Raw genomic sequence first — 57,671 nt, 5'->3', positions numbered from 1 at the left:
TAAATAGTCTTCAATCTCGTCTTTTTTTAGGCCCTGCATTATGTGCTTTATGCTGATCCTTTGTTTAAGAGGAGAATTGACAGATAACCCTAACTTGTTTCTAATCTGGGGCTGGCCTGCTAAAATGAGAACAAAAGGGTTTTCTGAATCCATTTTAAAGCTGAATAGAAGTCTGATATCTTCTAAAATTCCATTAGAGACTAGCTGAATTTCATCTAGCATAATCACAGGAGTGATTTTTTGGTCATAGTACAGTGAACTGATAGCCTGCTGGATTTGATGAAACATGGTAACCTTTCTGTTGGCAGGAATTTCACCTAGAGCCATCAAAAGCCCTCGGTAAAAATCCATTACCGTGACAGTAGATAAGGTGAAATAGCAGGGCTTGTAGAGGCCTGGGTTTAATCCAGCAGTAACATTTCTCAAAGCAGTAGACTTACCTGTTCCAGGCTCTCCCATTAGCAGAAATATTCCTCGGGATGACTGGATGTATTTAAATCTTGATTTGAATTCTTTAATATCATTGCTCTCATAAGTATCACTAATGTCTAACTCTTTACCAAAAGGGTTGTACTTTAATCCAAAAAATTGAGGAAACATTTAGCTCTCCTCCTCCATTATTTGAGTAAAAGATATGGTCTGCTCTGTGGGTGTATCGTCTAAGGAAACCGTGGTAATGTCAAAATCCTTGTCAGCAGAATTAGAAGGAGGTCTACCCTTTCGTTTCATATGAGCATTATCGTGAAAATTAACCTGTATTGCTTCACCCACTTTTTTATCATCAGAATATATATATACTGGCATAAAAGGTGTCTCAAGCCATGTGGGCTCATATCTTATCTCCATATTCATACCTTAGGATCACTACATACATTAATTCTATCTACTTGGCTCATAAACAAATCTAGGGGACTTAAGCCATTAAGGGAGCTATGGGGCTTTTTGAGATAATCCTCATCTAGCCATTTAAAAAATTGCTTGTTTAAGGCATCAATATCTTTTACGCCAGGCTACAAGATAATATGCCTAGGAAAATAGCGCATCTAAGCAGTCCTTCAATGTCCCGCCGCTAGTGAAAGCTTTTTTTGTGTAAAGCAAAATATCCTTCAAGCTATGAATAAACCTTGGTAGACAGAAGCTAGGTAAGTAGGATAAAGTATGCCCACAGAGAGGGCAGATATACCTCCTGATGAAGATTTTGTCTTTGTAAATACTAGTAACAGAATGCCTTTGATAGAAACCATGCTTCTTGAACTGTACAACCCTATTACAGCTACTGTTATGGCACCTTCTAAAAATAAAGTAGGGTAACCACTTTCATGGCTACCCCCTTATCAAACCGCACGTGCCTTATTAAGGCATACGGCTTACCCTTATGTTACAATGATTATCAAGAGGATGCGTTCCAGGCATTTTGCATCTTTTGGAGTCGGTGAGGTGTATAATATTCCTCGCCTTTTTCTTTTGCTCTTTTAATCTTGTTTTGTTGCTTTCGTTTCTGCTTTATTGTCATTTCTTCATTCCAAAGAATAATCTGCAAGGCTCTTTTTACTCCTCGATTTGGACGATATCCTACTGACCAATTGTGAAATAATAGTTCCTCAAATTTAGGTTGAAGTACGTTTACCACACTCTGTTGAACGATACGGTCTTCAATGGTTGGGATGCCCAAAGGGCGTTTCTTTCCATCTTTCTTTGGTATGTATACTCTTTTAGCCGGTTCTCCGCTCAAATCATCAGCGCCATGTGCAACTGCCCGTCGCACAAATAGATACTCTTTTAGGAGTATCTATAAATTTATATGAGCTTAAATGGGCTTAACCCTTGTAGTAGTTATTTGACCATTTACCTTACTCAGGTTTTTGATTTTTAAATTTGGATTTTTGAGTTCACATTTTTCCAATATACTTTCTAGAATTTTAAATTCTTTTCTCTTTATAACAACTTCTACTTTATACCCTCTGTCTCCGTTATTACCTCGAGCCAAGAAGTTATTAACAGTATATCCCTCACTTCGCAATTTCTCAGCTATTTCAATCATCTTAGCTTTATTCTCTAAGAATATATCTACTTCTAAAATCCCCAAAGCTATCCGGTCTTCTATATTACCTCCAATGAATACCCCTAAGGTTTTACCTAATGCGAAAGCAACCGTGAACTGGATGCCTTCTGAACTAGTAACTTTAGATACAACGGTGGCAAATATCATAGCATCTACAAAAACTAGAAAGTATACGGGATTCATTATTTTCTTTGCTATTAGAATTGTTTTCATTGTTGCCAATATATTAGTAAACGCTGTTACTAAAAACAATCCAATAAGCATAATTAAAATGTTTTCTGTAATGACTACATCTCCTTTTTCTTTTGTTCTTCTTGTAAAGAATAATTTTTTATAGTATATCAATTTAGTATTAGTTTTTGACTAAATACAGTTTTGTTAATTTGCATAAAAAAACTAACATAATTTTGTATGTTAGTAGCTAGAGGTACCATCTATATTTTTTGTAGCGCCAGGAAAATAGATTGACATATTACTAAATAACTGAACCAATTAATAAACTAACTTAATTATAATATCATATATCCATGTTTTATGCAATAGAATTTCCTTCCTTAATTCTAAAAATTTTGGTTATTTAGTAAAAAGAGACTATAAAGTCTCTTTTTACTGTATGTCCTGTTGATTAAAGTAAACAATAGTTGCTATTAATCCTAGTAACCCTGGAACTATTATAACTACCCAAGATAGCCAATATGGATACTGCTTTATTTCTATTAGGGGGTCTATGATTCTAAGCGTTGCAGTCCATGGGTAAATTGCCAAGAATTCTGAGTTTATTATAACCAAACTTATTATTACTATACCAATAGTAAAGGCTATTGAGGCTACAAAGCTCCTAAAAATAATAGTTAGCAGTGCTAAAGGCATAACTAGTAAAAACATTAAAAATCCAGTTAATACGTAAGTTATTCCTACCTGCCAAATAGTCTCCAGGCCTATACCACCAAATCCTCCAAGCCAACTAAAGATAATACTTAACCCCAATGTATATAGTGTAAGCAACTGTATCCAACCCAAAATCAACAGACACTTGCTGAGGATTAGCATAGTCCTATTTACTGGTATAATCAATAAGTTTTTTAAGGTATCTTCTTGGTATTCACGGCTAAATGTATAGGTTGTTAGCAAACCATACAACAGGATTCCAATAATAAGAATGACAAATAAGTTTGTCTGGTTAGCATAAGTTGCAAAATCAATAGGTGCTGCCTCAGTAAGCTCTGAAATTTCAGTGCGTTGAATAGTGAGAAAAATTAAGAAGTTGATTAAAGGCGCCACACTAGCTCCTGCCAGAGTAATTAACAACATGTATGAGCGTTTTAGCTTTATTATCTCAGTGTATACGAGATTAACCAATTTGACCACCCCCTGTCAATTGAACAAAATAATCCTCCAGGTTGTCCTGCTTCATAGCTAATTCTGTTACTTTAACGCTATTAGTAACAAGCATGCGGTTAATCTCAGCTGGTGACTGACCTAAGTCGTAGATTCTAAGCTTTTCATCATCTAAAACCTGATAATTACTTATACTGAACTCTGTTTCCAGTAATCGAACTGCTTTTGAAATATTGGATACTTGTACCTGCAAATATCTTTTATTTGCATCCTTTAACTTTTCCATGTTAATTTCCTCTAGCAACACTCCCTGGTGAATTATACCCACTCTATTAGCCAGATGTTCAATCTCACTTAGAATATGACTGGAAATCAAAATTGTAATATCTCTTTCCTCAGCCAAGCTCTTAATTAAACGGCGCATTTCTTTAATTCCAATCGGGTCCAATCCATTTGTAGGTTCATCTAGTATTAATAATTCTGGATGATGTACTATGGCTCGAGCAATACCCAAACGCTGCTTCATTCCCAAGGAGTATTTCCCTACTAGTTTAGTTTGTTCGCTAGCTAAACCCACAATCTCCAAAGCCTCCTGAATTGCCTGTTTTTTCTTAATTCCCATTAATCGAGCGTTTATTTCCATATTCTCTACAGCATTTAAATTAGGGTAAAATCCAGAAAATTCCACTATAGCTCCAATGCGATTTAAGATATTTTTCTTGTTATTTTTTAGATTTGATTCAAAAATCTCTATTTGTCCCTCAGTAGGCGTTATCAACCCTAACATCATTCTAATAGTGGTCGTCTTTCCTGCACCATTTCGACCTAAAAAACCGTATATTTCCCCTTTTTCCACTGTCATATTTAACTGGTGTACTGCCCATTGAGAGCCGTAGTGCTTAGACAAATTAATTGTCTTTAGTATAGCATTCATATAAGATCTCCCCTTTTAATTAATTTTAGTTTTTAGATTTGATTACAGTTTAACACCAGCTTTTTACCTGCCTCTTAACTGTTTCTTAAATCTCAATAAGCTTTTTCAAACCTAATTCATAGATAGGTAGCTTTACAAAAAAGTTTGTCCGTTGATTAGGTACACTAGAAACTTCTTAATTAATTTGTGTAATTTTTTAATTAGATACACAGGCATAAAAAACAGTATGATAATGTATCATACTGTAACTACTTCTATACCATTTCTACAATTTTTTTATGATTGTTGCAAGACAAATCTAAAAGTCCATCTTTCAGTCTAATAATAGGCTTATGAATACAATGAGGTGGGATAAATACTATTTCCCCTATTTCTCCGGTATCCATTCTAACCTTAGATCCCACATAATAATTCGCTATATTTTGCAAGAAAAGCACAAATATTTTAGTATCAAAATGTCCTAGACCAATCTTTTCCATCTCTTTGAATGTCTCAAAAGGAGTTATTCTTTTTTTATAAACCCGTTCAGAAGTTAGAGCATCATACACATCTACTACAGAAATAATCTTTGCGTAAATAGTAATTTTATCATGGCTAATCCCCTTTGGGTAGCCACTACCATCCACTCGCTCATGGTGCATACTAATAGCATCTAAAACCTCACTTTTTATATTAGGAATATTTTTGGCGATTTCACAGCCTAAATCTGGATGTCTTTTCATCTCTCTAAACTCCTGCTCTGACAATTTTCCCTTTTTATTCAAGATGGAACCTGGTATTCTTGCCTTCCCTAAGTCATGCAGCGTACTAGCTATAATAAGATCTTTTAATTGCCACTCTTTTAACTCTAACCATTTGCCTAAAAGCATTGAGTACAATGCCACATTCAAGCTATGGGTATATGTATATTCATCGCTATTTTTAAGTTCTAAGATACATTGAATTATAGAATCACTAGAGACATCCCTGCGTTCATAGATTGAATCACTTAAACGATAAATCTTTTCTGTTCGTAAACTTCTTCCAGCTGCTAAATCGCTTACAACATCTCTGAATTCTTCAATATTTACTTTATATTCTTCTTTTTGTTCCTCTAATGATCCTCCTAAATCTACTTCAGTATCTGTGTATACTATAGTAAATACTTTTCCTGTTTTTCGTATCCTGCTCAACACGTATTCGTTTATAACTATATTTTTTGCAATTATCTTTACTCCATACCTATTGAAGATATCTTCTGCTAAGGTTTTTCCTAAAGCATCTTGATTTAATATTTGCCTTTTCTTACCCATAAGCATCACCTTCAATATTTATTGTACTTAAAAATTAGTTCTACTTCTAAAAGTCATCTTCCTTTAATTTCTAGTATTTTAGTAAAAAAAACAGGCTGTAGAAATATACATGCCTGTTGACTATAATCTTATATTTTAAATTTTGATATTTTATCTTGCATTTCTTCTGCGATTTTCGCCAAGTCTTCGCTAGCTGAGGCTAACTCATCCATGGAAGCAGTTTGTTCCTCCACTGAAGCCGATGCTTCCTCAGTACCAGCGGCATTTTCTTCAGCTATAGCTGAGAGGTTCTGCATGATTTCGATAATCTCTTCTTTCTTCTGTTCCATTTCCTGCCCAGACCGATTTAGTTCTAATATAACTTCCTTAGACTTCTCAATAGCATTGGCAATACCCTCAAATTTAGCATTTGTCTTCTCTACGCTTTCAGTTTGGGAGGCTACGATAACACCTACCTCTTTCATTGTCGAAACAGCTTTTTCCGTCTTTCCTGTCAGGTCACCAACAATAGCTTCAATTTCTTCCGTGAACTTATTTGACTCTTCAGCTAACTTACGTATTTCTTCCGACACCACTGCAAATCCCTTTCCAGCTTCTCCCGCTCTAGCCGCCTCTATGGCAGCGTTTAAAGCCAGTAAGTTTGTTTGATCTGCAATATTCTTAATCATTTGACTAGCACTTTCTATTTTCTCAGCACTTTCATTAGTATTAATTATCACGTCCGAAACTTCTTTAGCTGCTTTATTACTATTACCAGTTTTCTCTACTAAGTCGTGTATAATTACAAACCCTTCTTCTTTTAGTTTATCAACTTCACTTGTAGAAGTGTTTAATGCTCGTAGTAAGCTTTGCTCGTGCTCGACCAGACTACCCATTTCTTCAATGTGCTCTACTCCCTGCTCAGTATCTTTAGCTTGATCAGCTGCCCCCCGAGCCATCTCTTCTATTGTTCTAGCTACCTCATTGGCAGCATAGGAGGTCTGTTGGCTATTCGCAGTTAATTGCTGTGAGGATGCTGCAACCTGGTCTGAGCTACTTGTCACATCTTGAACTAGATCTATAAAGTTATTTCGCATAACAGATAGCGCCTTCGCTATAACACCAATTTCATCATTTCTTTTTATGTATTTTGTCTCTTCGGTTTTATTATCAGTTGACAGATCATATTTTGCTAGTCTATCTATTATGTGGGCAAGCTCTGAAATAGGGTTTGCGATACTTTTACCTATCGCAAAAGCTGCTCCAATTGCAAGGAGAATTGTCAAAAATCCTATTATAATAAAGCTATTTCGCATTCCAGCTAAATTGCTACTTATTAGAAGCTGTGATTCTTCTTCCGAAATCCCAAGAAACATTATTCCTATTACATTATCTTCATTATCAGTTATTGGCTCATAGGCAGTATAATAAGGTACACCCAATATCTCTGCCTCACCTATGTATAATTTTCCTTGGACTACATCTTCATATGCTACACTATCTTTTCCCAAATATGTTCCAATAGCTCTAGTTCCTTCTTCTGTCATAATGTTCGTAGAAATCCTTTTAAAATCATCTCCACTAGCTACAAATATAGTGGCCACATTTCCTAAATCATTACGAACATCATCAACCATTTCATTTCGACCTTCTATACTTTGTCCATTCTCATCAAGTAAAACACCATAACTATATGACAACTCCCCAAAGTAATATTTTAGATACATATCCGCTGACGCTAAATCCGCTCTCATTTTTTGATCTATAAGTTCTGACTGAAGGCTTATTAATCCACTAGAACTATTTCTATACCCTGTAACGCTAATGACTAAAGTAGTAATAAACAATAATAAACAAACACTTAAAATTAGTTTCGCCTTTAGACTTTTCAATTAAATCTACCTCCGCTCGAATTTAGCTTAGATTATTAGACAATATTCGACAATATTACTAAAGAAATTCGCTTCCATAGCAATAAATTCCTGCAGAAATTTTGGTAAATTCAAAAGTCTTATAATTTCAATATAATTCTATAAGTTTTCTAGAACTAACTTTCTAGTTTTGCGTTAAGAAACCACGAAACGTTGCGTTTAACTTATTCGTCTCTTGAAGTAACTTTTATAGGGCTTTCTTCTCTATCCTAGATACAAAATATCTGGTTAAAGTTCATCTAAATTGCACTTCATTTACATTTATCTAGTGCTTTTATCATGTCTTTTATAAAAGCTAACACTGCTTCTTCTTTTGTTGCCCAAGAGGTAACTATACGGATTGCAGAGTTATCATTATCAACCTTTTCCCATATATAGAAGGCATAATTCTGCTGCAGCTCATTTACTACTCGATTGGGAAGTATAGGAAATAACTGATTTGTCGGGGAATGTGTTAAAAACTCTAAACCTGCTTTGCTTATTTCACCTCTAAGCAAACCTGCCATCTGATTAGCATGCTTGGCCAATTCAAAGTATAGGTTATCTCTGAATAGCTCGAGAAACTGTATTCCCAAAAGTCTTCCTTTAGCCAACAGTGCCCCCTTCTGTTTCATATGGTATCGGAAATCCTCTTTAAGTGAATCGTGGCATATCACTAGGGCCTCACCAATAAGTGCCCCATTTTTCGTACCTCCTATGTAGAAAGCATCAACCAGTGTTCTCAAATCGGAAAATATCAAATCATTCTCTGCAGAACATAAAGCCGAACCCAACCTAGCCCCATCCATAAATAAAAAAAGGTTATTCTCTTTACAAAACCGACTCAACTGTTCTATTTCACCCTTATTATATATCGACCCTACTTCTGTTGAATTAGAGATATATACTAGTTTAGGTTTTACCATATGCTCATCCTGGTGAGTCTCAAGCACTGGTTGAATTAGGTCTGGGGTTAATTTCCCATCAACCCCTTCAATAGTTATAATTTTATGTCCTGTGGCTTCAATAGCACCAGTCTCATGGGTCACTATGTGACCACTAGTAACTGCTATTGCAGCTTCATAAGGTCTTAGAAAAGCTGAAATAGCAGTAAGATTGGTTTGAGTACCACCTGCTAATAGGTAAATCTCTATGTTACCTCCAATTTTTTGCTTTAATAACTTTACTGCTCTTTGTGTAAATATATCCTCACCATAGCCATCAACTTGCTCATTATTAGATGCAATTAATGCATTTAAAATTCTAGGGTGTGCTCCTTCGCTGTAGTCGTTCTTAAAACTATACATTATCTTTTCACCTCTTATTGTAGTCATTTTCTCACCATTAATAGTATACCAACTTCCCATGCATTGCCAAACAAAAAAAACGGACTTAACATAAATTAAGTCCGTAGAATATATAAAGTTTAATGTCTTTTTTCTGGCAGTGGCTGTATTACAATATTTATAGGGAGATTACTACCTGATGCAGGTTTAAAAACAATATCTACTATTTCTTCCTCTTCTCCAGTTCTATACAATACGGCAGCTTCGTTAGAATTTAACAAATGACTTCCCGCTGTAACCATTACCACTTCATTATTGACTAGAAATGCTCCGCTATAATAACCGCCTCGGCCATTTACTAGAATTATACTCTCTGGAGCAACTCTCTCTAACTTGAGCTGATATAGCACACCAAAATTACCCCTATTTAAAACATATTCACCAGTCATTTGATCAATACCAGCCACTGGTTTATCTTCATACCGATCTCCAAACACAATTCTTTTCGCATCATCACCCACCATTTCCCCAATTCGAATTGAACGGTTTCCATATAAAAAAGTGCCTCTAGTATGAATCCCGTCTCTTGGCAGATCTGGTAGAAGTGGTAAATGCTCAAATAAATCTTTGCCCCTATCAAGTACAACTGTTTCAATTTGCAGTGGCAATGAAGTAGTCAGGTCCGCATAAACTGACAGTGTTTGTCTTTCCAATATCCTTTTTTGGCTTACTTCAGGCAAAATAACTTTTCTTTCTCCTGGCTCTAAGATAACACTTTTTTGATTTGGTTTTGCAAAGGTATCAAAGTAACGAGCCAACGCTAATTTACCTGTGGTTGTAACCCATTCATGGGGGCCAGCCATGCCTATATGTGGTATCTTTATTTCTACTGGTTCATCATAAATGTTGGTAGCAACTATATAGATATTTACTGGATTTTTGCGATTATTTTGCTTATGTAACATCACTCGCCCATTTCCTTGTACAACACCCCGATAATAGATACCTTCCTGTCGAATAGATTCTGGACTGTTACTATGGTACAAAGTATGTTCTTCGTTCTCAATTTCATAATTAATAATAGGATATGAGATAATATTTTGCCCTGCAATTAGGTACTTTTGTCCCACAGGTATAAACAATGGGTAAAATTCCTCACTGGTATATAAAACTTCCTCTTTAATTACTATTTTTTTAGTATAGGTGCTCTTTAACCCATGCTGGTCAACCACTTCCAATACAATCTCTTGCTTACCTGCTGAAAAAAAAGCGGGCTCCTTGTTTGTCCATGCTCTTTTCACAATATCGTCCTCATCATCATAGCTCAGGTCAGTATAGATGATGGGCTCTCCTATAAGATACTGATCTTTATCTGTGGAGAATTTAGCTACTGGTGGTTGAGGTTCTGGTAAAACATTAACTTTCACCTTAAAGGGGTCACTCCAGATGCCATTTTGATCCTTTACCCTTCTTGTAACTGTATAGGTGCCCGGGGCAGCAAATACCTCCTGCTTACCTTCCCATACCTCATCCACAATTCCAAAGTTTTGCGGGTGTTTATATTCATCGATATATGTAACCCTAGTTTGCCCCGCATAAATTGTAGCAGGTTGCACAGAAAAATTTGCAACTGGCTTTGTACTCCAATATAAATGAACAAAATTCTGCTTCAGCTCAGGATGCACTCTCATATTAAAATGCGTAACAAAAGTGCGCAATGGTATCATCATTGTCTGGTTCTCAATAAAAGGTATTCCATGAGTAGAGGTTATTCCTTGATTATTTACTTGATATTGAGCGCGGTTAACTTGAAATCGCAACTCTATTTCTTCATTACTTATCTTAGCTACCTTTGTTTGATTATCATAGGAAACAGATAATCCCAACCTTTCTGCTAAGACTCTTAAAGGTATGTATGTAACTCCCTGCCGAATAGTAATAGGGTTGTTAGCAAGATATTGTTGCTTATTATGGTAGATTTCTTTGCTTCCTACAGTAAAAATTATATGATCTGTATAAGTTTTACTCTGCATACTTTGTGTACTTTCATTTGCATTTAATACTGTGTTGCTAGAAATAAATAAGACAAAAATTAGTAAAAAAACTATCAAATTATTGAATTTTAAGCTTTTCAAATTATGTCCTCCATCTCCAAATATAGTTATACTTCTTTTAATAATAAGATTAAAAATTCCAAAAAGCAAAGGTAAATTATTGTAGTTGCTTGTATTGGACGACATCTCAATTTAAAAAGTTCCATGGATACCTTTTTATATCAGTTAAATCTTTCAAAGAAATTTAAACACCACAAACCGTGGTGTTTAAGCTTAATCCATGTCTTTAAGTAGCTTTTGTAGGGCCTTTTTTTCAATCCTAGAAACATAAGATCTAGATATTCCCAGTGATTTAGCAATATCTCTCTGCGTTTGCTTCAATTGGTTAAATAGTCCATATCTCAGTTCAAGTACTTTCCGCTCCCGCTTGCTGAGTTTTTGAACCTTTTCCAATAGGCGCTTATATTCAAAATTATTTTCTACTACTTCCGCTACCTCATTGGGATCTGTACCTAATACATCAATTAGGGTTATCTCATTACCATCTTTATCAGTACCAATAGGATCATAAATGGAAACTTCCCCTCGAGCCTTCTTTATTGCCCTAAGGTGCATTAGTATCTCATTCTCAATGCACCTAGCCGCATATGTTGCCAACTTCGCACCCTTATCTGGGTTAAAAGTATTTATTCCCTTTATCAAGCCAATAGTTCCTATAGAAATTAAGTCATCCACCTCTTCTCCTGTACCTTCAAATTTTTTTGTAATATGAGCTACTAGCCTTAGATTATGCTCTACTAGTATGTTGCGAGCATTTTCATCCCCTTGGCTTAGCTCTTGCAAATAATATCGTTCTTCTTTTGCTGACAAGGGGTGTGGAAAAGCATTATTGCTAATATAAGAAACTAAAAGCGTAATTCCTTTAACTAGCAAGGCTAAAAACGCTGCAAGTCCGTACATAACCCACCTCCACAAAAGTTTATTTTACACTTTACATTTATATGGTGGTGGGTATATTTTTGTGCTTGGCTACATATAAATATTTTTTTGTAATATATCTTACATTTCTAGTAAGCTTATTCTGGTATTATAGTGTTTATAATATTTCATTAGATGAGGGCTAGTCTATGGAGGTCATACTATGGGTAGAGTAGAAAGAGAGAAACTTACAATAAAGCGAATGATTCAACTTTACTGCAAAAAAGAGCATGGGCAGAGTAAACTCTGCCCCGATTGTCAAAAGTTATTAATTTATGCAGAAAAAAGACTTAGTAGGTGTAAGTTTGGTTCCCAAAAACCAGTGTGCGCCAAATGCTCAATTCATTGCTATGCCAGTCCTATGCGCGAACAAACTATTGATATCATGAGGTATTCTGGACCAAAAATGATCTTTAAACACCCTATACTGGCATTACACCATATATTTGATTCATTCAAATAAAGTGCGAAAAGTTTATGCATCTAATATTTTTTCAGCCTCTTGGAAACTAATTATCTTTATTTCACAGGGCATGTTTTCCAATATTTTTAACACTTCACCTTTAGTATCTGCTGTTACCTGAACCATGGCCACTCCTTTTTTCCCTGAAATGGTAGTGACTATCCCTAAGTGGCTGTATCCTTCTATAATTTCATCTAATAAGACGATTTTACTGGGTTCTAGCAGAACTAGTATTTTTAGAGGATCATTTATTTCATCTTTATTCACTAGATACATTCCCCTCTGGCACCTGTCGTCGCACTAAGCTATTTTCTGCTAATTTCTTGGACACCTTAACCTTAATCATTTGATGTGGGTGAGGTGCCACTTGAATTTTCTCACCTGTTTTGGCATCCCACATATCTGTTACTGTAAACATGTATATTTCATCATCAGATGGAGATATTACTTCTAACTCATCCCCTACTTGAATCCTATTCCTCTCTTCCACTAAGGCCAGCCTGTGATCACTGTCATAATCTTTCACTAAGCCCACAAAATCATAGTTTCTCACATAGGCTGAGTCCCTATAATTGTGATCTTTTGAGCTAGGATTGTCGAAATAAAAACCAGTAAAATAATCCCTGTGGCTCACCTTTAGAAGTTCACTATACCATTCTTCGTTAAACTTGTATCCTTGAGGGTTTTCCATATATGTATCTATTGCCTGACGATATGCCTTGATAACAGTTGCCACATAATGAACACTTTTCATGCGCCCCTCTATTTTAAAAGTACTAATTCCCGCCTTGATAAGCTCTGGTATATACCTAATTAAGCACATATCCTTGGAATTAAAGATGTAGGTTCCTCTCTCATCCTCTTGAACTGGGTAGTACTGACCTGGACGCTGCTCTTCTACTAAGTAATATTTCCATCTACAGGGATGGGCACAGTGCCCTCTATTGGCATCCCTTCCAATCATATAATTGCTCATAAGACAGCGACCTGAGTAAGAAATGCACATAGCTCCGTGAACAAAGGCCTCTATCTCTACTTTTACCTTATCTCTAATCATTCTAATATCTTCTATAGATAATTCTCGGGCCATTACTAACCTTTTTACTCCTACCTGTTCCCAAAATAGAGCAGAAGACCAATTAGTATTGTTAGCTTGGGTACTAAGATGTATGGGAATGCTTGGACAATACTGTTGAGCTAGTCTAATAACTCCAGGGTCGGCCACAATTATGCCATCTACTTGCAATTGCTCTAATTCTTCTAGATATTGAGGCAAACCAATAAGATCTTCGTTGTGAGGTATAATATTAACCGTTATGTAAATTTTTTTACCCCTGGCATGTGCAAAACTTAACGCCTCTTTTAATCCATCTATAGAAAAATTACCTGCAGCCGCTCTTAGGCCAAAGGATTTACCCGCTAAATAACAAGCATCTGCACCATAAGTCAATGCTATTTTTAACTTTTCCATATTGCCCGCTGGAGCCAATAATTCTGGTTTATTCACACAAATCTACCTCTTTCTTGTAACTTATTGAAACCCCATCTCCAATGGGGAGTATTGATGTCTCATAACTAGGATGCTGGGATAGCATCTTTAAGTAAGTCCTCAATCTAGTGATTAAAGTCTTTTTACGTCTGGGGTATACAGAACTGGGTAAAACAAGCCCCCTAAAAAGTACATTATCTGATACTAATAGTCCTCCTGACTTCAGCAATGGTGAACATAAATCATAAAATTCTAAGTACTGACCTTTAGCTGCATCACAAAATATAAAGTCGAACTTTTCGTCTTTCAATTTAGGTATTACTTCCCTAGCATCACCTTGAAGCAAGTGGGTGTATTCCTCAATAGCTGCAACTTTTATGTTCTCTTTTGCCCGAGCAAAAAAATCTTCGCGCAATTCTATAGTAACTATCTTTTTTTGAGATTGATTAGCCATAGCCTGTCCCATACATATAGTTGAGTATCCTATAGCTGTGCCTATTTCCAACACTTTTTTCGGCTTGTGCATAGTTATTAGTGTGCGCAGTAGCTGCGCCACCTCAGGTTCTACTATGGGAATATGCTCAGTATTAGCCTCTTGTTCTAATTGTTCAAGAATGCCCGTCCTGTCTGGCAAGAGCTCTCTTAAAAACTCATTCATTTGTTTAGTATTTATCATGGTTGTTCCTCCACATTGTAGCATTGGAAAATGTGTGGCATGTCTGCCACACATTTATGTTATTATCTATATTGTAACTATTTTCCTTTACTTTTATTGCCTCTTAACGTAAATATCGGTTTCTAGCATTAAGGTGTTCCCCGTATGTTTTGCTAAAGTAATGAGACCCATCTGGCTTCAATACATAGTATAGATAATCGTGTTCAGCTGGTTCAAGGACAGCACGAATTGATTTTTCACCAGGAGCTGCAATAGGGCTAGGAGGCAAGCCCGGATATTTATAAGTGTTGTAGGGTGAATCCACCTCTAAATCACGATACAATAGCCTCTCTTTATGCTCAGGCAATGCGTATTGCACCGTTGCATCTATCTGAAGTGCTTTACCTATCCTTAGTCGATTAAAAATAACCCCAGCTATCTTAGGTCTGTCCTGATCAACTTTTGCTTCTCGCTCGATTAGTGAGGCAATTGTCACTACATCCAAAATTGATAGACCTACTTCTTCCATTTGGCTCAACATTTCTTCGTCAAAGACTGTGTTAAATCTGTTTAGCATCATCTTAACTATTTCCTCTTCACCCATATTAGTGGTATAGGTGTAAGTATCAGGAAACAAAAAGCCCTCTAACCTCTTCTCACCTTGGAGCAACTCAGCTTCAAAAGGTACTGCTACTTCTTGTGTTGCATTTAGAAAATGTTCCTTATCAACTATTTCTTTATCGTGAAGTCGCTGAGCTATTTGTACAAGAGTTAGGCCTTCCGGGATGGTAAATTGGTATATTACCACATCTCCTGCTACAATCTTCTCAGCAATTTCTTGAACTGACATGCTTTTACAAAATTCATATTCCCCTGCTTTAAAATTTCCATCATATCCGTTAAACCTGGAGTATAATCGGAAAATGACAGGATCTTTTATCAGCTTTTCTCCCTCTAATATTTCAGCAATTTTATGGGTAGAGGCGCCCATTGGTATTTCCACATGAACTTCTTCTCCTTCAGGAGAAACAGGACTTAACCCAGTAGTATAATAGTTGTAGCCGAACAGAGCTATAATAGCTAGAGCCACTGCCATTACTAGTACAATGATCACTAATATTTTAACTATTGGTTTAGTATTTCTTACACCTTTATTTTCTGTGGTTGGGTTCATTTCTCTGCCTCTTTTCTAGTATTTTCCCTCCTATTATACATTTTTTTTGGTTTTGGTACAACCTTTAGGCTTCTATGATCTATTATTGAATTGGATATTTGTCATTTGATACTTCCTCTTTAGATATAACTTCACCATCATTTAAAAATTTCCTAACTACTTTAACTTGATGATATTCACTATCCTTAATAGCCTCTTGTTCTAAGATAACATCTTGCAGGCTATCTTTCTTTCCATACATGGAAACTTTTAAATTGCTCTTATTTACCATTGCAGTTACTAAAATATTTCCACCAGAATTATTTTTAAATTTCAAATCTAAATAATCATAATAAACTGCTGCATCTAATCCCAAATCTACATAGCTAACTGGTAACGAATGAGGAGTGCGTTCCACAATTTCTAGTCCCGACAGGAGTGCAGTATTGTATATGGTTGTTGATACTTGACAAATTCCTCCCCCAACTGCATCCACAAACTCTCCATCCACGATAATTGGTGCCTTCTGATATCCTTTATCTCTAGATTGAGACCCAACTATTTCATTAAATGAAAAAATGTCGTCTTCAAATAATAGGTACTTATTTATTTTCTCCGCTGCTATTATAATATTATTTATTCGTGCTGAATTGCTAGAATCAAACTCTGTTGTTTTACTAGCTAGTTTTGTATTAATTTCCAATGCTTTTAGGTCTCTTTCAATAGTGCTTGGGATAACCGTAATTAGGGGAACCTCAATATAATCACTATTCTTCTCAACTGCATTTATTAAGTTTTGTTGTAAATTATTTAAATCTATTCGCCTGCCAATTACCTCACTCTTTATAGCTATTTCTCCTGTTTCAGTCAGATAAAATTGGGCATCCTCCGGTAACTTCTCTAATTCACCTTTAATTGCATCTATTGCTTTAATCATTTTATCTTGATTAATTTCCCAAGCTAAGGGAATATCTGCTCCTTTATACCAAGTTTTGATTCTTTTTTTTACATTAATTGTTGCTGAATCGTTCCGTCCAATCTCATAAGCACTTCCAGTAACCTTGGCACTATTCATAGCGTACCCAAGATCTTTTTTATTGAGCACCCATTGATGTTCCTGGTACTTAAGTTTGATATCTCCTTGTATTAGTTCTGCCTCCACTTGTAATAAGTAGTTGGATAACTCAGCTCTCGTGTTTCTAGAAAAATCCTTGCCGTATACTTTAACTCCAGGGGCTATAGTCTCTTCCTCTAGGAATACTACATTTAATACCAAGGTAACTATCACAGTGCCTCCTAAAAATACTATAATACTAGCTACACTTAATAAGAGCTTTTTTTTCACTCTCTCACTCCCAACGACAGTTTATACATACTTATTACCGCCCTATAGGAAAGAGTACAAAAAAAAAGCCAGAAATCTCTGGCTTTTAAGCATCTTCTTCTGAAATTTTGCTCTCCCATGCAGCTGCAACTTTTTCCCACTCGTCATCTTCTTCAATGCTGTGTAGTACTTCATTTCCACTGTCATCAGTGTCAATTCTTAAAATAATCGCTTCGTCGTCTTCTTCATCTTCTTCAACAGGTAACAGAATTGCATACTCTTTTTGCTCTACCTCGATTATATCCAATACAGAAAATTGATGTTCTGTACCTTCTTCATCTTCCAACGTAATAATATCTTGATTTTCTTCTGTCATTTTATACACCTCATTTTAATTATAAATTTTACTTACTTATAAGTTTAACCCTTATTATGGAATTTTATTTAATACTGTCTAAATAAGACTGTAAAATCATAACAGCGGCAACCTTATCAATAACCTTTTTTCTCTTTTTACGAGATACATCCCCTTGCAACAGCATTTTTTCTGCTGCAACTGTAGTCAATCGCTCATCCCAAAGTACTGTGGTAATAGAAAGTCTCGCTTCCAACTCCTTGGCTAGCTTTTGAGCTTTTATTCCTCTTTCTCCTACAGAGCCATCCATATTCTTGGGAAATCCTATTACTATTTTGTCACATTCATATTCTTTTACTAAATCTCCAATTATTTTAACGCCCCGCTCTAAGCTTTCTTCCCATTTTACTGTGTCCTTGCCTTGAGCAGTCCATCCCAGTTCATCACTTACAGCAACCCCTATTGTTTTCGAACCTACATCTAGTCCAATTATTCTCACCATTTAACTCCCTTATTTACTTACCTAGGTATTTTTTCACTAACTCTTCCATCAGGTCATCTCGCTCAATCTTTTTTATTAGCGTTCTGGCATCATTGTGACTGGTAATATAGGCAGGGTCGCCAGATAAAAGATAGCCCACAATCTGATTGATGGGATTGTACCCCTTCTCTTCAAGAGAATTATATACCGCAACTAGCACATCTTTTGGGTTTAATTCCTCATCACCTGTGGCTTTAAACATCATAGTCTTATCATAATTATTTTCAGACATATTACCACCCTCCTATTGCGCTTATACTATTACTTATTCTATAGAGTATTAGCATTTCCTGCTAGTTTATGGTATCTGTTTAGCAATTACATTATGGACAGCTGCAATGGCCTCATCTAACTTATCGGGATTCTTCCCACCTGCTTGAGCCATATCTGGTCTGCCACCACCACCGCCACCTGCAATAGTAGCCACTTCTTTTATTAGCTTGCCCATGTGAGCACCTTTTTTAACAGCTTCTTTAGTTGCCATTGCCACAAAGTTAACTTTACTATCATTTTTTGCGCCTAAGAGTACTACTCCTTCTCCCAGCTTGTTTTTCATCATATCCGCCATATTCCTCAGGCTGTCCATATCCGCCACAGTAACCTGTTGTGCTAATACCTTGATGCCACCTATTTCCTCTGCTTGATTTAGAAATTGATCTGCTTGAGAAGATGCTACTTTGTCATTTAGGGCCTGCAACTGCTTTTCAGTGTTTTTAAGTTCAGTTATCATGTTGCTTGCCTTTTGCTCTACTTCCATTACTGGGGCCTTGAGTATAGCTGCAGTCTTCTTCAAAACCTGTTCATATTTATTTACTAACTGTAGGGCATTTATTCCTGTAGCTGCCTCTATTCTTCTAATTCCTGAGCCAATGCCGCTCTCTGATACAATCTTGAACAATCCCACTTCACTGGTTCCCTCTAAGTGAGTTCCACCACATAGTTCTAAACTATAATCGCCTATTTTAACTACTCTAACAGTGTCGCCATATTTTTCACCAAATAAAGCAGTAGCACCCATTTGCTTTGCTTCATCAAAGCTAGTTTCCTGAGCTGTCACAGAAATATTGCTAAATACTACCTCATTCACCTTGTCTTCAATTTCCTTTAGCTCTGCTTCTGTAAGCGCAGTAAAATGTGTAAAGTCAAATCTAAGTCTATCAGGGGTTACTAGAGAACCTGCCTGATTCACGTGTTGACCTAAGACTTCTTTTAAAACTTTATGTAATATATGGGTTGCTGTATGATTTTTGGCAGTTTCATTTCTGCTTTCACTAACTATAGCCACTGCTTGTCCCTCAGTTACAGACCCCTCTTGTACATTCCCATAGTGAATAATATTGTTATCTGGGAGTCTTACTACATTAGTAACAGATACAAAACCCTGATTGGTCTTAACTATACCTTTATCAGCAACCTGTCCTCCACCTTCTGGATAAAAGGGTGTTTCCTCTAAGACAATTGCTACCTGAGTTCCAGCTTCAGCACTTTGAATTGGACTTCCCGTTTCCTGTAGCATCAGCTTTGATATGGCAGTTTCCACCTTTAACTGTTCGTAGCCAACAAACTTGTATGCCTCTATACCGCTAAGGCTTTGCACGTATTTGGCAATGTCGTCTCCTAGGTTACTATTCTGACGGGCATCTCTAGCTCTTTGTCTCTGTTCTTCCATAGCTTTTTCAAAGCCAGCTTTGTCAACACTAAGTCCCTGTTCTTCTGCAATGTCCTCTGTCAAATCTATGGGGAAACCATATGTATCGTACAGCATAAACGCTTGAGGGCCAGCTATTTTCTTCTTGCCTTCTGCCTTAAGTTGTTCTACTATATCGGCTACCATCTTAATACCATCATTCAGGGTTTCATGGAAGCGCTCTTCTTCTATCTTTATTACTTTTTCTACATAATCGCGCTTTTCAGCTAGCTCTGGATATGCAGTACCCATGATTTCAATAACCTTAGGTACCATTTGGTACATAAACGGTTTGTCTATTTCTAATACTTTCCCAAACCTAACAGCTCTACGTAAAATCCTTCTTAGCACATAGCCGCGTCCTTCATTACTTGGCAATACACCGTCGGTAATTAAAAAGGTACAAGCGCGGACGTGATCTGCAATTACCCTAAAAGGAAATCCTTCCACTCCTGAAACATACTTCTTGCCACAAAGATTCTCCACTGCATTTATCAGAGGCTTAATTAAATCAGTTTCAAAGTTGGTATCTACCTCTTGTAGGATAGATGCAACTCGTTCCAAACCCATCCCTGTATCAATACTGGGTTTTGGTAAGGGAGTCATTTTTCCTGCTTCATCCCTGTTATACTGCATAAATACTAGGTTCCATATTTCTAGCCATCGATCACAATCGCATATGCCAATACCACACTCTTCAGCTTCGCAGGCGTATCCTTCTCCTCGGTCAAATAATATTTCACTACAAGGACCACAAGGACCAGTATCACCCATAGACCAGAAGTTATCTTTTTCTCCTAACCGTAGAATTCTATCAGCTGTTACCCCTACTTCTTCTTGCCATAGTTGATGGGCTTCATCATCATCTAGGTAGATGGTAACCCACAAATCCTTTTTATCTAGTTTTAGTTCTTCAGTCAAAAAACCCCAAGCAAAATTAATTGCTTCCTTTTTAAAATAGTCACCAAATGAGAAATTTCCCATCATCTCAAAAAAAGTGTGGTGCCTAGCCGTTCTACCCACTGTGTCTAAATCATTGTGCTTTCCCCCAGCCCTAACACACTTTTGTGCAGTGACTGCTCTAGTATAATGTCTCTTTTCTAATCCCAAAAAAATTTCTTTAAACTGAACCATACCTGCATTAGTAAATAGTAGTGTGGGATCATCTACTGGTACAAGTGATGAACTGTCAACCTTTGTATGCCTTTGCTTTTCAAAGTAGCTAATAAATGTGTCCCTTAGCTCGTTGCCACTCAGTTTTAACATCTGACCATCTCCTCTCGAGACTTGTTGTAATTATAAAAAAAACCCGCACCCTAGCCCAGTGATAAACTGCACCAGGGACGAGAACCATTCTCGCAGTAACCCTGAACGTTGCTTAACTTCACTAAATTTCCAGTTTAAAATCGTGTCTATTATAAACTAAATAAACGAAGGTTGTCAACAATTATTACTTTTATTCAACAAGCTTTTCGATCAGGTAACTGAAAATAACCCTACAAATAGCAATTGTAGGCACTGCTAAAAGTACTCCCAAAATTCCAAAAAGAGCTCCTCCTGCCAACACAGAAAATATTATACTCAAGGGATGCAGACCTAAAGAATCTCCCATTATCTTTGGAGAAATAATATTTGTTTCAATTTGTTGAATTACCACAAATAAAATTATAACATATAGGGCCATTGTTTGCGATTCTAGCAAAGCTAAAGCTACTGCTGGAATCGCCCCAATCACTGGTCCAAAGTAAGGAACTAGGTCAAAAATACCAGCAATTATCCCCAAAATCAGGGCAAACTCCATCCCTAATGCCATTAGGCCTCCTGTGGTCATAATACTCACTATAGTCGCCACTATTATATGACCTCTGATAAATTTTCGTAAAACTCTGTTGATATCATGCATTAAGGTTTGAGTTTCAGTTCTAAACTTTACTGGCAATAATCTGTAGAGACCTTGTTCAATATTTGACCAATCCTTGAGCAGGTAAAAAGCTAATATAGGCGCAATGAGCAGGTGTAGTACTTGAGTAAAAAAGCTAATAATTCTTTCTACTAGATTGTTGGTAAATCGCACGACCCACTCTTCAAATTGCTGTGCACTTTCGTCAATAGCCTCTCGAATACTCTCTGGCATTGTCATTCGAGAATAGTCCCTCTCTAACTCTAGGGCCCATTGGCGCAATTGATTTATGTAGTCAGGAATTACCTTGGCAAAGATGTTCAAATCCTTTATAACCATAGGCAATATATTGATAATTACCAATGCAGTAGTTACTACAAAGCTGATATATATGAGCACAATTGCTAGAGCTCTAGGTAAACCTAGTTTTTCCAGTTGATAGACTAGCGGACTTAAAAGATAGGCCATAAAAGCTGCCACTAGAAAAGAGGGCAGAATGGCCTTAACTTTTATGAGAAGATATATTGAAAAAGCAACTGCTACAACTAAAAAGCTCTTACGCCAAAATGCTCTTGTGCTAAATATTCCCTTCATCTTTACTTCTTCATATAATCTTTAAGTTCTTTTACTCCTTCAGAAACTTCATCTGCTACTTTTTTTGCCTGCTTCTTAACCTTTTGTTCAGTTTTGTTGCTCATTATGGGCTTTTTATTTGATTTAAATAACCACGCACTTATTGCACCTAACATTCCACCTGTAAACAATCTATTAAAAAAACCTTTTCCTTTTTTCATTTTATATTCCTCCTTTTTCCATACTAGTAGTTGATAAATTATCATCGTTGATATCCAAAAGAGTGCCATCTTCATCTACTTGAAAAACCTTCACCTTATCGCCGCGTTTGTAAAATTCATAATAACAATCCCAACAATAGTATTGGTTGCTGCCAACTTTGCCAGTAGCTCTGCTATCACAAACTGGACAATTCATCCTCATCATCACTTCCTTTAAAATCTTTTACTAATACCATTTCTTTACCCATGGTCACAATAGAGTTAAGAGGCAGTAAGGAGCGCCCACTAATAAGGTCACTTATTAAACCCTGGGATAATTGGTACCCCTTTACTTCTTTGGTTTCTAAGTCTACTAAGACATCCCTAACAATGCCGATTTCTTTCCCTACCTCATCAAAGACTTGTTGTCCAAATGCTAATGAAACACTGTATCCTGAAATTTCCGCTTTGGATAACACTTGAGGCGTTTGCAGTACATCCTCACTGATGATGCTAATATGATGAGCATTAATTTCTGTTATATCCTCACAGGAAATAAAACGCATCTCGGGTAAATGATCTCCTTGCACCTCAAGCAAAACCCCTAATAAGTTTTCTTGTTCCTCTGAATATAGAAGATCCGTTATTTTACCCACTTTGTGACCTGCTTTTTGTTCTAAAACCGGCAATCCTAAAATTTCACTACCTTTTTTCATCACTGCCTCCTGTTTAGTACTATTACCCTATATTGTTTCCAATTTAAGCAAAAAAAATGCGCACCCCTATGGGTACGCATTCATTATATTGCTTTAATCTATTTGCTTTTCAATTGTTCCGCCACCAACTACAATGTTATCCTTGTAAAATACCACAGCCTGTCCCGGCGTTATAGCACGTTGTGGCTTATGAAACTTAACCAAAACTTTTCCATCCTTGGTCGGCTCTATTACTGCACTAGCAGCGGGTGCTGAATATCTTACTTTAGCAGTTACTTCCATAGGTTTTTCTAATTGAGGAAACAGAATAAAATTATTATCCATACTAATGAGGCTGCTCCCAAAAACTTCGGTGTTGTCTCCCACAACTACTGCATTTTTCTCTGGGTCAATTTTTACAACATAGACTGGCTTGCCTAATGCTAGCCCCAATCCTTTTCTTTGACCGATAGTGTAATTTGCTATGCCCTCATGAGTGCCAACGACTCTTCCCTGAGTATCCAAAAATGGGCCTGGTTTGAGCTCTACATTTTTTTCCTTTAAGAAGGTTTTGTAGTCATCGTTAGGAACAAAACAGATTTCCTGACTATCTGGTTTGTCTGCAACTTGCAAATCAAGCTTTGCTGCTAGCTCTCTAATTTGAGGTTTCTTGTATTCACCTAAAGGCATTAAAGTTGAAGCCAACTGCTCTTGAGTAAAACCATATAGCGCATAGGTTTGATCTTTATTGTCATCTTCTGATCGAGCCAACAAGTATCTCCCAAGCTCTTCATTATAATAAATCCGAGCGTAATGACCTGTAGCTATATAATCTGCGCCAAGCATCTTGGCCTTGTGCAAGAAGGCCTCAAACTTAATATATCGGTTACAAGCAATACAAGGGTTAGGCGTCCTGCCTTCAATATACTCGTTACAAAAGCTTTTGATTACTTTTTCCGCAAATAAATCCCTAAAGTTCATTACATAGTAGGGAATATCCAATACCTGAGCAACGCGCCTAGCATCTTCAACCGCTGACAAGGAGCAACAGCTACCCTCTACTTCTTCATGAGGTTGGTCTGATGGCCATATCTGCATAGTGACACCAGTTACATCATACCCCTGCTCTTTTAATAGAGCAGCAGCTATGGAGCTATCTACACCGCCACTCATTCCCACAAAAACTTTTTTATTCGCCACCTAATTCACCTACTGATTTTTTTGTTTGTAATCCTCTATAGCTTTGTGAAGTGCATCAGCTGCTAGATTAGAACAATGCATTTTTGCTGGAGGTAGTCCATCTAATGCTTCTGCTACCGCTTTATTAGTTATCCGTAGGGCTTCATCAATTGTCTTTCCCTTTACAAGCTCAGTAGCCATACTACTAGTAGCAATTGCTGCTCCACAGCCAAAGGTTTTAAATTTAACATCTTCGATTACATTATCTTTTACTTTCAAGAAAATTTTCATTATATCGCCACAGGATGCATTACCTACTTCGCCAACACCATTGGCATCTTCAATTTCTCCTACATTTCTCGGATTATTAAAATGATCCATAACCTTTTCTGTATACATGTTAATTCCCCCTCAATAATTTATCTTTTATGTTTATGAGCATCATATAAAGGTGACATGCTTCTAAGTCTGTCAATTATTTTTGGAAGCTCTTCTATAACGTAGTCAATTTCTTCTTCTGTATTGTCTTTGCCCAAAGTCAGTCTAAGTGATCCATGAGCAATTTCATGGCTAAGCCCCATTTCTAATAGCACATGGGAAGGCTTTAAAGATCCAGAGACACAAGCTGAGCCACTAGAAGCACCAATTCCCTTCATATCCATACTAAGCAATAGAGCCTCTCCTTCAATAAAGTAAAAGCTAAAGTTTACATTGTTTGCTATTCTGTTTTCCCTACATCCATTTAATTTAATGTGGTCTATTCTCTCCTCGATTCCCTTCATCAACTTATCCCGCAAATAGGTGAGTCTTTTGTTCTCAGATTCCATACTTTCTTTTGCAAGCTCTGAAGCTTTACCAAAACCTACTATACCAGGAACATTTTCAGTACCAGGTCTACGACGTCGCTCTTGTCCACCACCGTGAGTAATACGCTGCAGCTTAGTGCCCTTACGCACGTATAAACATCCTATCCCTTTTGGTCCATAAATCTTATGCGCTGAAGCAGACAACAAGTCAACATTTAATTCATTCACATCTATAGGTAATTTTCCGAAGCTCTGTACAGCATCAGTGTGAAAAACTATCCCCTTCTCTTTTGCAAACTCTCCTATCTCCTTAATAGGTTGGATAGTTCCCACTTCGTTATTTACATGCATAATTGATATTAAAATGGTATCCTCGCGAACTGCGTCTTTTAACTCTTCCAATGACACTAGCCCATCTTTATCTACTGGCAACAATGTAACTTCAAATCCTTGCTTTGCTAAATATTCACATGGCTCTGTAACTGCATGATGCTCAATACCAGAAGTTATTATATGCTTTCCATTCTTCTGGTTTGCCATAGCTGCACCTATAATAGCCATATTATCTGCCTCGGTTCCACCACTTGTAAAGATTATTTCTTCTGGTCTTGCTCCAATCAAGTCAGCTACCTGAGCTCTCGCATCCTCTATAGCTTTTTTGATCTCACGACCAAAAACGTGTACACTGGATGGATTTCCAAATTTTTCAGTTAAGTATTCGCTTACTACTTTAGTTACTTCAGGGTGTACTGGAGTAGTAGCACTGTGATCAAGATATACTCTCATTGTAATATCAACTCCTCAAAAAATAATTATCCTTCTGCTTTTTTTACTTCCTCTGCCTCTTTTAACATATCTGCAAGTGTGATCGAATCTAGTACTCCTGAAATACTGTCTCTTACCTTTGCCCATATGTTTTTAGCAACACACTTATTAAATCTTGTGCACTTGTCCCCTTCTTCTTCACTTACACATTCAACTGGTGCTATGGGGCCTTCTAGTATTCTTATAATCTCCCCAATTTTTATATCATCTGGCTCTCTAGCCAGGGTATATCCACCTTGTGCTCCTCTTACACTTTTAAGCAACCCTGCTTTACGCAAACCAGCTACTAATTGCTCTAGGTAGTGCTCTGAGATTCCCTGACGCTCAGCTATACTCTTTAGTGATATTGGACCCTGCCCGTGGTGTTGTGCTAAGTCAAACATCGCTCGGACTCCGTACTCACCTTTTGTAGAGAGCTTCATGAGCTCACCTCGCTTTATATCCAAGTAAATTAGTTGGTTTTTTCTATATTATCATTTTGTCCAATTATTTGTCAATAAAATACCTATTGCTTTATCTAAATTTAAATTTTTTTCTCAGTTCTCAAGGCCCAGTTATTTATCATTTCTTTTTCTTTTCCCTGTTTAACGGGATTGTAAAAATTCTGTTTCTTAGCTTCTTCAGGTAAGTACTCTTGTTCTACCCAGTGGTTATCGTAATTGTGAGGGTATAAATATTCAGCTCCATAGCCCATTTTTTCTTTTCCTCCTGCTGAGCCATCTCGCAAGTGCAAGGGAACAGAGCCTATCATACCCCCTTCAATAGCTGCTAGTGCCTTATTAATACTATTGTAAACAGAGTTGCTCTTCGGAGCTAAAGCTAAATAAACAGTAGCTTCTGCTAAGATTATTCTTCCCTCCGGCAATCCTATTCTTTCAACTGCTTGGGCGCAAGAGTTTGCAACCACAATGGCCTGCGGGTCTGCTAAGCCTATATCCTCAGCAGCTGAAATAACCAGCCTTCTACATATAAAGTTTAAATCTTCACCTGCATATATCATTCTAGCAAGCCAGTAAACTGCCCCATCAGGATCTGATCCCCTGATAGATTTAATAAAAGCTGAAATCACATCATAGTGCTCATCCCCATCTTTGGTATAGTTTACATTTGGCTTTTGGAGAGCATCAATTGCGGTCTTTAAATCTATTCGCCTTACTCCATCTTCCCGGGGTGGAGTAGACATTACAGCTGTTTCCAAAGCATTAAGGGCACTTCTAGCATCGCCATTAGCCATAGTTATTATATGACTCAATGCTTCTTGAGAAAACTCAACGTTATAGTTGCCCAACCCTCTATCCCTATCCTTTAATGCCCTATTAATTAGCCTGTCAATTTGTTCATTACTCAATGGCTCTAATGAAAAAATTCTAGATCGAGATAGTAATGCTTTATTAACAGAAAACATTGGATTTTCTGTAGTTGCACCTATTAGAGTAAGTAATCCCTCCTCTACATAGGGTAGTAACGCATCTTGCTGGGATTTGTTGAAACGATGAATTTCGTCTATAAAAACAATAGTTCTGTTGCCGTAAAAGCTTAGGTTTTCCTTAGCTTCTTGTACAACTTCTCTAATATCCTTAACACCTGCCATAACTGCATTTATTTTTTTAAATTTTGATTGGGTTACTTCAGCGATAATATGGGCAAGAGTAGTTTTCCCAGTGCCCGGTGGACCATAGAGGATTATAGACTGTAAATTATCTGTTTCAATGCTATTGCGCAAAAGTGTCCCTGGTCCAACTATCTTTTGCTGACCTTCAAATTCATCTAAATTTTCAGGTCGCATTCGAGTAGCCAACGGTGCTTTTTTTTGAGTATTAGTTTGTTCATTATACTCAAATAAATTCACTAAAAACCCCTCCATTTACATTAAATGAAAATAACCGGATTTAGATCCGGTTATTACACTAGATGATAATAAGTATTTACAGGTTAGCGTCAATAATTTTTGCCAATTCATCCTTTGTCTTATAACCCACTACTCTCTCAATTGCCTCACCATTTTTAAAGAGTAGTAGAGTTGGGATACTCATCACACCATACTTACCTGCTGTAGCTCCATGGTCATCTACGTTAAGCTTACCAATAACTACTTTTCCATCATAGGCATCCGCCAATTCATCAATTACTGGTGCAATCATCTTGCAAGGTCCACACCAAGCAGCCCAAAAATCTACCAGAACTGGCTTATCTGCCTCAAGCACTTTCTCTTGAAAGTTATCATTAGTAAATTCAAGTACCTTTTCATTTGCCATTTTAAATTCTCTCCTTCTTCATCCATTTTACTTATCAGTATTATTTTCTTCACAAACAAAAATATTCCTTCAACTATTTTCATTTATTTTTAGTAAGTCCTGAACCACTTCACCTGCCAACATTAATCCAGCCACAGATGGTACATAGGAAATACTTCCCGGTATTTGTCGCTTTTTGGTGCAGTCAGTTTCCTGAGTGGTACAACTACAATACTCCTTGCAGTCCAATGCTTCTTGGTTTAGTTTTATTGTTTCATCTAGTGAAAATACTACTTTTACTCCCTTATTTATACCCCGTTTACGAAGCTCTTTCCGCATTATTTTTGCTAATGGACAAACCTTGGTCTCACTAATATCAGCAACTTGAAAACCTCTTGCACTTAATTTATTTCCTGCTCCCATACTAGAGACAATTGGTAAACCTAGTTCCAGTGCCTTTTCAATCAATAACAGTTTTGATGTTACCGTGTCAATAGCATCTACCACATAATCGCAGTCATTTGCCAAGAGTTGATCTATATTATCTTTGTCCACAAACTTTTTATGGGTTATAACTATAGCATCGGGATTAATTTCAAGAATTCGTTCTTTCATAGCCTCTACTTTCATTTGTCCTACAGTAGTATGCAATGCGTGAATTTGTCGATTTATATTGGTCATACATATATCATCATAGTCTACAAGGATAAATTGTCCTACTCCTGCTCTAGCTAGAGCTTCAGCAGTAAAGGAACCTACTCCACCTATCCCAAAGATGGCGATACGCGATCCCCCTAGCATATTTATTCCTTTTTCTCCTATTAGGAGCTCAGTGCGCGAAAACTTATGTACCATGGTAGCCTCCACAAAATAAAATACCCCACTAATGCCGTGTAAGTTGTCGGAAGTTTTGAACCTGCCTTAAGCAGGTGGGTGCCCTCCTAAACGCTTTGTATGTCCTCTCTAAAAGGCATATACGCTACGCTTAGAGTCCAGGCTCCCAATGTGATGGTGTTGGCTCAAAACTATACGACATATCACGAACATTGTAGGGCTTTTTGTTGTTTTCTGATGAATTTATAGTATCATAGAATTTTTTAATTTTCAAGAACCAATAACAGTTAACTCTATCTTTCCCATCACATTTTTATATTATTCACTTTAGAAACTACTTTAATTTAAGATGTAATTCTTTTAATTGCTTCTTAGTAACCTCAGATGGTGCCTTAGTCATTAAGCAGGTAGCACTCTGAGTTTTCGGGAAAGCAATTACATCTCTGATATTATTTTGACCAGTCATTAACATTATCATGCGATCAACTCCGAAAGCAATTCCACCATGGGGTGGGGTTCCATACTCAAAAGCATCTAATAAAAATCCAAACTTCTCTCTGGCTTCATCTTCACTCATACCCAATAGTTTAAACATCTTTTCCTGAACATCACGCTTGTGGATTCTAATACTTCCTCCACCTAGTTCTACCCCGTTTAATGCTAAATCATAGGCTTTAGCCCTTATTTTAGCAGGATCAGTGTCCATAAGCTCTAAGTCTTCGTCTTTAGGTGCAGTAAATGGATGGTGAATTGCTACATACCTTTTTTCTTCCTCATCATATTCTAGTAGTGGGAAGTCAGTCACCCAGCAAAAATTTAATTCATTTTTATCTATTAAATCAAGTTTCTCTCCAAGCTTTAACCTTAAGTGTCCTAAAGAATCTGCTACTACATTGGGCTTATCTGCCACAAAAAGCAATAAATCCCCCGGCTTAGCATCAAACCTATCCTTTAGCTGCTGTAGTTGTTCTTCACTAAAGAACTTTGCAATTTGAGACTTTACTCCATCTTCTGTTACTATAATCCAGGCAAGCCCTTTAGCACCATAAATACCCACATATTCTGTCAAATCATCAATTTCTTTACGAGACATATTGCCACAGCCTATTGCATTAATACCCTTTACTTGTCCGCCCTTTTTTATCACTGTCTGAAACACCTTGAATTCAGAATCAGCTACTATATCCTCTACGGGCTTTAGCTCTAAGCCAAAGCGCAGGTCAGGCTTGTCAGAACCGTACCTTTCCATAGCCTCATTGTAAGTAATCCGTTTAAATGGTGTTTGTACATCTCGATCTAGCACTGTTTTGAAAATATGAGCCATCATTTTCTCAACTAAAGTATACACATCCTCTTGATCTACAAAAGACATTTCCATATCAAGTTGAGTAAATTCTGGCTGTCTATCTGCACGCAAATCCTCATCTCTAAAACACTTAACTATTTGAAAATACTTATCAAACCCTGAAACCATTAAAACTTGCTTAAATAGTTGAGGTGACTGGGGTAGAGCAAAAAAGTCTCCTGCATTTAACCTGCTTGGTACTAGATAATCTCTTGCCCCTTCTGGGGTACTTTTGGTCAAAATCGGTGTTTCAACTTCTAAAAACTGATTGTCATCTAGATAGTCTCTAATAGCTTTCACTGTTTTATGTCTAGTAATCAATGTGCGCTGCATGTCTGGACGTCTTAAGTCTAAATATCTGTATTTTAATCTAACTGCCTCATCTACATCCACATCTTCTGTTATGTAGAAGGGTGGGGTCTTTGCACTATTTAATACTTCCAAGTCGTTGGCATAAATTTCAATCTGGCCCGTAGCAAGGTTTTCATTTATAGTACCTTCCGGTCTCTTTCCAACAACCCCCGTAACAGCTAAAACATATTCGCTTCTTACTCGTTCTGCCATTTCGAATATTTTTTCATCCTGTTCTGGGTTAAATACCACTTGAACTATTCCTGTTCTATCTCTGAGATCCACAAATATCAGCCCACCGTGATCCCTTCGCTTTTGTACCCAGCCGGTTACTGTAACTTTTTCCCCTTGTTGATTTGAATTTAAGACGCCACAATGATGTGTTCGTTTTAACATTACTCTTCCTCCCTTGCCTGAATTAAGAATGAAATTAGATTATCAATTTTAATATTGTCTTGGTCACCTGTGCCCATGTTCTTTATTGTTACTTTGCCCTTTTCTAGCTCATTATCTCCAATTATTATTGCATACTTTGCTCCCTTTTTATCTGCTAGCTTTAGTTGTCCTTTAAAGCTCTTGCCAGTATAATCCTTATCCCCTCTAATTCCCTGTTTTCGCATATCATTTAGAATCTTGACCCCTGTCGCTTCAGCTTTTTCACCCAAGGTCACTATATATGCCTCACATGTAACTTTTGTAGGAATCTCAATGTTCTGATGTTCTAAGGACAAGAGTAGTCTCTCAAGACCTAATCCAAAACCAATAGCTGGAACTGGATTCCCTCCCATTTGTTCCACTAATCCATTATATCTGCCACCACCGCCGATTGAGCTCTGCGCTCCTATACCTTGATACACTATCTCAAATGCTGTGTTTGTATAATAGTCTAAACCCCTCACCAGTTTTTCATCCACAGTATAGCTAATCTCCAATAAGTCTAAGTATTTTTTGACATCTTCAAAGTGACTACTACACTGTGAACAGAGACATCTTGTAGTTGTAGGAGCGTCAGCTACTAATTCTGAGCAGTTTTCACTTTTACAATCTAAGATTCTCATTGGATTCCTGTCAAATCTCCCCTGGCAGTTAGAACATAATTCACTCATTTTTACTTGTAAATATTCCTGTAGTTGCGCTTTATGATCTTGACGACATTGGGGACAACCCACGCTATTTAGTTTTACTTCTAAGCCTTTAAGTCCTAAGCGCTGGTAGAATTCCATGGCAACGGAAATAACTTCTGCATCGCTACTAGGGTGATTTGTGCCAAAAAGCTCAATTCCAAATTGATGGAATTGTCTATATCTGCCCGCCTGGGGTCTATCATACCTGAACATAGGACCAATGTAATATAGTTTTATGGGCTGGGCATCTGCATAGAGCTTATGTTGTAAAAACGCTCTCACTGTAGGAGCAGTACCCTCAGGCCTTAAAGTTAAACTCCTCTCACCCCTGTCCTCAAAAGTATACATCTCCTTTTCAACTATATCTGTTGTATCCCCAACCCCTCGCAAAAACAGTTCCGTATGCTCAAAAATCGGAGTCCTTATTTCCCTATAACCATATTGAGTACAGAGGTCGCGAATAATTTCTTCTACAAATTGCCACTTCTCTATTTCATTAGGCAAAAAATCGTTAGTTCCACGGGGTCCTTTAGTTAGCAAATGATATCCCTCCAATATATAGTAATTTCTGAGTGCACATAAAAAAATCTCCTCCTTGATATTTAACATATCAGGGACGAGATGTGAGTTCCCGCGGTGCCACCCTTATTGAGCCTTACAGCTCCACTCTTTTTACAACTGTGCTCCCAAGTGTCTTTCAGCGGCTCTGATAGAAGGGCTTCCAGTCAAGGCCCCCTCTTCCCTGTAAACAGATTTATCCACTTACTCTTCTTGATCATCGCTTTGTTTTTAGATTAATTTTTACATAATTTTATCCCATTTGTCTAAGCTTGTCAACTTTCTCTGTAATTAATTGATCTAGTTTATTAATATAAGTGCTAATATCTTTGGGATTATATTTGTTTATTAAAGTCCAGTCTATTGAATTTACAAACTTAGATCCAGCACCCACGCCCATACCAACTATGGTCTGACGTTCCTCCATCACTTGAATATTATATATACATTCCCTACCTTGCACACTGTAGCCCACATTTTCCATGTTACCAAAGATCTTTTTTTGCCTATATAGGTAATATGGGTGCATTTTTAGCTGTCCTTCTGCAAAATCCCGAGTCATCTTTATTATTTCCTCAGCTGTTCCCCTATTATTTGCAGTAGCTTTATCCTGTCCACCCATCACTAATTCTGATCCCCTTTTAAAGGCTAGGGGGTGTACTGTTAAGTTTTCAAACTCAATCTGATTTAATTTATGGAGGGTTGTCTCAACTTCTTTAACGCCTTCTCCAGGCAGACCCGCTATTAAGTCCACATTTACATTGTCAATGTTCATCTTTTTAACCAATTCATAGGCATAAAAGAAATCTGCTACAGTATGGTCTCTATTAATAAGCTTTAAGGTTTTCTCATTTAAGGTTTGAGGATTTACACTAATCCTGTTTACTCCCGCTGACTTTAAGATTTCTAACTTTATCTCATCTATAGTATCAGGTCTACCCGCTTCCACTGTAAATTCTTCAGTAGTCTTAGTAACTAAGTTGTCCTGTATACACCTCATTACCTTCTCCAAGCTCATAGGGTCTAGACTAGTGGGTGTACCACCACCTATATAAATGTGCTGTACCGCAAAACCAGCATCTAAAATGGCTTTCCCAAGCTCTATTATTTCCCGCTGCAATGCATCACAAAAGGGCTCCTTTAGGTGAATATTCCTTTTAAGCTCATAGCCAGGGAATGAACAGTAAGAGCACCTTGTTGGACAAAAAGGAATCCCTATATAAACGCCCACTTTTTTCTGATCTCGATAGCTAAAGATTAGTTCTCGCTGCACTGATGCTATATGAGTTAAGAGCTGTGCTTTTTCAGTAGTAACTAAGTATTCTTCACGTAAAAAGTTACAGATTTGCTCTTGCTCTTCACCTAGATCCATTAATCTGTGTACTATTTTTGTGGGTCTGATACCAGTTAATATGCCCCAGGCGCTAGGTCTTTTAGCAAAAAACTCCTCCATAGCTAAATATGTCACTTTTTTTATCAGTCTTTTTTCTTGATTTATTACATCTAACTCCACATGTTGTTCTGTGGAGTTTTCTATTGTTTTTCCAGCACAAGAAAATACAGCCTTTGCAATAACATGACTGTTATTGCAAAAACTGTACAGATTTAAAGTTGACTGTGCTTTGGGGTCGTCAAAAAGTGCTAATACATCTGCAACTGTTCGTTCACCCCACTCTTTATTGCTGTTAATCTTTACTTTGACCATAATACCTCATTCCAAGTCTTTTAATTTTAGTAGAGCCCAAGTCATCACTTTCATCATTCAAAATGCTATGCATATCCACATTGCTGAGCATTTTGTACTTATGGGTTCTTATTGCTGCGGAAATATTTTTATAACTCATATTGAAAATACACCTCCTGTTTTTAGCATATTATCTCCAGGAAATGCAAATTTATTTATTAATCGAAAAATGGGTTAGTAGACTTTTCTTCGCCCACAGTAGATTTAGGTCCATGCCCAGGATGAACCTCAAGTTGCTCAGATAGTGTAAAGATTTTATCTTGCACACTCTTTAACAGCGTAATGTGATTGCCCCCAGGAAAATCAGTCCTGCCAATTGACCCAGCAAAAAGAGTATCTCCCGTAAAGACATAATTATCTGTTACTAGGCAAATCCCACCCTTAGAGTGACCAGGAGTATGTAAAACCTCTAGCTTAATATCATCTCCTATGACAATATTATCGCCCTCCTGCAATAACTTATCTGCTTTAGGACTAACAATATTTTGTCCCATGTATGAGGATAAATTTTTCTTAGGATCTGTAAGCATTTCAGCATCTTCACTATGAATTAGAATACCCGCACCTGTTTCTTTTTTCAAGATACCATTAGCAGCAATATGGTCAAGGTGTCCATGAGTATTGACAATGAACTTGATTTTTAAATCAAGCTCTTCTACTGTTTTCAAAATAGTGTCTGCATCACCACCTGGGTCAATAATCATTCCCTCTTTAGTATTTGGGCAACCTAACACATAGCAGTTTGAACCAAATGTACCTCCAACCACTAATTGCTTAAGAATCATACTACTACCTCCCTTTCCCTTTTAAAAATTTTTTTTACTATCTAAGAGCATAGTTACAGGTCCGTGGTTAATTAATTCCACATCCATTTCCGCTTGAAATTGACCTGTTGCCACAGTTACTCCTAAGTTCTCTATAAGCTGCACAAATTTGTTGTATAGCCTGTCAGCTTCATCAGGAGGCATGGCATCTCCAAAGCCTGGTCTCCTACCCTTACGACAATCTCCATATAGAGTAAATTGGGAAATAGCAAGTACACTATAGCCCTTGTCAAGTAGCGACATATTCATCTTTCCTTGGTCATCTGAAAAGACTCTTAAGTTTGCTATCTTTTCAGCTAGATACTTAGCATCTTCTTCTGTATCCTCTTGCCCCACTCCTAGTAGAACTACAAATCCTGCATCTATTTTTCCTTTAGTCTTACCTTCTACCGTTACTTTAGCCCGTTTTACTCTTTGTACAACTGCTCTCATTATTTCACCACCTTAATTTTCTAGCTCTTTGGACTAGACCTCTTAACTTCAATCACATCTTTAACCTTTTTAATTCGATTCAGCACTAAGCGAAGATGATCTAAGCTCTTGATATCTAACTTAAGCGATACTGCAGCTAAACCGTTTTTTATGCCTCTGGCGTGAACAGAATTAATATTTGTATTTGTCTCTACTACTGTATTCATAACATCCATAGCCAATTTAGGTCGATCTACCGCCGTCACTTCCACTTGAACTTGGTATTTGTCCTTTGTATCTGTGTCCCACACTACATCAATAATTCTCTCTTGTTCTTCATCGCAGTGATTCTGTACATTAGAACAATCTGCTCTGTGAATCGAGACACCTCTCCCCCTAGTTATATACCCAATTATCTCATCTCCAGGCAGGGGATTACAACAACGTGATAATCTAACCATTAAATTTTCGATACCTTTAACTCTAATTCCGTTGGAAGGCTTGCCAAAACGAGCATTTGAATCTTCTTCCGCAACTGTCAAATTGTTATCAGCATCTGCCTCATTATCTTTCTGTTTTCCCTCTCGCAGCTTACCTAGGATTTGCAGTGGTGTCAAAATGCCATCCCCGATAGCAGCATATAGATCATCTGCTGTCTGAAAATTAAACTTCTTTGCAATAATGGATAACTTATCTTGCTTATACTTATCTTCAAAGTTATCGTTTACGTGTTTTTTGATTTCTTTTTCAAAAAGCTCTTTGCCTTTTGCTACATTTTCATCCCGTTTTTCTTTTTTAAACCAAGACCTGATTCGATTTTTTGCCTGAGAGGTCTGAACTACTTTTAGCCAATCACTTTTTGGCTGGATTTGCTTTGAAGTCAAAATTTCTACTATATCTCCATTAGCCAATTTATAATCTAGGCTCACAATCCGTCCGTTAACCTTAGCTCCAACACAACTATGACCCACTTGAGTATGGATTCTGTACGCAAAGTCTATTGGCACAGAACCAGCTGGAAGTTCTACCACATCTCCTTTGGGAGTAAAGACATATACTACATCTGAAAAAACATCAATTTTTAAAGATTCCATAAACTCCTTGGCGTCCCTCAAGTCAGTTTGCCACTCTAAAAGCTGGCGCAACCAAGATAGTTTGTCCTCCACATCCTTTTTGCCGCCTTGACCTTCTTTATAGCGCCAATGAGCCGCAATACCATATTCAGCAGTACGGTGCATTTCCCATGTTCTTATTTGGATTTCAAAAGGCTTTCCAGTAGGTCCTATCAACGTAGTATGGAGAGATTGATACATATTTGGCTTAGGCATAGCTATATAATCTTTAAATCTACCTGGAATGGGCTTCCATAAAGTGTGGATTATGCCTAGTGCTCCATAACAATCCTTTACATTGTCAACTACTACTCGAATAGCCAGTAAGTCAAAAATCTCATTAATACCCTTTTGCTGAGATTCCATTTTCTTGTAAATGCTGTAGAAATTTTTGGGCCTACCGTTAATTTCTGCTTCTATGTTTACTTTTTCAAGGTTGTATTGAAGTGTATTGATAATAGAATTTATAAAATCTTCTCGCTCTCTTCGCTTCATTTTAATGCCTTTAACTATCTCATAGTATTTTTCAGGCTGTAAGTAACGAAGAGATAAGTCTTCAAGCTCCCACTTAATCTTAAAAATACCTAATCTATGAGCTAGCGGAGCAAATATCTCTAATGTTTCTTTGGCTATTTCCTTTTGTTTGGCAACGGGCATATGAGTTAAGGTTCTCATATTGTGTAATCTATCTGCTAGTTTTATGAGGATTACTCGTATATCCTTAGCCATTGCCAAGAACATTTTTCTTAGATTTTCAACCTGTTGCTCCTCTTTTGATTGATATTCAATCCTACTTAGCTTGGTAACTCCATCTACCAATAAAGCAATCTCTGAGCCAAAATTCTGTTCTACATCTTCTAAAGTTACAGATGTATCTTCTACAACATCGTGGAGAATGGCAGCAGAAATTGTAATAGCGTCTAGACCTAAATCCAACAGAATACTGGCCACGGCAAGAGGATGGGAAATATAAGGCTCTCCAGAGTTTCTTATTTGATCTTCATGAGCTTCGTCTGCAAATTCAAATGCCTCATAAATAACATTGGTTTTAGCTAAGTTTGGATTTATCTCTTTTATCATAGCGCAAAGCTCTTGGAACATGTGCATCCCCTCCTCTCTTATTCATCAGCTCTTCTTTAGTAAAAATTTAATATTTTATTAACGACGTAACCTTTTGATTTGCAAAATTTTCCCTGCCCTTTAGCTCCGTCAGTTCAATCAGAAATCCTAGCCCCACTATTTTGCCACCGCATTTTTCTACTAGATCCAGTACAGCTTTAATTGTTCCTCCAGTAGCTAACAGGTCATCCACCACTAATACTTTTTGCCCTGCCTTAATTCCATCACGATGAATTTCTAGAGTATCTACACCATATTCAAGCTCATATTCATAACTTATTGTCTCTCCAGGTAATTTCCCCTTTTTCCGAACTGGAACAAACCCTACTTTTAGTTCATAGGCTAGGGGAGCACCAATTAAAAACCCCCTAGCTTCTGGTCCAATAATTACGTCTACCTCAACACCTCTATACGCTTCGGCCAAACTAGAAATTGCTTCACGGAAAGCTGGTCCGTCCTGCAACAAAGTGCTAATATCTTTAAAGCTAATTCCTTCTTTGGGATAGTCTTCAATCACTCTAATTTTTTCTTTCAAATTCAAATTGTTTCACTCCTCTTGTGATATAAACTCAATAAGTCATCTAGGGAAGCATACATAAGAAAACTATACCAGGCGTCTAGTTGATTACGCCTGTCCATTATCTTCGTATAAACTTGAGAATCATACAGGCTCAGTTTATCTGCAGGTTCTTTTAATATACTTATTTTAATTTCGTTATTATTTTGCTCCCATTTTAACAACTTTAGCTGAGCTAAAATTGCTAGCCCCAGTAGAATTTCCTCTTCATCTATGGCAGCTAACTCTTTAAGTTGCTTTAAAACTTCTTGCCTCTCACCTATTAAGTCATTTCTCTGCTTTGCTAGTCTCTTAAGTCCCTTATATAGCATTCCAATGCCATTTCTATTGAGAAATTTCTGTTCTTTTAAATCCTCTAAATTATAACAGTCATTAACACTGTAAAGCAAGTGAATATTGTCAATTTTGTCCACAGAAGAAGTAATGCGATTCAGGTCTTCCCAGTGCAGGGGAAAGTCATAAAAAAACATGTTACGTATTTCACCTTCTTGGTGACTATAGGGCTGATTAGCTACTATTACCCTGAAAGCATTACTACTATCTTGGCTTATAATATCTTTTGTAAAAGCCTCAGCTTTTTCACGATTGTGAAAGTAAATTACATCTTTGGATGTAATCTGATTTTTAATATAAGTGACTTTACATTTTAAATTCCGGCGATCGTATAAGTTAACCCATTTTCTTTGAGGAATCATTAACTTTTCTTTGCTATAGTAAGGTTTTATATCTTTAATTTTTAACTGAAGACTCTCCTGTCCATTCCACGAGTTTTTTTCTAAGGAAAAGGCTAAGTTAAGATTTCCGTTTGCTTTTAAAAGCTCACTATAGTTATCCCCCATATTAAAACCAATACCCTGTAGTGGAGTATTAGCATTCAATTGTAGCTTCAAATGCCCTCTTTCTTTTCCAAGTAAGTCCCACTTTTTAATCTTTACACCGCTACAGGCTAAAATAGGATTGGGGTTACCAAAACCAAAGGGTTCTAGCTGTTCTAGTTGCTCTAATAAGTCATAGTTTATCTCTTCCACAGCAACTTCCACATCAACTCTTACTTTAGGAATTAAATCTAGCTCTGTTAACTCTTTAGCTGCTAAGGTATTTAATTCTTTTCTCAATTTCGGTATCATTTCACGCTGAATAGATAATCCAGCAGCTTGCTTGTGGCCACCAAATTTAAGTAATATATTTGCACATTTACTCAATCCCTGATGCATATCAAAACCTTCAATACTTCTAGCAGAACCTTTTCCCTCATCTCCATCTAGTGCTATTACTATTGTGGGGCGGTGATATTTTTCCACTATTTTTGAAGCTACAATCCCAATAACCCCGGGATGCCAGTTTTCGGCAGCAACTACTATGCATTTTTCCCCATCTAGGTTTAATTTAGTATTTATTATTTTATCCGCCTGCTCAAATATATCTCTTTCTAAATTTTGTCTTTTTATATTTTCTGAATTTAATTCTGCTGCTATTTTCTGTGCACTCTTATCATCTTCACTTAAGAGCAGTTCAATTGCAGCCTCAGGGCTTGCTATTCTTCCAGCCGCATTCAATCTAGGCGCGAGTACGTAGCCAACTGCCCCAGTTGTTATTTTTTTGTTTTCTAATTGCACCTCTTTAATTAGGGCTCTTATGCCTGGCCTCCAACTATTTTCTAACATTTTAAGCCCATTTTTAACTAAAATTCTATTTTCGGACACTAGTGGGACAATATCAGCAATTGTACCTAATGCTACTAGGTCTAGGTATTCACCACCCTCGACATTTTCAAACTGAGGTATTTTCAGGTCTATACATATGGCCTGGGCTAGTTTAAAGGAAACACCAACTCCTGCTAAATACTTAAGTTGCTCATGCTCCTCTAACTTTGGGTTAATAATAGCATGCGCTGGAGGAATGTCCGATGCTGGTTCATGATGATCTGTTAAAATCACATCTACGTCATTTTCTTGGGCTAAAGTAATTTCATCAAAGTTACTAATACCGCAGTCCACTGTAACAATTAAATTAACTTTTTGTTCAATATATTTAGAAACAGTATTGATATTTAAGCCGTACCCTTCAGCAATTCTGTCAGGGATGTGATACTCTACCAATGCACCTAGCTTTTTTAGTAAATCATATAATATAGCCACACTGGTAATCCCATCCACATCGTAATCGCCATAAATCAAAATTTTCTCCTTGTTAACAATGGCATCTTTTATTCTAGCTACTGCGGTGTGCATCTCCTCAAATAGATAGGGGGATGTTAATTCAGTTACACTAGCATCAAGGAATACCCTAGCGATTTGCATATCTGTTATTCCCCTATTTACTAGGATTTGAGCTGTAGCATGAGCTATATTTAACTGTCGAGACATTTCACTTATATCTACAGGTAAATCACTTGTTTGCTTTTTCCATATTTTTATTGGTGTTTTCATTATTTATCAACTCATTTCAATTTAAAAGCATTCCAAAAGGAATGCCTTTATTGTTCTTTCTCTTCAGATTTATGGTCTAAATCTTCACCTGTTTCAGGTCCTTCAGTATGATCATGACTTTTTTCTTCAACTTGACTCTTTTCGTCAAGTTCTTGCTTTAATCTCTTGTTTTCAGCTTGTAGCTCTTTTACCTTGCTTACCTGCTTTAGCTGCTTAATCATCCCGGCCATTAATACACTAAAAGCACCAAGAGCAGCAGAGCCAAGAATAACTAGTACAAGTGATATATCTTTAAAATGCCATAGAAGAAAGTATATAGAAACAGGAGCTGTATTCTGAACTGCAAAAGCAGCAACCCCCAACGCTAATACTAGAGCGACTACTAAGTACACTTGAACTTTATTCATATTAAGCACCACCTTTATTATGGATATTTGATATTATTCTATAAAAACAGACAAATTCCTTTTAAAAAAAATCACCTCAGGCTTTTTTAGCCTGAGGTGATGCTCTATTATGACTTTGTTTTTTGTAACTTTTTAATCTCAAGCCAAGTTGGACTAGCAATAAAAACCGAGGAGTAGGCTCCACTGATAACTCCAATTAAAAGCGCTAAGATAAATGGCTTTAAGGTCTGCCCACCAAATATTAACATGGCCAACAATACAAATATGATAGTTAAGCTTGTATTGATTGATCTATTCATGGTCTGCCATACACTTCTATTCACTAACTCCACTAACTTATTGCTTTGTTTATATTTAAGATTTTCTCTAATTCTATCAAAAATTACAATAGTGTCATTGATAGAGTACCCAATAACAGTAAGAATAGCTGCTACGAAAGCACTATTAACCTCTATCTGTAAAATTGAGAAAACACTTAAAGTAACCAGTGCATCGTGCACTATTGCTATAATAGCTGCAATGGCAAAACTAAACTCAAATCTATAGGAAATATATAAACCCATAGCTACTGCTGCAATTAAAAGGGCATAAATTGCCTTAGTAGTTAATTCCTTTCCAATCACTGGTCCTACTACTTCATTTCTCAACATCTCAAAGGATCCAATCTCTTCTTCTAAGCTCTCCCAAACAGCGTCTACTTCATCCCTCTCTAGGAGCACTGACCTAATTACATACTCTGAAGCTGTAACTTCTTGAATTTGACTACCCTCTAATCCATGAATAGAGAGGACTTCCCTTACCTCATGGCTATAAGTTTCTTCTTCAAATTCAATATGCCAAAGATTCCCCCCGGTAAAATCAATACCTAAGTTTAAACCTTGAAATGCAAGCGATATTAAGCCTGGTATGATAATTGCCAATGACAAGAAAAACCATGTTTTTCTTTTTGCCATCAAGTTTATTTGCCTAATAGACACATCTAGATCCCCCTAAGCCCCATATAATTTTGGGTTTTTTACAATATTCGATTGAACAAATAACTTTAGCAATAACTTGGTAATTACAATAGCTGTAAACATACTCACTACAATCCCTATACTCAGCGTAACAGCAAAACCTCTAATCGGTCCAGTACCAAAGTAAAACAGAATTATAGCTGCTATTAATGTGGTTATATTTGCATCCAGAATTGTAGACAAGGCTTTACTAAAAGCACCATCTACTGCAGAACGCAGTGTCTTTTTGTTCTTTAGATCTTCTTTTAATCGCTCAAATATTATAATGTTGGCGTCAACTATTATACCTAATGATAATATAAAACCAGCAATCCCTGGCAACGTCAAAGTAGCTCCCATGGATACTAAAATACCCATTACCATAGTACCATATAGTAACAGGGATATAACTGCCATTAACCCTGGAATCCGATAATAGCCAATCATAAATAATACTACTGCAATAAGTCCATATATTCCTGCAACTCCACTTCGTTGTAGGGAGTCCATCCCCAGTGTGGGTCCAACTGAACGTTGCTCAAGCATCTCTACTTTTACTGGTAAAGCTCCTGAACGCAATAATGCTGCAATATTTTCAGCCTCAAATATATCTTCATAACCAGTTATTTCAGCTCGTCCATCTGTAATAGCTGTTTGAACCTCTGGGTTCTGCACTTGTTCTCCATCTAAATAAATACCTATTCTACGCTTTGAGTCACCTATACTGTAGTTCTCAACTACATAAGAAGTAGCTTCAGCAAACTTTCGTGTTCCCTCGCCATCTAAAGTCAAAATTACCACTGGCACCTGAGTATTTGGCCTCAATCGAGCTACTGCATCGCTCAGGTCTTCCCCACCAAGAACTCTCTCTCCATCGTAAGTTCTGAACTCTAATTGAGCTGTCTTCCCTAATAACCTAGCTGCTTCCTCTGGACTTTGAACACCAGGTAACTCTATAATCAATCTCCGATCGCCCTGTTGTTGGATTAGGGGCTCTGTGATTCCTAGTTGGTCCACTCTGGCCCTCATAACTGCCTGTAAATTTACCATATCCTCGGGTGTTACAGGATTTTCAGGAGTATCCACTGCTTCCATTACAACATGTAAACCACCCTGCAGATCGAGTCCTAAGTTTATATTGTTCTGAATCGGATCTATTGAAAAGTTTACCGCTACTAAAGCAAGTGCAACAATCAATACAAATAAAATTAACTTTTGCGACTTCAACTTTTTTTCCCCCTTTTCCGCTAAATGCAATCAACCCTTATTATATACTTGGTAAAAATGCGTGTCAATTAATAATGCCCAACTATAGTAGTTGGGCTCCATTAATAACTAATTTGAAGTTACACTCTAGAAAATTTGCCGCTCTTCGACACATAACCATCCGTGTAAGAAATATTTCAAAATATTCCATTACTGTTGTAATCTCATTATCTATTGAAAGCTCCATTGTTATGCTTTTTTCTTCAGGGTTGACACTAACTTTTGATTTTTCAGCTCCATAATTAACGCGGTCATGAATATCAAAAGTTGAAACGTCCCTATTTCTAACTCTAGATCTGTGTACATCCGACTTATCTGCTAATATAAGAGCTGCTGCTACAGGATTTACAGCGTGCCCATACTGCTCTTCATGATTGCCTATGGCAGCTACAACAGCAGATATTTCCTCAGGAGGCATTTCTAAGTCAGAAAGAACATCATATGCTAGCATAGCACCAGACTGTCCGTGGTCGTGCCTTGAGATAACATTGCCGATATCGTGTATATACCCTGCTATAGCAGCTAATTCACATTGCCTTTCCGGATACCCCAGCTTCGCTAAAATGTCATACGCAGTAGTTGCAACTAGAGTAACATGACGTACATTATGTTCAGTAAACCCCATATTGGCCAAATTTTCATCGCCTACTTTAATAAATGTCTGAATGGTCTCATTTTGCTTAATATCATCTAATTTTATTATGGCTCTTACCCCCTTGCTTTCTTTGTTTCCTTTATGAACTGTTCAATCCCACTTGATGCGACCTCTACAACTTCATCAATATCCTTTATATCAGTATTAATAACTAAGTTTGCATTTTCTCTTAAATCTCGAAGTCTTTTTCTTTGTTCATTTAAAAGATCTTCACCCCAGGAAACATGTCTCCTTTTTCTTATGGTTTCCATGGAACATTCTAGGTTTATTATGTAGTCTGGACTAGTCATTTTATACATGGTAGGACTATAGCTATGCTCCTGAGCTACTGCATGGGCATGGTACCCCTTTGCTTTTAGTCCATCAACCAAACTACTCTTCCCAGAACCGCAAACTCCTCCTACGATAATTAAAGGATAAGGTTTTGTCATAGTATTTATCACACTCATTTCTTAAGGTTTTAATGGAACTGAAATATTGAAACTTGCAACCGGATTTTTGCTATCTTTTTTTTCTACACTGGCAACCAATACACTTAAGTCATCTGTAGGCCTGTAATCATCTAATTGTAACGCACTGTTAAATAGTAACTCTGCTTTGCCATTGGCCATTATTGGTTTATCCATAACATTCCAAACCTCTTTCAGGTTCATTTTTGTTCCATTACGAAAACCTGCATCAATAAAACCGTCAGTAAATCCAACTATTGACATTCCTTCGGTTATTGGAAATTCATTGATTTCTGGCTTCATAAAACGATGGACACCAATTGGTTCTGTTTTCTTGTCTAATAAAATCTTTTCAGTTTCGGTTTTTATAAATACTGGAGTGTGACCATTTCTAGATATCAACAATGTTTCAGTCTCTAAATCAATAGATATAATTACTAGTGTCGCAGAAACCTTTCCGCTTTTAATCATGTAGAGATAATCATGGACTGCTCTAGCAACCGCTCCGTCTCGAGCACCATCAGAAAGTAGATTCATGGCTTTGGAAACGACTAAACTGCTAGTTATTTTTGCAGACTTTCCACTTCCTTGCCCATCAGCCATGATTATGGACAAACCTCCCTTAGCTCTTTCAACAACTTCAACTGTATCCCCACTTTTAGAGCTGGCATATTTATTTGTCTTCATAACGGCTACATCTAAATTAATCATAATTTACTCCTATAAAAAAATAATATTGCTTTATATTTTACATTATAATACTCAATTATGCAAAAAAAAACCAGAGTATTTTACTCTGGCCTTAAGCTTTCTTTCTATTGTCTATCCACTGCAAGGTACTCAAGCCTAGACTTAGTTTTATAGCTTCATCTACTTTCCATATAGTACTGTTGTCTACTTTGCCCAAATAATTCTCATAATTAAATTTTTCCTTACTCAATGTTCTAATCTGGAAAAATAGAGCCACATGTTCTTCTTTTAATCCTGTCGTATGGTCAGCAGGAGCTATTACACTTACAAATAATCTTTTGGCCTGAACTTTTGGTGATAAAGGTACTACTATTGTGGAGTCATACAGCCTGTTTCCTACATCATTTTGGATTACTAGTACAGGTCTGTTTAATTCTTGGCCATCTGCAGTCTTGCCCAAGCTTACTTGATATATTTCTCCTCGCTGAATGTTATGCTCATTAAAATTCACTAGTTATCTCCTCCCAAGTTTTCATAGTAGAGAAGAACTGAATTTTCTTCAAGTTCCCAAAAGTGCTCATTTTTTTCACTTAGCCAACTCTCCCATTTTTGACAATCTTTCTGTTCATTGGAGCTAGCATTCTCACTTATTGTTAAAAAACCACCTATCCAGGACACAATTTTTTTAAAAGGTAAAGGCATGTAAAACCACCCCTTATTATCAATTATTAAATTAAAATTATAATATAAGTTTCTTTTATTTGGTTCTTTTTTCCTGCAGAGATTTTTGTCATATATTTAGAAGTTATCCCATAAAAAAAAGAAAAAGGTCTCAAAAAGAGGCCTCTTTCTTAATCATCCTAATTAGTCTTCGACTATCTGTCCTACCGCTTGACGGGTAAATTTCAATTCCACATTGTCTGCGACTTTCAAGACAACGGTTTCATCGTCAATTTTCTTAATAGTGCCATATAGGCCACCAACTGTAATTACTTTAGTATTTACATTTAGAGATTCTAACATTTCTTTTCTCTGCTTTTGCTGCTTTTGTTGAGGTCTAATCAACAAGAAGTAAAGAATTGCAAAAAATACCAGCAAGTACAGTAATGCTCCTGTAATTCCTTCCATGTAAAAACTACCTCCTTTTATCGCTTAGTTTAAGTAATTTTGCCTTAAATTAGTTTCGCCATAAAAACGCCTATTCCTGTTTTATATTAAAATTTTACTCAATTTAAGCATAATATTTATTCAAAAACTCCTTCTTATAAGAAGCAAACCTATCTTCCCTAATAGCTTTTTTAATATTTTCCATCAGGTTAAGTAGGAAATGTAAATTGTGAATGGTGGTTAACCGTATTCCCAGCACTTCATTTGTCTTTATTAAGTGTCTAATATAAGCCCGCGAATAATTCGTACATGTATAACAACCGCATTCTGAATCTAATGGTTGAAAGTCAGAAGCGTGCTTAGCATTTTTCATAACTATTTTACCATTTGCAGTCATCACTGTCCCATTTCTAGCAATTCTAGTGGGTAAAACGCAGTCAAACATATCTACACCTTGGGCCACTCCTTCTAAAAGACAATCTGGTGTGCCTACACCCATCAGGTAGCGAGGTTTGTTTTTTGGCATAAGGGGGACTGTATAACTTAAAACTTCATACATTATATCTTTTGGCTCCCCAACACTTAATCCTCCTATAGCATAACCAGGAAAATCAAAACTCAAAAGCTCTTCTGCACTTTGCTTCCTCAAATCCTCATACATTCCCCCTTGAATTATGCCAAAAAGAGCTTGGTCCTCCCTTTTGTGGGCATCTTGGCAGCGCTTAGCCCATCGCGTCGTTCGCTCCAGTGAATCTTTAGCATACTCATGGGTACAGGGATAAGGTGGGCACTCGTCAAATAGCATTACTATATCCGAACCCAGATTCATTTGAATTTCTATAGATCGTTCAGGGCTAATAAAGTGGTTTGAGCCATCTATATGTGATTTAAATTGAACCCCTTCTTCTGTAATCTTTCTCAATGGTCCCAAACTAAACACTTGGTAGCCACCGCTATCTGTAAGAATCGGTCTATCCCAGTTCATAAACTTATGTAAACCACCTGCGCGAGCAATCAACTCATCCCCAGGTCTCAGATATAGGTGATATGTATTACTCAAGATAATAGAGGCTCCGATTTGCTTAAGCTCCTCTGGAGTCATTGTTTTAACAGTGGCTTGAGTACCCACAGGCATAAATACCGGCGTTTCAAAAGTACCATGACTTGTAGTAAACTCTCCCAGCCTAGCATTTGTTTCTTTACATTCCTTTTTAAGATTGTACTTGAATAGATCTTTCACACAAAATCCTCCTGCTATATTATTAGCATGGCATCACCAAAGCTAAAAAAGCGATACCGCTCTTCTATTGCTGAATTATATGCTTTCATTATCTTTTCTTTATCAGAAAGTGCACTCACTAACATCATAAGCGTAGACTTAGGGAGGTGAAAGTTAGTTATCAGGCCATCTATTACTCTAAATTGGTAGCCTGGATAAATAAAAATATCTGTCCACCCTTCACAATCACTAATTTCTCCCCTAGCAGCAGCTGTTTCTAAGGCTCTTACAGCTGTTGTTCCAACTGCAATAACTCGGCGTCCATCAATTTTAGCATTATTTATTTTCTCAGCCGCCTCTTTTGTCACCCGATAAAACTCCTGATGCATCTTATGTTCTTCTATATTTTCTACAGCGACTGGCCTGAAAGTACCAAGTCCTACATGGAGCAAAACTTCAGCCCACTCTATCTTTTTTTCTTTAAGTTCAGTAATTAACTCTTCTGTAAAGTGCAAACCTGCAGTAGGTGCCGCAGCTGATCCCTTTTCTTTAGCGTAAACTGTTTGGTATCTATCTTTATCGCTTAATTGCTTTTTGATGTAAGGAGGCAATGGCATATTTCCTAGTTTATCTAGTATTTCTTCAAATACGCCCTCATATTTAAACCTAAGGATACGACCTCCCACATCCGTAGTAGACATTACTTCTGCAACCATAGTCTCATTGCCAAAACTAATACTTGTTCCAGGTTTTAGCTTTTTACCAGGCTTCACTAAAGCATGCCAAGCATCTTTATCTTCCCGGTGCAACAAAACTACTTCCACCTTTGCACCTGTGCCCACCTTCTCACCAAGTAGCCTTGCAGGTATAACTTTACTGTTATTTGTTACAAGCAAGTCACCAGGCTGGAGAATATTAAGTATATCTCGAAATTTTTTATGACTTAATTCACCAGTTTCTTTATTGACTATTAATAAACGAGAACTATCCCTAGGTTCAACTGGCTCTTGTGCAATTAATTCTTCTGGTAAATGGTAATCAAATTCATTCAGCTTCAACTTTTATTCACCTATACTTTTCTATTGTGATTTGGCTTTTATCTTGTCCGCCATAGTAGTGTTTAATGATTTCAGTATAATTATACCCATTATTAGCCATTCCAATAGCACCCCATTGGCTCATACCTAAGCCATGCCCATGACCTTTACCAATAATTTCAATGTTTTGGAAAGTCTGGGGCATTACTCTGATGCCCCTGTCCGCACCTTTAACATAATAGTATCCCTGATCCGAGCCAATTACTCTCGGTTGGGAGGAACCTCCAATGCCAAATAAGTTTGTGCCATCATTAATTTTTTGCGCCGATCCATCACTGCCTAAAATTGTTACTTCTGAATCTAACTTTACATCAAACATAGTACTCCTAAGCCCTAAAACTGTTCTAATAAAATCTCTGTAAAAGCTCTTCTCTCCTTGGTCTCCTACGAATATTAACTCCGTAACCCTTCCAGAAGCAGTCTCCTCCGAACTATTTCTTTGATTTCTTTTAACTTGAATGTCTTGTAATTTACCTACTAATATTAATCTATCCTCCCTATCATTTGCTTTTGACTGGGTATTCCACTGTGAAATTAAATCTAACAACTCAGTTCTACTGTAATTTACAGTCCATTGATATGAGTTTGCTGGCCATGAATTTGTTTGTCTACCATACTCTAGCGCATAACTATCATAAGGCGAAGGTACCGCTTTTATGTATGGTAGTGGATTAGACCAGACATTTTCACTGTTCTCCGTATATCCTCCAGCATTGGCATGAAAATACGCTTGAATAGGACGGTTGCTACTTGCCCGATGAAAAATAACTTCTCCTCTAGTGCTGTCAACCGCGTTGATTATTCCTTGTCCATTTGGCTGTATCTCTGCATCATAGCCTCTATAAACCTGGGTCATTGTATCTATTCCAACATCATAATGGTTTCGAGTGTTAATCATACTTAATGCATAGCTCCTAGAAACCACTGCTTGAGCTTTCAAAGCTTCTTGGGGGAATCCATAACCCATTTCAGGTCCTACAACACCATATAAGTATTTTTCAATATCAAGACAATTGGTAATTAATAAACCATTTTGATACACTTCAACTCTGTAATCATCTCTATACCTTGTATTTCTATAGCTAAATAAACTTAGTTCAGCTTTATTGACAGGTTCAATATGAATTGGGCCTCTAAAGGTAATTGGTTTTGATTCTCCATTGATGATAACCTCAATGCTATTTCCAACTTTTACAAACAATAAGTTGCTGCCTTGGTCTACAAATCCTATTTTTAGGCCTGTAGCTTCATCGGTTAATTGGTAACTTCCCTCTTGAATTGATGTGTTGACGCTTGCTGTGTTGGAACTTAGACCAACTCTAACTATTGTTTTTTCTACATCTGCAAAGGCCTTAGGAAAAAAAGAAAACAAAATAAAAGCGGTTAGAATAATTATAAGTAAATTTTTTCTCGTCATATTTACACCTCAAATTTTTTAGAAATTACACGTAAAATTATTTCATTCGACATACAATCCATATTTCCTGCAAAAAACTTATAGAGCACCACATGGAAGCGGTGCTCTATAGCTAATAGTAAATATACTATTTATTATTTTCTTTTAGTTCTTCCTCATTTTCTTCATCATCTTCTACATTTTCTTCGTCTTCTTCATCTTTCTCTTTGTCATCATCTTTAGAATCGTTTTCGTTTAAAAGACTAGCTATTTCAGTTACTTTTTTGTCTTCTAGCTCTGCAATTCGCTGTTTATTTTCAGCTAATTGGTACTCATTACTTTCTCGCTCTTTATTTGATTGCTCTTTGTTTTCTGTACTTTTCTCTTGGACGTCTTTATTGTTGTTTTGAGCGATTCTAACTTCTGACTTACTACTTTCTCTTTCTTGCTCTTTTACTTCTGTTCTTTCATTTTCTTTGTTCTCATCTAATATTTCTGAGTTATAATCAGCTTCCTCTTCTAATAGCTTCTCTGTTTCGTGCTTTGCCACTTGCATATCGTCGTCATTTGTCTTTCTCTCATAACTATCTTCTAGCATCAAGATATACTTCCCAGGAGATACACCAGCTTTCTCAGCGCTTAATCTCAATTCTTCGTCTACCTTGACAGTGGAAACTAAAGTGAACCTTGCATTGTTCTCTGCTAAAGAAGTCTTAACAGTTCTAGCCAATTTATCAGCTATTTCATCAGTTAAATTTCCCTCATTGGTTTCAGCTCTAACTGAAATCATTATTCTACCTGCTTCTAATTCGTCTACATAACCGGTTTTAACTAGTTCACCTGTCAATTTTGCTATAGCTTTCTCACTTTTTAACCCTTTTAGATTCAATGATTTAATAACTTCTTGTCCTTCATAGTTTAAGCCCTTTGAGAACACTACTATATCATTGGTGTTTATCCCCAATTCAATACTAGGATTAACATCTACTGTTACATACGCTACTGTCTCACTATTTCCTGGAATGTTATTTAACATTGCGGGAGTAATAATTAATAATAGCAATACTGCTGCCACTGCTAAGCCAGCTTGTCGCCATCTAGTAAATAGAGGCTTTCTTTTGGGAACCTGATTAACAGAGAAGTTAAGTTCTGCTCCAATCTTTGGAACTGTACCATTATAACTTCTTTGAATAAATTCTCCATCTTCTGTCATCAGAATCATTTTTTGCTCACTTTCACTAACTTCCATCACTATTCCATTTTTGTTCTTCTGCTCCACTTTACCCCCCCCTTTTTTAGGGACTTTCTTTTACTTTTTTTAAAACTTTAGGTTAATTGCAATTAATATATTCCTTTAAATAATTAAATTCACCAATAATTATTAATGACACTGCTATAATATATTTTCTTTGCCTCTCTAGAGTCTTTCTTGTAACCTTTACTTCAGCCTCTAGTTGCTTGAGAGGTAATGACTTTTTTGACATCAAATACTTTTTATATCTATCGTTACCAGCAATAATCCACGCAACTCCCATAGCACGTCTTCTAGCATCATCATGCTTAGGAGATATCTGGACTAATTCACTAAAACTAATCCCATATTCTGATAAAATTTTATTGTATCTAAGAATTTCATCTTTTCTCGCCTGAGTATCTTCTAGTTCTTTAACGTGATTTTTTGCTTCTTCAGATTCTAACCTATTTGTAGTATTCTCATCATTCCCATTCTCCTCACGATCAACACTAGAAAAAGGTATTACTTTACTATATTTCCCCTCTTTGCGGAAATAGTCAATCAATCTTCTTTTTATTACAGTTTCAGCAAAAGTTAAAAAGGATACCCCTTTTTCAACTTGATAACTATCAATTGCTTCATTAAAGGCAATCATTCCAATACTAACTTCGTCATCATGGCCAATATGTAGATATCTACCACTGATATTAGAAGCTACCCTTAGAATAAATGGTGTAAACTTTTCAATTATTATTTCTCTGGCTTCTTTATCGCCATTTTTTGCTTTCACAAGAAGAGTATTAATATCTAAAGAGCTTTTCTCTTTATATTCTTCTATGGAGGAACTAGATTCTCGGATTAAGCAATCCAAATTGTTTCACCCCACTTACCATAAATTTCGAACCCCATGTTATTTTTCTTGGGGTAGATACATAAATTACCTACTAAAAAATATATTTAATAATACTGTCAAGATTATACTTATGATAATTCCTGTAGCTATGGGAAAGAAAAATGTAACATTTCCCCTTTGAATTAAAATATCTCCTGGTAGTCTACCAACGTTAAAAAGCTTTCCTAACAATAAAAACAAGCCACCTATAATTAAAAGTAGCAAACCACCAAAAACTAGCATTTTGCCAATTCCTGATAAGTCACCCACAAAGTATCACCTCAAATTATTTTCTACTAATCTTAAAGTGATTATATGCTAAGTTAGTAGCGATTCGTCCTCTTGGAGTTCTCTGAATAAAACCCATTTGCATGAGATATGGTTCATAGACATCCTCTACTGTTTCTCTTTCCTCGCTAATTGTAGCTGCCAGTGTGTCTATTCCTACAGGACCACCATCAAATTTTTGAATCATGGTTAAAATTAGTTTTCTGTCTATACTATCTAGTCCTAATTCATCTACTTCCAACATTATTAATGCTCTTGCTGCTACTTCTTGGGTTATTAAACCATTTGCTTTTACCTGAGCAAAATCTCTAACTCTCTTTAATAGACGATTAGCAATCCTAGGAGTTCCCCGAGATCGCTTAGCTACTTCCTCTGCTCCACTACTCTCAATATCCACATTTAATATTTTTGCTGCTCTTTCAACTATTTGTTTTAATTCTGCACTATCATAGTATTCTAAACGACTTATGACTCCAAATCGATCCCTTAATGGAGACGTAAGTAGACCAGCCCTTGTTGTAGCACCAACTAAGGTAAAGGGAGGTAAGTCCAATCTAATTGAACGAGCACTAGGTCCTTTTCCAATTACTATATCGAGACAATAGTCCTCTAAGGCTGGATAGAGAATTTCTTCCACCATCTTATTTAGTCTATGTATCTCGTCAATAAACAATACGTCTCTTTCATCTAAATTTGTGAGTATCGCAGCTAAATCTCCAGGTCTTTCAATGGCAGGACCAGATGTTGTCTTGATCTGTACTCCCATTTCCTGAGCTATAATATTTGCCAAAGTGGTTTTTCCTAACCCTGGAGGGCCATAAAGTAAGACATGGTCTAATGCCTCACATCTATTTCTCGCTGCCTCTATAAATATACTCAAATTCTCTTTTGTTTTTCTCTGTCCTATATACTCATCTAGTAGCCTCGGTCTAAGGCTTCCTTCTTGTTCACCATCCTCATTTTTGTAGACAGGTGAAATCAACCTATCTGACACAATTGTAGCCTCCTTATATTTTAGCTAGCATCTTTAACGACTGCTTTATAATTTCTTCTACTGTTAAGCTGTTTTTATTATTATCAGTAATTTTTAAAATTACATCTCTTATCTCTTTCGCATTATACCCAAGCTCTTCTAAAGCAACTTGAGCTTCGATTGAGTTTATTTTTTTGTCATCAACCATGACTTCATGATTACCTGCCATCACAGATTCCTGACTTACTTTATCCTTTAATTCCAGAATCATTCTCTTAGCAGTCTTTTTTCCAATTCCTGGTATCTTGGATAGTAGTGTTACATCTTCCTCGATTATAGCTTGGTGTAATATATCTAAATTAAACGATGCGATTATTGCTAATGCCACTTTAGGCCCTATGCCCGATACCTGTAATAATATTTTAAAAAAGGATAAGGTCTTCCTCTCTTTAAAGCCATATAAGCTTATATCGTCTTCTCTAACGCTCATGTAGGTATATACCATAATCTCACTATCTATTTTTCCCCAACTTGAATTATTTGGAACAAACAACTTGTACCCAACTCCGTTTACTTCTATTACTATATAATCAATCTCTACATATGATAATTTTCCCTTTAAGAACTCTAGCATTAATACTCCTCCATGCTACTTATACTGTAATTTAATTTATAGGAATGGGCATGGCATATAGCTACAGCCAAAGCGTCTGCCACATCATCTGGCTTAGGAATTTTGGGCAACCCTAGTACATTTTTCACCATTTGTTGCACTTGACCTTTCTCTGCTCTCCCATAGCCTACTACAGCTTGCTTGACTTGCAGTGGTGTATATTGTCCCAACACCAGGTTGTGATTAGCCCCTGCTAAGAGAATTACACCGCGAGCATGTCCCACAGATAAAGCTGTCCTCACATTTTTGTTAAAAAAAAGCTCCTCTACAGCTAAATGATCTGGTTTATATGTATCTATTAATTGATTTAAATCTATATATATATCTTTTAGTCTAAGTTGTAAATCTACATTTGCCTTCGTCTTAATTGCCCCATAATCAATGGCACTAAATTTATTTCCCTTAAGTTCAATTACTCCATATCCAGTTATTGCTGTCCCTGGATCAATACCTAGAATTAACATATGCATATCCTCCCAAGTTTCTATATTCTACATAGCAACAGTTAATCCTTTTATTTGAGGACATAAAAAAACTGCCAATATAATGGCAGTCAGGTTAATTCATGAATTCCTCTAAACTGTCTAAAGCTTGAAAAGCTTCTTCTTCATTTGAAAACTCTAGCTTCCCATCTTGTATTTGCTTTTTCATTTTTTTCGGCATGTACGTTAACGGTATACCTGTATAATGAGCTACCCCTATATCTGAACCAGATGGTCCGTACATCATAACAACCATGCCATCTAGTTGAGCTAAATGTCGATAGTTTTTATGCTCACTGCAAAATACATCTTTCTCCATATAAAAAACAATTTGCTCTGGACTAATGATTTGATATTCCCATCCTTGAGACTTTGGGTACCACTTATTTCTCATTTGATAAAAGGTTAAACCTACATAATCATCCATTGGTTTTAATAACCTTGTTTTTGTGTCACCACAGCTATAAATAATTTCCTCATATATGTCTGTAGAATAACCTATCTCTATTTCTTGTGTGTTTATTAAATTCACCAAGTTTATTTCTGGTTTAGTTTCATCTCTATCATTAAGGTATCCTTGTTCACCTAAAAAAAGCAAAAACATACTAAAGGCAAATGCGAAACCAAAGGTTAAATATATGTGTCGATATTTTTTCCACATATGACAACACCCCCTATAAGTAATTTTTCCCAATTTCTCCGTTTACTATACTTATCAGGGGGGGCTAATCACAGTATATTATTAATTTTCAAGCTCTGCCATTACGTCATCACTAATATCAAAATTTGAATATACATCTTGAACGTCATCATGATCCTCAAGTAAATCAAAAAGTTTTAGTACTTTTTTGGCTTGTTCAATATCAGTTACTTCAATGGTATTTTCCGGAAGCATGGTTATTTCTGAACTCCTTACTTCATATCCTGCAGACTTCAGTTCCCCTTCAACTGCATCCATATTCTCGGCTTCTGTTCTAACTTCAATCACTTCTTCTTGAACTTCCATATCTTCAGCCCCAGCATCTAAAACTATTAGCATAAGTTCTTCTTCGTCTAGATTGTCGTTCTTTTTTAATGTTATAACACCTGTGCGTTTAAACATCCATGCAACACATCCAGTTTCCCCTAGGTTACCATCATTTTTGGAAAACAGGTGTCTTATTTCTCCAGCGGTTCTATTTCTATTGTCTGTGGTCAGATTGATTAAGATTGCAATACCACCAGGCCCATAACCCTCATATACAATTTCTTCATAATCCACCCCATCAATCTCACCAGTACCCCGTTGAATTGCTCTATTAATATTATCATTAGGCATATTATTTGCTTTAGCCTTTTGAATAACTGCTTTGAGCTTAGCATTGGCTTCAGGGTCACCACCACCCTGCTTTGCAGCCACGATAATCTCTCTAGCTATTTTTGTAAATATCTTCCCCCGTTGCGCATCCTGTCTAGCTTTCTTGTGCTTAATATTTGACCATTTTGAATGTCCAGCCATCTATGCTTCCTCCTCTTATTCTCAATTACTAATTTATTTTAACATAGCAAAATAATATTATCAAAAAAAGACTGCATTTGCAGTCTTTTTATAGTTTAAGTACAGGAGGCATCTTCCTCTTATGATCGCTTTTCCGCCTAATATGTTCAATTATGTCAATTACTTCAGCTTTTCCACGACCTGTTTTTAAATACTTATCCACTTGCTCATATGAAAAACCCATTTCATCTTCATCAGTTTGACCTTCCCAGAGGCCAGCAGTCGGTGGTCTCTCTATAATGGCTTCAGGAATCTTTAAGTAGCGTGCTAGTTCTTTAACTTCTACTTTATACAAATCCCCTATGGGCTCTATATCTACACCACCGTCTCCATACTTTGTGTAATAACCTAGTTCAATCTCTGTTTTGTTGCCAGTGCCAATCACTAAGCTGTTGTACAAACCTGCGTAATAGTATAACGTGGTCATACGAAGTCTAGGCTTAATATTTACCTTCGTAAGGATGTCTGCACTTTCACCAGTGCCATTTTGGCTAACTGCACCAAGCAAGGTCTGATATGTATCCGTCAGATCTACTGTAGTATATGGTATTTCAAACTCCTCTGCGAGCCTTTTGGCGTACTCACTATCCATAGACTCACTTTCACAGGGCATTATCACACCAAATGTGTTATCTGGAAATGCTTTCTTGCATAACACAGCCACAACACTCGAATCTATACCACCACTAAGACCTAACACCGTTCCACTACATTTAGCCTCAGTTACTTTTTTGTTAATCCATTTTACAATACTTTCTGATATCTTACTGTAGTCCACATTGGTCACCTTCCTCTATACTCGCTCTAAATAAATCTTGTGCTCCAATAAGGATAATTCCTTTACTTTTGCCTTAACAATTTTTTTTTGACCAAATATATTTTCCATTACTAATTCTTCTCCTTGAGGGACCAGCTTATCTACACTTTCTAGTACTAATTCTTCTTCTCCACTTTCATTAATAAAGAACGCACTGGCTTCACACATTTTTACCCCTCCTTAATTTTTATTTTTTTTACAAGCTCTTCAACTAAATGTGGTAATGGCTCTTCTTTTACACCTATAATATCGATTCCTATTTTATTTAGTGGAATTAACAGCTTGTCAGCTCTACTTTCAGCAATTGCTTCAGCCATCCTAGGTGTAAGCTCACCCATCATAGAATTAGGAGCAACAATTGCTACTGTTCCTATTATAATATCTACTTTATCAATGTTAAATATAATAGCATTTTCACCGCTAGCTCCTTCATTGGCACCTGCTTTTAACATCAGCGATGTAGCCAAAGCATTAGTACCTAAAGCCAATATCTCTAGTTGCTCTGGAAACTCTTTTCTTATTTTTTCAACTATATATTTACCAATGCCCCCACCTTGTCCATCTACTATTGCTATTTTCATGACTATTCTCCTCTAATAAAATTCACTTACTAATTACTTCTTTGTTATTTTAATTTTTCCTGCAAAACACTAGCTTACATTATGTAACATATCATAACATTAAAGACGTATTATGGTTCAATGTTAATTAATTATTATCCTACAGGTTTTTCATAGCAATGAATAATCCCTATGTTCAAAAGAGGCAATTTTAAAGACAGAGATTATTTCAAAATACTTTTTTCATTATATGATACTCGAATAGTGAAACAAAGCCACTTAAGAGAAATTCTTTATATTCAAGTTTTCCTCAATATGTAAAATATAAAAAGAAACTTAATATTAAGTTTTAAAGTATTAACAGTATCAGTATAACATATTTAGTAGCATAAACGTATTTATTGGTTCTTAATACCAAGCTCGTACAAACTTTAATCCAATTAAAATACCATATACCGGGGATATATAAAAAAACACTCATAAAAGTGAGTGTTTCTAATTGTCTGGCAGCGACCTACTCTCCCAGGACCTCTCGGTCCAAGTACCATTGGCGCTGAAGGACTTAACTGCTGTGTTCGGCATGGGAACAGGTGT

The 57,671-nt window shown here is 36.7% G+C and carries 65 protein-coding genes, 1 rRNA gene and 1 other RNA gene (1 of these 67 running past the window's edge); 2 read left to right on the top strand and 65 right to left on the bottom strand.

The window, feature by feature from the left end:
- Positions 1 to 600: the 5' portion of an ExeA family protein gene (locus tag GGQ84_RS07375; protein WP_429161206.1), read on the bottom strand. Its footprint begins 129 nt before the window's first position; the window shows 600 of its 729 coding nt (coding positions 1–600); its start codon is at positions 598 to 600; its stop codon lies beyond the left edge, outside the window.
- Positions 601 to 846 (bottom strand): hypothetical protein, encoded by a 246-nt coding sequence (locus tag GGQ84_RS07370; RefSeq protein ID WP_429161204.1) that lies wholly within the window; start codon positions 844 to 846, stop codon positions 601 to 603.
- A gap of 312 nt (positions 847 to 1,158) precedes the next feature.
- Here GGQ84_RS07370 and GGQ84_RS07365 point away from each other — a divergent pair, with 312 nt between their 5' ends.
- Positions 1,159 to 1,311, top strand: a complete 153-nt coding sequence (locus GGQ84_RS07365; RefSeq protein WP_429161203.1) for a hypothetical protein — start codon at positions 1,159 to 1,161, stop codon at positions 1,309 to 1,311.
- Positions 1,312 to 1,390: 79 nt separating this feature from the next.
- Here GGQ84_RS07365 and GGQ84_RS07360 read toward each other — a convergent pair whose 3' ends face one another.
- From GGQ84_RS07360 to sigK, 9 genes are all read right to left on the bottom strand, one after another.
- On the bottom strand, positions 1,391 to 1,765 hold the full coding sequence (locus GGQ84_RS07360; protein WP_429161201.1) for a reverse transcriptase domain-containing protein: 375 nt from the start codon (positions 1,763 to 1,765) through the stop codon (positions 1,391 to 1,393).
- Between the two features lie 42 nt (positions 1,766 to 1,807).
- On the bottom strand, positions 1,808 to 2,407 hold the full coding sequence (locus GGQ84_RS07355) for a DUF5698 domain-containing protein (protein ID WP_429161200.1): 600 nt from the start codon (positions 2,405 to 2,407) through the stop codon (positions 1,808 to 1,810).
- 261 nt (positions 2,408 to 2,668) lie between these two features.
- Positions 2,669 to 3,421, bottom strand: coding sequence for an ABC transporter permease (locus tag GGQ84_RS07350; RefSeq protein ID WP_429161198.1), 753 nt, complete (start codon positions 3,419 to 3,421; stop codon positions 2,669 to 2,671).
- A complete protein-coding gene (locus GGQ84_RS07345) occupies positions 3,414 to 4,334 on the bottom strand; it encodes an ABC transporter ATP-binding protein (protein WP_429161196.1) in 921 nt (306 codons plus the stop codon). The genes GGQ84_RS07350 and GGQ84_RS07345 overlap by 8 nt, the downstream gene beginning before the upstream one ends.
- A 254-nt stretch (positions 4,335 to 4,588) precedes the next feature.
- Positions 4,589 to 5,626, bottom strand: coding sequence for an HD-GYP domain-containing protein (locus GGQ84_RS07340; RefSeq protein WP_429161193.1), 1,038 nt, complete (start codon positions 5,624 to 5,626; stop codon positions 4,589 to 4,591).
- Positions 5,627 to 5,754: 128 nt separating this feature from the next.
- Positions 5,755 to 7,497: a methyl-accepting chemotaxis protein gene (locus GGQ84_RS07335; RefSeq protein ID WP_429161192.1), complete on the bottom strand. Its 1,743-nt coding sequence runs from the start codon at positions 7,495 to 7,497 to the stop codon at positions 5,755 to 5,757.
- Positions 7,498 to 7,787: 290 nt separating this feature from the next.
- Positions 7,788 to 8,822 (bottom strand): threonine aldolase family protein, encoded by a 1,035-nt coding sequence (locus GGQ84_RS07330; protein ID WP_429161189.1) that lies wholly within the window; start codon positions 8,820 to 8,822, stop codon positions 7,788 to 7,790.
- A gap of 119 nt (positions 8,823 to 8,941) precedes the next feature.
- Positions 8,942 to 11,041, bottom strand: coding sequence for a stalk domain-containing protein (locus tag GGQ84_RS07325; RefSeq protein WP_429161186.1), 2,100 nt, complete (start codon positions 11,039 to 11,041; stop codon positions 8,942 to 8,944).
- Between the two features lie 87 nt (positions 11,042 to 11,128).
- The gene (gene sigK, locus GGQ84_RS07320) at positions 11,129 to 11,815 is read right to left on the bottom strand and encodes an RNA polymerase sporulation sigma factor SigK (RefSeq protein WP_429161184.1); all 687 of its coding nucleotides are present in this window, start codon (positions 11,813 to 11,815) and stop codon (positions 11,129 to 11,131) included.
- A gap of 181 nt (positions 11,816 to 11,996) precedes the next feature.
- On the opposite strand from sigK, the gene GGQ84_RS07315 reads away from it, so the two are divergent.
- Positions 11,997 to 12,296 (top strand): nitrous oxide-stimulated promoter family protein, encoded by a 300-nt coding sequence (locus GGQ84_RS07315; RefSeq protein WP_429161181.1) that lies wholly within the window; start codon positions 11,997 to 11,999, stop codon positions 12,294 to 12,296.
- A gap of 12 nt (positions 12,297 to 12,308) precedes the next feature.
- Here the strand turns inward: GGQ84_RS07315 and GGQ84_RS07310 are convergent, their stop codons facing one another.
- The 54 genes from GGQ84_RS07310 to rrf form a co-directional block, all read right to left on the bottom strand.
- Positions 12,309 to 12,563 carry a DUF4911 domain-containing protein gene (locus tag GGQ84_RS07310; RefSeq protein ID WP_429161178.1) on the bottom strand — a complete coding sequence of 85 codons (255 nt, stop codon included), beginning with the start codon at positions 12,561 to 12,563 and terminating at the stop codon, positions 12,309 to 12,311.
- The gene (locus GGQ84_RS07305; RefSeq protein WP_429161177.1) at positions 12,556 to 13,803 is read right to left on the bottom strand and encodes a peptidase U32 family protein; all 1,248 of its coding nucleotides are present in this window, start codon (positions 13,801 to 13,803) and stop codon (positions 12,556 to 12,558) included. Before GGQ84_RS07305 ends, GGQ84_RS07310 begins: the two co-directional genes overlap by 8 nt.
- Positions 13,796 to 14,461 (bottom strand): O-methyltransferase, encoded by a 666-nt coding sequence (locus tag GGQ84_RS07300; protein ID WP_429161175.1) that lies wholly within the window; start codon positions 14,459 to 14,461, stop codon positions 13,796 to 13,798. Before GGQ84_RS07300 ends, GGQ84_RS07305 begins: the two co-directional genes overlap by 8 nt.
- Positions 14,462 to 14,564: 103 nt before the next feature.
- Positions 14,565 to 15,614, bottom strand: a complete 1,050-nt coding sequence (mltG, locus tag GGQ84_RS07295) for an endolytic transglycosylase MltG (RefSeq protein WP_429161173.1) — start codon at positions 15,612 to 15,614, stop codon at positions 14,565 to 14,567.
- Positions 15,615 to 15,696: 82 nt separating this feature from the next.
- Positions 15,697 to 16,938, bottom strand: a complete 1,242-nt coding sequence (locus tag GGQ84_RS07290) for a VanW family protein (RefSeq protein ID WP_429161170.1) — start codon at positions 16,936 to 16,938, stop codon at positions 15,697 to 15,699.
- Between the two features lie 85 nt (positions 16,939 to 17,023).
- Positions 17,024 to 17,293, bottom strand: coding sequence for a DUF1292 domain-containing protein (locus tag GGQ84_RS07285; RefSeq protein ID WP_429161167.1), 270 nt, complete (start codon positions 17,291 to 17,293; stop codon positions 17,024 to 17,026).
- Positions 17,294 to 17,357: 64 nt separating this feature from the next.
- A complete protein-coding gene (ruvX, locus tag GGQ84_RS07280; protein WP_429161235.1) occupies positions 17,358 to 17,771 on the bottom strand; it encodes a Holliday junction resolvase RuvX in 414 nt (137 codons plus the stop codon).
- A 16-nt stretch (positions 17,772 to 17,787) separates the two neighbouring features.
- Positions 17,788 to 18,045 (bottom strand): IreB family regulatory phosphoprotein, encoded by a 258-nt coding sequence (locus GGQ84_RS07275; protein ID WP_429161165.1) that lies wholly within the window; start codon positions 18,043 to 18,045, stop codon positions 17,788 to 17,790.
- A 66-nt stretch (positions 18,046 to 18,111) separates the two neighbouring features.
- Positions 18,112 to 20,766 (bottom strand): alanine--tRNA ligase, encoded by a 2,655-nt coding sequence (alaS, locus tag GGQ84_RS07270; RefSeq protein WP_429161162.1) that lies wholly within the window; start codon positions 20,764 to 20,766, stop codon positions 18,112 to 18,114.
- A 190-nt stretch (positions 20,767 to 20,956) separates the two neighbouring features.
- Positions 20,957 to 21,994 carry an AI-2E family transporter gene (locus GGQ84_RS07265; protein WP_429161160.1) on the bottom strand — a complete coding sequence of 346 codons (1,038 nt, stop codon included), beginning with the start codon at positions 21,992 to 21,994 and terminating at the stop codon, positions 20,957 to 20,959.
- A gap of 2 nt (positions 21,995 to 21,996) precedes the next feature.
- Positions 21,997 to 22,194, bottom strand: a complete 198-nt coding sequence (locus GGQ84_RS07260; protein ID WP_429161159.1) for a hypothetical protein — start codon at positions 22,192 to 22,194, stop codon at positions 21,997 to 21,999.
- A gap of 1 nt (position 22,195) precedes the next feature.
- Positions 22,196 to 22,390 carry a hypothetical protein gene (locus GGQ84_RS07255; RefSeq protein WP_429161156.1) on the bottom strand — a complete coding sequence of 65 codons (195 nt, stop codon included), beginning with the start codon at positions 22,388 to 22,390 and terminating at the stop codon, positions 22,196 to 22,198.
- Positions 22,371 to 22,889, bottom strand: a complete 519-nt coding sequence (locus tag GGQ84_RS07250; RefSeq protein ID WP_429161153.1) for a PRC-barrel domain-containing protein — start codon at positions 22,887 to 22,889, stop codon at positions 22,371 to 22,373. The genes GGQ84_RS07255 and GGQ84_RS07250 overlap by 20 nt, the downstream gene beginning before the upstream one ends.
- Before the next feature lie 93 nt (positions 22,890 to 22,982).
- Positions 22,983 to 24,068 (bottom strand): tRNA 2-thiouridine(34) synthase MnmA, encoded by a 1,086-nt coding sequence (mnmA, locus tag GGQ84_RS07245; protein WP_429161150.1) that lies wholly within the window; start codon positions 24,066 to 24,068, stop codon positions 22,983 to 22,985.
- Positions 24,069 to 24,077: 9 nt separating this feature from the next.
- The gene (gene nifU / locus GGQ84_RS07240; RefSeq protein ID WP_429161147.1) at positions 24,078 to 24,446 is read right to left on the bottom strand and encodes a Fe-S cluster assembly scaffold protein NifU; all 369 of its coding nucleotides are present in this window, start codon (positions 24,444 to 24,446) and stop codon (positions 24,078 to 24,080) included.
- Between the two features lie 20 nt (positions 24,447 to 24,466).
- Positions 24,467 to 25,639, bottom strand: coding sequence for a cysteine desulfurase NifS (nifS, locus tag GGQ84_RS07235; RefSeq protein WP_429161144.1), 1,173 nt, complete (start codon positions 25,637 to 25,639; stop codon positions 24,467 to 24,469).
- A 26-nt stretch (positions 25,640 to 25,665) separates the two neighbouring features.
- Complete coding sequence (locus GGQ84_RS07230) at positions 25,666 to 26,100, bottom strand: RrF2 family transcriptional regulator (RefSeq protein ID WP_429161232.1); 435 nt, start codon at positions 26,098 to 26,100, stop codon at positions 25,666 to 25,668.
- Positions 26,101 to 26,201: 101 nt separating this feature from the next.
- The gene (locus GGQ84_RS07225) at positions 26,202 to 27,527 is read right to left on the bottom strand and encodes a replication-associated recombination protein A (protein ID WP_429161141.1); all 1,326 of its coding nucleotides are present in this window, start codon (positions 27,525 to 27,527) and stop codon (positions 26,202 to 26,204) included.
- Between the two features lie 76 nt (positions 27,528 to 27,603).
- A complete protein-coding gene (gene trxA / locus GGQ84_RS07220; RefSeq protein WP_429161138.1) occupies positions 27,604 to 27,933 on the bottom strand; it encodes a thioredoxin in 330 nt (109 codons plus the stop codon).
- 69 nt (positions 27,934 to 28,002) lie between these two features.
- Positions 28,003 to 28,767, bottom strand: a complete 765-nt coding sequence (locus GGQ84_RS07215; protein ID WP_429161135.1) for a tRNA threonylcarbamoyladenosine dehydratase — start codon at positions 28,765 to 28,767, stop codon at positions 28,003 to 28,005.
- 18 nt (positions 28,768 to 28,785) lie between these two features.
- Positions 28,786 to 28,970: non-coding RNA, 6S RNA (gene ssrS / locus GGQ84_RS07210), on the bottom strand.
- Between the two features lie 110 nt (positions 28,971 to 29,080).
- Entirely contained in the window at positions 29,081 to 30,838 is a 1,758-nt protein-coding gene (aspS, locus tag GGQ84_RS07205; RefSeq protein WP_429161132.1) for an aspartate--tRNA ligase, read from the bottom strand.
- On the bottom strand, positions 30,838 to 32,106 hold the full coding sequence (gene hisS, locus GGQ84_RS07200; protein ID WP_429161130.1) for a histidine--tRNA ligase: 1,269 nt from the start codon (positions 32,104 to 32,106) through the stop codon (positions 30,838 to 30,840). The genes aspS and hisS overlap by 1 nt, the downstream gene beginning before the upstream one ends.
- Before the next feature lie 271 nt (positions 32,107 to 32,377).
- Positions 32,378 to 33,829 carry a coproporphyrinogen dehydrogenase HemZ gene (gene hemZ / locus GGQ84_RS07195; RefSeq protein ID WP_429161128.1) on the bottom strand — a complete coding sequence of 484 codons (1,452 nt, stop codon included), beginning with the start codon at positions 33,827 to 33,829 and terminating at the stop codon, positions 32,378 to 32,380.
- On the bottom strand, positions 33,810 to 33,968 hold the full coding sequence (locus GGQ84_RS07190) for a hypothetical protein (RefSeq protein WP_429161126.1): 159 nt from the start codon (positions 33,966 to 33,968) through the stop codon (positions 33,810 to 33,812). Before GGQ84_RS07190 ends, hemZ begins: the two co-directional genes overlap by 20 nt.
- Before the next feature lie 58 nt (positions 33,969 to 34,026).
- Positions 34,027 to 34,653: an MBL fold metallo-hydrolase gene (locus tag GGQ84_RS07185; protein WP_429161123.1), complete on the bottom strand. Its 627-nt coding sequence runs from the start codon at positions 34,651 to 34,653 to the stop codon at positions 34,027 to 34,029.
- Between the two features lie 21 nt (positions 34,654 to 34,674).
- Positions 34,675 to 35,124 (bottom strand): D-aminoacyl-tRNA deacylase, encoded by a 450-nt coding sequence (gene dtd / locus GGQ84_RS07180; RefSeq protein WP_429161120.1) that lies wholly within the window; start codon positions 35,122 to 35,124, stop codon positions 34,675 to 34,677.
- A 20-nt stretch (positions 35,125 to 35,144) separates the two neighbouring features.
- A complete protein-coding gene (locus tag GGQ84_RS07175; RefSeq protein WP_429161117.1) occupies positions 35,145 to 37,316 on the bottom strand; it encodes a RelA/SpoT family protein in 2,172 nt (723 codons plus the stop codon).
- A gap of 46 nt (positions 37,317 to 37,362) precedes the next feature.
- Complete coding sequence (locus GGQ84_RS07170; RefSeq protein ID WP_429161114.1) at positions 37,363 to 37,875, bottom strand: adenine phosphoribosyltransferase; 513 nt, start codon at positions 37,873 to 37,875, stop codon at positions 37,363 to 37,365.
- Positions 37,872 to 40,340 carry a single-stranded-DNA-specific exonuclease RecJ gene (gene recJ / locus GGQ84_RS07165; RefSeq protein ID WP_429161111.1) on the bottom strand — a complete coding sequence of 823 codons (2,469 nt, stop codon included), beginning with the start codon at positions 40,338 to 40,340 and terminating at the stop codon, positions 37,872 to 37,874. Before recJ ends, GGQ84_RS07170 begins: the two co-directional genes overlap by 4 nt.
- A 47-nt stretch (positions 40,341 to 40,387) precedes the next feature.
- The gene (locus GGQ84_RS07160) at positions 40,388 to 40,747 is read right to left on the bottom strand and encodes a LapA family protein (RefSeq protein WP_429161109.1); all 360 of its coding nucleotides are present in this window, start codon (positions 40,745 to 40,747) and stop codon (positions 40,388 to 40,390) included.
- A gap of 107 nt (positions 40,748 to 40,854) precedes the next feature.
- Positions 40,855 to 41,724 carry a protein translocase subunit SecF gene (gene secF, locus GGQ84_RS07155; protein WP_429161106.1) on the bottom strand — a complete coding sequence of 290 codons (870 nt, stop codon included), beginning with the start codon at positions 41,722 to 41,724 and terminating at the stop codon, positions 40,855 to 40,857.
- A 12-nt stretch (positions 41,725 to 41,736) separates the two neighbouring features.
- Positions 41,737 to 42,969: a protein translocase subunit SecD gene (gene secD, locus GGQ84_RS07150; protein ID WP_429161103.1), complete on the bottom strand. Its 1,233-nt coding sequence runs from the start codon at positions 42,967 to 42,969 to the stop codon at positions 41,737 to 41,739.
- An 82-nt stretch (positions 42,970 to 43,051) separates the two neighbouring features.
- Positions 43,052 to 43,711 carry an HD domain-containing protein gene (locus tag GGQ84_RS07145; RefSeq protein WP_429161229.1) on the bottom strand — a complete coding sequence of 220 codons (660 nt, stop codon included), beginning with the start codon at positions 43,709 to 43,711 and terminating at the stop codon, positions 43,052 to 43,054.
- A gap of 5 nt (positions 43,712 to 43,716) precedes the next feature.
- On the bottom strand, positions 43,717 to 44,094 hold the full coding sequence (locus GGQ84_RS07140) for a nucleoside/nucleotide kinase family protein (RefSeq protein ID WP_429161102.1): 378 nt from the start codon (positions 44,092 to 44,094) through the stop codon (positions 43,717 to 43,719).
- Between the two features lie 21 nt (positions 44,095 to 44,115).
- Positions 44,116 to 44,823 (bottom strand): PP2C family protein-serine/threonine phosphatase, encoded by a 708-nt coding sequence (locus tag GGQ84_RS07135; protein WP_429161099.1) that lies wholly within the window; start codon positions 44,821 to 44,823, stop codon positions 44,116 to 44,118.
- 91 nt (positions 44,824 to 44,914) lie between these two features.
- Positions 44,915 to 45,313, bottom strand: coding sequence for a type II toxin-antitoxin system PemK/MazF family toxin (locus GGQ84_RS07130; protein ID WP_429161097.1), 399 nt, complete (start codon positions 45,311 to 45,313; stop codon positions 44,915 to 44,917).
- The gene (locus tag GGQ84_RS07125) at positions 45,313 to 45,480 is read right to left on the bottom strand and encodes a hypothetical protein (RefSeq protein ID WP_429161094.1); all 168 of its coding nucleotides are present in this window, start codon (positions 45,478 to 45,480) and stop codon (positions 45,313 to 45,315) included. The genes GGQ84_RS07130 and GGQ84_RS07125 overlap by 1 nt, the downstream gene beginning before the upstream one ends.
- A gap of 186 nt (positions 45,481 to 45,666) precedes the next feature.
- Positions 45,667 to 45,930, bottom strand: coding sequence for a preprotein translocase subunit YajC (gene yajC / locus GGQ84_RS07120; protein ID WP_429161092.1), 264 nt, complete (start codon positions 45,928 to 45,930; stop codon positions 45,667 to 45,669).
- Positions 45,931 to 46,033: 103 nt separating this feature from the next.
- Positions 46,034 to 47,149, bottom strand: coding sequence for a tRNA guanosine(34) transglycosylase Tgt (tgt, locus tag GGQ84_RS07115; RefSeq protein ID WP_429161089.1), 1,116 nt, complete (start codon positions 47,147 to 47,149; stop codon positions 46,034 to 46,036).
- Positions 47,150 to 47,163: 14 nt separating this feature from the next.
- Entirely contained in the window at positions 47,164 to 48,186 is a 1,023-nt protein-coding gene (queA, locus tag GGQ84_RS07110) for a tRNA preQ1(34) S-adenosylmethionine ribosyltransferase-isomerase QueA (RefSeq protein WP_429161086.1), read from the bottom strand.
- Positions 48,187 to 48,193: 7 nt separating this feature from the next.
- Complete coding sequence (locus tag GGQ84_RS07105) at positions 48,194 to 49,642, bottom strand: SpoIID/LytB domain-containing protein (RefSeq protein WP_429161083.1); 1,449 nt, start codon at positions 49,640 to 49,642, stop codon at positions 48,194 to 48,196.
- A gap of 127 nt (positions 49,643 to 49,769) precedes the next feature.
- Positions 49,770 to 50,900: an anti-sigma-I factor RsgI family protein gene (locus tag GGQ84_RS07100; protein WP_429161080.1), complete on the bottom strand. Its 1,131-nt coding sequence runs from the start codon at positions 50,898 to 50,900 to the stop codon at positions 49,770 to 49,772.
- 52 nt (positions 50,901 to 50,952) lie between these two features.
- On the bottom strand, positions 50,953 to 51,726 hold the full coding sequence (sigI, locus tag GGQ84_RS07095; protein ID WP_429161078.1) for an RNA polymerase sigma factor SigI: 774 nt from the start codon (positions 51,724 to 51,726) through the stop codon (positions 50,953 to 50,955).
- 66 nt (positions 51,727 to 51,792) lie between these two features.
- On the bottom strand, positions 51,793 to 52,017 hold the full coding sequence (locus tag GGQ84_RS07090) for a DUF2905 domain-containing protein (RefSeq protein ID WP_429161076.1): 225 nt from the start codon (positions 52,015 to 52,017) through the stop codon (positions 51,793 to 51,795).
- Positions 52,018 to 52,033: 16 nt separating this feature from the next.
- Positions 52,034 to 53,029, bottom strand: coding sequence for a Holliday junction branch migration DNA helicase RuvB (ruvB, locus tag GGQ84_RS07085; RefSeq protein ID WP_429161074.1), 996 nt, complete (start codon positions 53,027 to 53,029; stop codon positions 52,034 to 52,036).
- A gap of 13 nt (positions 53,030 to 53,042) precedes the next feature.
- Positions 53,043 to 53,642, bottom strand: coding sequence for a Holliday junction branch migration protein RuvA (gene ruvA, locus GGQ84_RS07080; RefSeq protein ID WP_429161071.1), 600 nt, complete (start codon positions 53,640 to 53,642; stop codon positions 53,043 to 53,045).
- Positions 53,642 to 54,145, bottom strand: coding sequence for a crossover junction endodeoxyribonuclease RuvC (gene ruvC / locus GGQ84_RS07075; RefSeq protein ID WP_429161070.1), 504 nt, complete (start codon positions 54,143 to 54,145; stop codon positions 53,642 to 53,644). Before ruvC ends, ruvA begins: the two co-directional genes overlap by 1 nt.
- Before the next feature lie 94 nt (positions 54,146 to 54,239).
- Positions 54,240 to 54,824 carry a hypothetical protein gene (locus tag GGQ84_RS07070; RefSeq protein ID WP_429161068.1) on the bottom strand — a complete coding sequence of 195 codons (585 nt, stop codon included), beginning with the start codon at positions 54,822 to 54,824 and terminating at the stop codon, positions 54,240 to 54,242.
- An 81-nt stretch (positions 54,825 to 54,905) separates the two neighbouring features.
- A complete protein-coding gene (locus GGQ84_RS07065; protein WP_429161065.1) occupies positions 54,906 to 55,661 on the bottom strand; it encodes a YebC/PmpR family DNA-binding transcriptional regulator in 756 nt (251 codons plus the stop codon).
- 88 nt (positions 55,662 to 55,749) lie between these two features.
- Complete coding sequence (gene nadE, locus GGQ84_RS07060) at positions 55,750 to 56,478, bottom strand: NAD(+) synthase (protein ID WP_429161063.1); 729 nt, start codon at positions 56,476 to 56,478, stop codon at positions 55,750 to 55,752.
- A 15-nt stretch (positions 56,479 to 56,493) separates the two neighbouring features.
- Positions 56,494 to 56,685: a CooT family nickel-binding protein gene (locus tag GGQ84_RS07055; protein WP_429161061.1), complete on the bottom strand. Its 192-nt coding sequence runs from the start codon at positions 56,683 to 56,685 to the stop codon at positions 56,494 to 56,496.
- A gap of 2 nt (positions 56,686 to 56,687) precedes the next feature.
- On the bottom strand, positions 56,688 to 57,098 hold the full coding sequence (locus tag GGQ84_RS07050) for a DUF3842 family protein (RefSeq protein WP_429161059.1): 411 nt from the start codon (positions 57,096 to 57,098) through the stop codon (positions 56,688 to 56,690).
- 480 nt (positions 57,099 to 57,578) lie between these two features.
- Positions 57,579 to 57,671, bottom strand: a 5S ribosomal RNA gene (gene rrf, locus GGQ84_RS07045); the annotation flags it as partial.

The organism is Desulfitispora alkaliphila, assembly GCF_050433185.1.
In the GTDB taxonomy this organism is placed as follows: Bacteria; Bacillota; Desulfitisporia; order Desulfitisporales; family Desulfitisporaceae; genus Desulfitispora; species Desulfitispora alkaliphila.
The sequence above is the reverse complement of the archived record's forward strand: the minus strand, read 5'-3'. Positions and strand labels throughout refer to the sequence as shown.

Bases quoted from the DNA above. Each gene is read 5' to 3' on its own strand.
- GGQ84_RS07140 (WP_429161102.1), bottom strand. From the start codon at position 44,094: ATGACAAAACCTTATCCTTTAATTATCGTAGGAGGAGTTTGCGGTTCT.
- GGQ84_RS07370 (WP_429161204.1), bottom strand. From the start codon at position 846: ATGGAGATAAGATATGAGCCCACATGGCTTGAGACACCTTTTATGCCA.
- dtd (WP_429161120.1), bottom strand. From the start codon at position 35,124: ATGAGAGCAGTTGTACAAAGAGTAAAACGGGCTAAAGTAACGGTAGAA.
- GGQ84_RS07055 (WP_429161061.1), bottom strand. From the start codon at position 56,685: ATGTGTGAAGCCAGTGCGTTCTTTATTAATGAAAGTGGAGAAGAAGAA.
- aspS (WP_429161132.1), bottom strand. From the start codon at position 30,838: ATGTTAAAACGAACACATCATTGTGGCGTCTTAAATTCAAATCAACAA.
- GGQ84_RS07330 (WP_429161189.1), bottom strand. From the start codon at position 8,822: ATGTATAGTTTTAAGAACGACTACAGCGAAGGAGCACACCCTAGAATT.
- GGQ84_RS07050 (WP_429161059.1), bottom strand. From the start codon at position 57,098: ATGAAAATAGCAATAGTAGATGGACAAGGTGGGGGCATTGGTAAATAT.
- GGQ84_RS07065 (WP_429161065.1), bottom strand. From the start codon at position 55,661: ATGGCTGGACATTCAAAATGGTCAAATATTAAGCACAAGAAAGCTAGA.
- GGQ84_RS07185 (WP_429161123.1), bottom strand. From the start codon at position 34,653: ATGATTCTTAAGCAATTAGTGGTTGGAGGTACATTTGGTTCAAACTGC.
- GGQ84_RS07345 (WP_429161196.1), bottom strand. From the start codon at position 4,334: ATGAATGCTATACTAAAGACAATTAATTTGTCTAAGCACTACGGCTCT.
- GGQ84_RS07230 (WP_429161232.1), bottom strand. From the start codon at position 26,100: ATGAAGCTCTCTACAAAAGGTGAGTACGGAGTCCGAGCGATGTTTGAC.
- hemZ (WP_429161128.1), bottom strand. From the start codon at position 33,829: ATGGTCAAAGTAAAGATTAACAGCAATAAAGAGTGGGGTGAACGAACA.
- GGQ84_RS07325 (WP_429161186.1), bottom strand. From the start codon at position 11,041: ATGTCGTCCAATACAAGCAACTACAATAATTTACCTTTGCTTTTTGGA.
- nifU (WP_429161147.1), bottom strand. From the start codon at position 24,446: ATGTATACAGAAAAGGTTATGGATCATTTTAATAATCCGAGAAATGTA.
- GGQ84_RS07260 (WP_429161159.1), bottom strand. From the start codon at position 22,194: ATGAAAAAAGGAAAAGGTTTTTTTAATAGATTGTTTACAGGTGGAATG.
- mltG (WP_429161173.1), bottom strand. From the start codon at position 15,614: ATGAACCCAACCACAGAAAATAAAGGTGTAAGAAATACTAAACCAATA.
- GGQ84_RS07300 (WP_429161175.1), bottom strand. From the start codon at position 14,461: ATGATAAATACTAAACAAATGAATGAGTTTTTAAGAGAGCTCTTGCCA.
- nifS (WP_429161144.1), bottom strand. From the start codon at position 25,639: ATGAGAGTATATCTTGATCACAGTGCTACTACTCCAGTACACCCTGAA.
- GGQ84_RS07070 (WP_429161068.1), bottom strand. From the start codon at position 54,824: ATGTGGAAAAAATATCGACACATATATTTAACCTTTGGTTTCGCATTT.
- GGQ84_RS07105 (WP_429161083.1), bottom strand. From the start codon at position 49,642: ATGACGAGAAAAAATTTACTTATAATTATTCTAACCGCTTTTATTTTG.
- GGQ84_RS07340 (WP_429161193.1), bottom strand. From the start codon at position 5,626: ATGGGTAAGAAAAGGCAAATATTAAATCAAGATGCTTTAGGAAAAACC.
- GGQ84_RS07315 (WP_429161181.1), top strand. From the start codon at position 11,997: ATGGGTAGAGTAGAAAGAGAGAAACTTACAATAAAGCGAATGATTCAA.
- GGQ84_RS07255 (WP_429161156.1), bottom strand. From the start codon at position 22,390: ATGAATTGTCCAGTTTGTGATAGCAGAGCTACTGGCAAAGTTGGCAGC.
- GGQ84_RS07135 (WP_429161099.1), bottom strand. From the start codon at position 44,823: ATGATTAATTTAGATGTAGCCGTTATGAAGACAAATAAATATGCCAGC.
- recJ (WP_429161111.1), bottom strand. From the start codon at position 40,340: ATGAAAACACCAATAAAAATATGGAAAAAGCAAACAAGTGATTTACCT.
- alaS (WP_429161162.1), bottom strand. From the start codon at position 20,766: ATGTTAAAACTGAGTGGCAACGAGCTAAGGGACACATTTATTAGCTAC.
- GGQ84_RS07265 (WP_429161160.1), bottom strand. From the start codon at position 21,994: ATGAAGGGAATATTTAGCACAAGAGCATTTTGGCGTAAGAGCTTTTTA.
- trxA (WP_429161138.1), bottom strand. From the start codon at position 27,933: ATGGCAAATGAAAAGGTACTTGAATTTACTAATGATAACTTTCAAGAG.
- GGQ84_RS07215 (WP_429161135.1), bottom strand. From the start codon at position 28,767: ATGGTACATAAGTTTTCGCGCACTGAGCTCCTAATAGGAGAAAAAGGA.
- yajC (WP_429161092.1), bottom strand. From the start codon at position 45,930: ATGGAAGGAATTACAGGAGCATTACTGTACTTGCTGGTATTTTTTGCA.
- GGQ84_RS07285 (WP_429161167.1), bottom strand. From the start codon at position 17,293: ATGACAGAAGAAAATCAAGATATTATTACGTTGGAAGATGAAGAAGGT.
- ruvA (WP_429161071.1), bottom strand. From the start codon at position 53,642: ATGCTAGAGTTCTTAAAGGGAAAATTATCATATGTAGAGATTGATTAT.
- GGQ84_RS07175 (WP_429161117.1), bottom strand. From the start codon at position 37,316: ATGTTCCAAGAGCTTTGCGCTATGATAAAAGAGATAAATCCAAACTTA.
- ruvC (WP_429161070.1), bottom strand. From the start codon at position 54,145: ATGTTAATTCTAGGTATTGATCCAGGGACAGCAATAACTGGATATGGA.
- GGQ84_RS07365 (WP_429161203.1), top strand. From the start codon at position 1,159: ATGCCCACAGAGAGGGCAGATATACCTCCTGATGAAGATTTTGTCTTT.
- GGQ84_RS07160 (WP_429161109.1), bottom strand. From the start codon at position 40,747: ATGAATAAAGTTCAAGTGTACTTAGTAGTCGCTCTAGTATTAGCGTTG.
- GGQ84_RS07190 (WP_429161126.1), bottom strand. From the start codon at position 33,968: ATGAGTTATAAAAATATTTCCGCAGCAATAAGAACCCATAAGTACAAA.
- sigK (WP_429161184.1), bottom strand. From the start codon at position 11,815: ATGTACGGACTTGCAGCGTTTTTAGCCTTGCTAGTTAAAGGAATTACG.
- GGQ84_RS07275 (WP_429161165.1), bottom strand. From the start codon at position 18,045: ATGTCTGAAAATAATTATGATAAGACTATGATGTTTAAAGCCACAGGT.
- GGQ84_RS07250 (WP_429161153.1), bottom strand. From the start codon at position 22,889: ATGAAAAAAGGTAGTGAAATTTTAGGATTGCCGGTTTTAGAACAAAAA.